The organism is Pseudomonas bharatica (assembly GCF_048586865.1).
In the GTDB taxonomy this organism is placed as follows: Bacteria; Pseudomonadota; Gammaproteobacteria; order Pseudomonadales; family Pseudomonadaceae; genus Aquipseudomonas; species Aquipseudomonas bharatica.
The window spans coordinates 113494-168451 of record NZ_JBMAWR010000011.1 but is presented as its reverse complement, the minus strand read 5'-3'; the positions used below and the strand labels follow the sequence as shown (position 1 = coordinate 168451).

At 63.9% G+C, this 54958-nt stretch carries 54 protein-coding genes (2 of these 54 running past the window's edge); 29 read left to right on the top strand and 25 right to left on the bottom strand.

From position 1 onward, the window contains the following. A protein-coding gene (locus tag ACKLLE_RS14975) for a S9 family peptidase (protein ID WP_420058384.1) crosses the window boundary here: on the bottom strand, positions 1–1937 show its 5' portion. The gene continues 121 nt to the left of window position 1, outside the view; 1937 of the gene's 2058 nt are visible here — the first part of the coding sequence; its start codon is at positions 1935–1937; its stop codon lies beyond the left edge, outside the window. 82 nt (positions 1938–2019) lie between these two features. Here ACKLLE_RS14975 and ACKLLE_RS14970 point away from each other — a divergent pair, with 82 nt between their 5' ends. From ACKLLE_RS14970 to ACKLLE_RS14945, 6 genes are read left to right on the top strand one after another with little or no spacing between them, the layout of a single operon-like run. Beyond that, on the top strand, positions 2020–2502 hold the full coding sequence (locus ACKLLE_RS14970; RefSeq protein ID WP_064301901.1) for a hypothetical protein: 483 nt from the start codon (positions 2020–2022) through the stop codon (positions 2500–2502). A 14-nt stretch (positions 2503–2516) separates the two neighbouring features. Beyond that, entirely contained in the window at positions 2517–3293 is a 777-nt protein-coding gene (locus ACKLLE_RS14965) for a class II glutamine amidotransferase (RefSeq protein WP_009399567.1), read from the top strand. Positions 3294–3304: 11 nt separating this feature from the next. Next, positions 3305–3826 (top strand): DUF2937 family protein, encoded by a 522-nt coding sequence (locus ACKLLE_RS14960; RefSeq protein ID WP_064301902.1) that lies wholly within the window; start codon positions 3305–3307, stop codon positions 3824–3826. A 25-nt stretch (positions 3827–3851) separates the two neighbouring features. Beyond that, entirely contained in the window at positions 3852–4604 is a 753-nt protein-coding gene (locus tag ACKLLE_RS14955; RefSeq protein ID WP_420058383.1) for a 5-oxoprolinase subunit PxpA, read from the top strand. After that, entirely contained in the window at positions 4601–5296 is a 696-nt protein-coding gene (gene pxpB / locus ACKLLE_RS14950) for a 5-oxoprolinase subunit PxpB (protein WP_420058382.1), read from the top strand. Before ACKLLE_RS14955 ends, pxpB begins: the two co-directional genes overlap by 4 nt. Continuing rightward, on the top strand, positions 5293–6213 hold the full coding sequence (locus ACKLLE_RS14945; RefSeq protein ID WP_420058381.1) for a 5-oxoprolinase subunit C family protein: 921 nt from the start codon (positions 5293–5295) through the stop codon (positions 6211–6213). Before pxpB ends, ACKLLE_RS14945 begins: the two co-directional genes overlap by 4 nt. Positions 6214–6301: 88 nt before the next feature. Here the strand turns inward: ACKLLE_RS14945 and ACKLLE_RS14940 are convergent, their stop codons facing one another. The 3 genes from ACKLLE_RS14940 to ACKLLE_RS14930 all read right to left on the bottom strand — a co-directional run bounded on the left by ACKLLE_RS14940 (position 6302) and on the right by ACKLLE_RS14930 (position 9555). After that, positions 6302–7480 (bottom strand): vWA domain-containing protein, encoded by a 1179-nt coding sequence (locus ACKLLE_RS14940; protein WP_009399562.1) that lies wholly within the window; start codon positions 7478–7480, stop codon positions 6302–6304. A gap of 18 nt (positions 7481–7498) precedes the next feature. Further along, positions 7499–8344 carry an AAA family ATPase gene (locus ACKLLE_RS14935; RefSeq protein WP_009399561.1) on the bottom strand — a complete coding sequence of 282 codons (846 nt, stop codon included), beginning with the start codon at positions 8342–8344 and terminating at the stop codon, positions 7499–7501. A 137-nt stretch (positions 8345–8481) separates the two neighbouring features. Beyond that, entirely contained in the window at positions 8482–9555 is a 1074-nt protein-coding gene (locus ACKLLE_RS14930; protein WP_064301905.1) for a DUF748 domain-containing protein, read from the bottom strand. 127 nt (positions 9556–9682) lie between these two features. Between ACKLLE_RS14930 and cysK the strand changes: the two genes are divergently transcribed. From cysK to ACKLLE_RS14915, 3 genes are all read left to right on the top strand, one after another. Continuing rightward, entirely contained in the window at positions 9683–10657 is a 975-nt protein-coding gene (gene cysK, locus ACKLLE_RS14925) for a cysteine synthase A (protein ID WP_064301906.1), read from the top strand. A 252-nt stretch (positions 10658–10909) separates the two neighbouring features. After that, positions 10910–11845 carry an aspartyl/asparaginyl beta-hydroxylase domain-containing protein gene (locus ACKLLE_RS14920; protein ID WP_064301907.1) on the top strand — a complete coding sequence of 312 codons (936 nt, stop codon included), beginning with the start codon at positions 10910–10912 and terminating at the stop codon, positions 11843–11845. Positions 11846–12245: 400 nt separating this feature from the next. Beyond that, on the top strand, positions 12246–13115 hold the full coding sequence (locus ACKLLE_RS14915; protein WP_420058380.1) for a DMT family transporter: 870 nt from the start codon (positions 12246–12248) through the stop codon (positions 13113–13115). Here ACKLLE_RS14915 and ACKLLE_RS14910 read toward each other — a convergent pair. Further along, positions 13072–13980, bottom strand: coding sequence for a DMT family transporter (locus ACKLLE_RS14910; RefSeq protein ID WP_420058379.1), 909 nt, complete (start codon positions 13978–13980; stop codon positions 13072–13074). The genes ACKLLE_RS14915 and ACKLLE_RS14910 overlap by 44 nt on opposite strands. A 99-nt stretch (positions 13981–14079) precedes the next feature. Here ACKLLE_RS14910 and aceK point away from each other — a divergent pair, with 99 nt between their 5' ends. Next, a complete protein-coding gene (gene aceK, locus ACKLLE_RS14905; RefSeq protein WP_064301910.1) occupies positions 14080–15801 on the top strand; it encodes a bifunctional isocitrate dehydrogenase kinase/phosphatase in 1722 nt (573 codons plus the stop codon). Here the strand turns inward: aceK and ACKLLE_RS14900 are convergent. After that, positions 15798–16664 carry a DUF6279 family lipoprotein gene (locus tag ACKLLE_RS14900; protein WP_009405217.1) on the bottom strand — a complete coding sequence of 289 codons (867 nt, stop codon included), beginning with the start codon at positions 16662–16664 and terminating at the stop codon, positions 15798–15800. The genes aceK and ACKLLE_RS14900 overlap by 4 nt on opposite strands. A gap of 166 nt (positions 16665–16830) precedes the next feature. Between ACKLLE_RS14900 and ACKLLE_RS14895 the strand changes: the two genes are divergently transcribed. Beyond that, positions 16831–17667, top strand: coding sequence for a CvfB family protein (locus ACKLLE_RS14895; protein WP_009405216.1), 837 nt, complete (start codon positions 16831–16833; stop codon positions 17665–17667). A 15-nt stretch (positions 17668–17682) separates the two neighbouring features. Here ACKLLE_RS14895 and ACKLLE_RS14890 read toward each other — a convergent pair whose 3' ends face one another. Next, on the bottom strand, positions 17683–18060 hold the full coding sequence (locus ACKLLE_RS14890; protein WP_009405215.1) for a hypothetical protein: 378 nt from the start codon (positions 18058–18060) through the stop codon (positions 17683–17685). Between the two features lie 177 nt (positions 18061–18237). Between ACKLLE_RS14890 and ACKLLE_RS14885 the strand changes: the two genes are divergently transcribed. The 3 genes from ACKLLE_RS14885 to def all read left to right on the top strand — a co-directional run bounded on the left by ACKLLE_RS14885 (position 18238) and on the right by def (position 20057). Further along, entirely contained in the window at positions 18238–18417 is a 180-nt protein-coding gene (locus ACKLLE_RS14885) for a CsbD family protein (RefSeq protein WP_420058378.1), read from the top strand. Between the two features lie 136 nt (positions 18418–18553). Further along, the gene (locus ACKLLE_RS14880) at positions 18554–19528 is read left to right on the top strand and encodes a YihY/virulence factor BrkB family protein (protein WP_420058377.1); all 975 of its coding nucleotides are present in this window, start codon (positions 18554–18556) and stop codon (positions 19526–19528) included. After that, positions 19518–20057 (top strand): peptide deformylase, encoded by a 540-nt coding sequence (def, locus tag ACKLLE_RS14875; RefSeq protein WP_064301914.1) that lies wholly within the window; start codon positions 19518–19520, stop codon positions 20055–20057. Before ACKLLE_RS14880 ends, def begins: the two co-directional genes overlap by 11 nt. Here def and ACKLLE_RS14870 read toward each other — a convergent pair. Next, on the bottom strand, positions 20009–20464 hold the full coding sequence (locus ACKLLE_RS14870; RefSeq protein WP_420058376.1) for a GNAT family N-acetyltransferase: 456 nt from the start codon (positions 20462–20464) through the stop codon (positions 20009–20011). The two genes, def and ACKLLE_RS14870, sit on opposite strands and share 49 nt — an antisense overlap. A 264-nt stretch (positions 20465–20728) precedes the next feature. On the opposite strand from ACKLLE_RS14870, the gene ACKLLE_RS14865 reads away from it, so the two are divergent. Next, positions 20729–20974 (top strand): DUF2790 domain-containing protein, encoded by a 246-nt coding sequence (locus ACKLLE_RS14865; RefSeq protein ID WP_420058375.1) that lies wholly within the window; start codon positions 20729–20731, stop codon positions 20972–20974. Positions 20975–21080: 106 nt separating this feature from the next. Here ACKLLE_RS14865 and ada read toward each other — a convergent pair whose 3' ends face one another. From ada to ACKLLE_RS14850, 3 genes are all read right to left on the bottom strand, one after another. Further along, positions 21081–22142: a bifunctional DNA-binding transcriptional regulator/O6-methylguanine-DNA methyltransferase Ada gene (gene ada, locus ACKLLE_RS14860; protein WP_420058374.1), complete on the bottom strand. Its 1062-nt coding sequence runs from the start codon at positions 22140–22142 to the stop codon at positions 21081–21083. A 188-nt stretch (positions 22143–22330) separates the two neighbouring features. Further along, positions 22331–22990, bottom strand: coding sequence for a DNA-3-methyladenine glycosylase family protein (locus tag ACKLLE_RS14855; RefSeq protein WP_420058373.1), 660 nt, complete (start codon positions 22988–22990; stop codon positions 22331–22333). A gap of 5 nt (positions 22991–22995) precedes the next feature. Then, positions 22996–24357, bottom strand: a complete 1362-nt coding sequence (locus ACKLLE_RS14850) for an aminotransferase-like domain-containing protein (protein WP_420058386.1) — start codon at positions 24355–24357, stop codon at positions 22996–22998. A 92-nt stretch (positions 24358–24449) separates the two neighbouring features. On the opposite strand from ACKLLE_RS14850, the gene ACKLLE_RS14845 reads away from it, so the two are divergent. The 3 genes from ACKLLE_RS14845 (at position 24450) to ACKLLE_RS14835 (ending at position 26778) form a co-directional block, all read left to right on the top strand. Then, positions 24450–25406: a threonine dehydratase gene (locus ACKLLE_RS14845; RefSeq protein WP_420058372.1), complete on the top strand. Its 957-nt coding sequence runs from the start codon at positions 24450–24452 to the stop codon at positions 25404–25406. 308 nt (positions 25407–25714) lie between these two features. Further along, a complete protein-coding gene (locus ACKLLE_RS14840) occupies positions 25715–26047 on the top strand; it encodes a type II toxin-antitoxin system HicB family antitoxin (protein WP_420058371.1) in 333 nt (110 codons plus the stop codon). 86 nt (positions 26048–26133) lie between these two features. Continuing rightward, complete coding sequence (locus ACKLLE_RS14835; protein WP_064301918.1) at positions 26134–26778, top strand: LysE family translocator; 645 nt, start codon at positions 26134–26136, stop codon at positions 26776–26778. Here the strand turns inward: ACKLLE_RS14835 and ACKLLE_RS14830 are convergent. Further along, a complete protein-coding gene (locus tag ACKLLE_RS14830) occupies positions 26756–27562 on the bottom strand; it encodes a helix-turn-helix transcriptional regulator (RefSeq protein ID WP_420058370.1) in 807 nt (268 codons plus the stop codon). The genes ACKLLE_RS14835 and ACKLLE_RS14830 overlap by 23 nt on opposite strands. A gap of 196 nt (positions 27563–27758) precedes the next feature. Here ACKLLE_RS14830 and ACKLLE_RS14825 point away from each other — a divergent pair, with 196 nt between their 5' ends. The 4 genes from ACKLLE_RS14825 to ACKLLE_RS14810 are packed head-to-tail and all read left to right on the top strand — an operon-like array spanning position 27759 to position 30311. Next, positions 27759–28184, top strand: a complete 426-nt coding sequence (locus tag ACKLLE_RS14825) for a YybH family protein (RefSeq protein ID WP_420058369.1) — start codon at positions 27759–27761, stop codon at positions 28182–28184. 19 nt (positions 28185–28203) lie between these two features. After that, complete coding sequence (locus tag ACKLLE_RS14820) at positions 28204–28548, top strand: YciI family protein (protein ID WP_009405200.1); 345 nt, start codon at positions 28204–28206, stop codon at positions 28546–28548. Positions 28549–28566: 18 nt separating this feature from the next. Then, complete coding sequence (locus ACKLLE_RS14815; protein ID WP_420058368.1) at positions 28567–29058, top strand: SRPBCC family protein; 492 nt, start codon at positions 28567–28569, stop codon at positions 29056–29058. Further along, positions 29058–30311, top strand: a complete 1254-nt coding sequence (locus ACKLLE_RS14810; RefSeq protein ID WP_420058367.1) for an RNA polymerase sigma factor — start codon at positions 29058–29060, stop codon at positions 30309–30311. The genes ACKLLE_RS14815 and ACKLLE_RS14810 overlap by 1 nt, the downstream gene beginning before the upstream one ends. Here ACKLLE_RS14810 and ACKLLE_RS14805 read toward each other — a convergent pair. Next, the gene (locus ACKLLE_RS14805; RefSeq protein ID WP_009405197.1) at positions 30298–30768 is read right to left on the bottom strand and encodes a MaoC family dehydratase; all 471 of its coding nucleotides are present in this window, start codon (positions 30766–30768) and stop codon (positions 30298–30300) included. The genes ACKLLE_RS14810 and ACKLLE_RS14805 overlap by 14 nt on opposite strands. Positions 30769–30806: 38 nt before the next feature. Beyond that, the gene (locus ACKLLE_RS14800; protein WP_420058366.1) at positions 30807–31751 is read right to left on the bottom strand and encodes an alpha/beta hydrolase; all 945 of its coding nucleotides are present in this window, start codon (positions 31749–31751) and stop codon (positions 30807–30809) included. A gap of 198 nt (positions 31752–31949) precedes the next feature. On the opposite strand from ACKLLE_RS14800, the gene fadD2 reads away from it, so the two are divergent. Both fadD2 and fadD1 read left to right on the top strand, forming a co-directional pair. Next, entirely contained in the window at positions 31950–33638 is a 1689-nt protein-coding gene (gene fadD2, locus ACKLLE_RS14795) for a long-chain-fatty-acid--CoA ligase FadD2 (protein ID WP_009405195.1), read from the top strand. 297 nt (positions 33639–33935) lie between these two features. After that, positions 33936–35633: a long-chain-fatty-acid--CoA ligase FadD1 gene (gene fadD1, locus ACKLLE_RS14790; RefSeq protein ID WP_420058365.1), complete on the top strand. Its 1698-nt coding sequence runs from the start codon at positions 33936–33938 to the stop codon at positions 35631–35633. A gap of 102 nt (positions 35634–35735) precedes the next feature. Here the strand turns inward: fadD1 and ACKLLE_RS14785 are convergent, their stop codons facing one another. From ACKLLE_RS14785 to ACKLLE_RS14775, 3 genes are all read right to left on the bottom strand, one after another. Then, entirely contained in the window at positions 35736–37043 is a 1308-nt protein-coding gene (locus ACKLLE_RS14785) for an NAD(P)/FAD-dependent oxidoreductase (RefSeq protein WP_420058364.1), read from the bottom strand. A 32-nt stretch (positions 37044–37075) separates the two neighbouring features. Then, positions 37076–38440 (bottom strand): glutamine synthetase family protein, encoded by a 1365-nt coding sequence (locus tag ACKLLE_RS14780; protein ID WP_420058363.1) that lies wholly within the window; start codon positions 38438–38440, stop codon positions 37076–37078. 79 nt (positions 38441–38519) lie between these two features. Continuing rightward, positions 38520–38678, bottom strand: a complete 159-nt coding sequence (locus ACKLLE_RS14775) for a hypothetical protein (RefSeq protein ID WP_170394921.1) — start codon at positions 38676–38678, stop codon at positions 38520–38522. Positions 38679–38946: 268 nt separating this feature from the next. Between ACKLLE_RS14775 and hrpA the strand changes: the two genes are divergently transcribed. The 3 genes from hrpA to ACKLLE_RS14760 all read left to right on the top strand — a co-directional run bounded on the left by hrpA (position 38947) and on the right by ACKLLE_RS14760 (position 45764). Further along, positions 38947–42858 carry an ATP-dependent RNA helicase HrpA gene (gene hrpA / locus ACKLLE_RS14770; protein WP_420058362.1) on the top strand — a complete coding sequence of 1304 codons (3912 nt, stop codon included), beginning with the start codon at positions 38947–38949 and terminating at the stop codon, positions 42856–42858. A gap of 166 nt (positions 42859–43024) precedes the next feature. Next, entirely contained in the window at positions 43025–44146 is a 1122-nt protein-coding gene (locus ACKLLE_RS14765; protein ID WP_279896817.1) for a beta-ketoacyl-ACP synthase III, read from the top strand. Between the two features lie 205 nt (positions 44147–44351). Continuing rightward, entirely contained in the window at positions 44352–45764 is a 1413-nt protein-coding gene (locus ACKLLE_RS14760) for an aminotransferase-like domain-containing protein (RefSeq protein WP_009405184.1), read from the top strand. Here the strand turns inward: ACKLLE_RS14760 and ACKLLE_RS14755 are convergent. The 7 genes from ACKLLE_RS14755 to ACKLLE_RS14725 form a co-directional block, all read right to left on the bottom strand. After that, positions 45715–46005: a hypothetical protein gene (locus ACKLLE_RS14755; RefSeq protein ID WP_158467721.1), complete on the bottom strand. Its 291-nt coding sequence runs from the start codon at positions 46003–46005 to the stop codon at positions 45715–45717. The two genes, ACKLLE_RS14760 and ACKLLE_RS14755, sit on opposite strands and share 50 nt — an antisense overlap. Positions 46006–46047: 42 nt before the next feature. Next, positions 46048–46809 carry a class I SAM-dependent methyltransferase gene (locus ACKLLE_RS14750; RefSeq protein ID WP_420058361.1) on the bottom strand — a complete coding sequence of 254 codons (762 nt, stop codon included), beginning with the start codon at positions 46807–46809 and terminating at the stop codon, positions 46048–46050. A 64-nt stretch (positions 46810–46873) separates the two neighbouring features. Beyond that, positions 46874–47773, bottom strand: a complete 900-nt coding sequence (locus ACKLLE_RS14745) for a DMT family transporter (protein WP_009405178.1) — start codon at positions 47771–47773, stop codon at positions 46874–46876. Between the two features lie 65 nt (positions 47774–47838). Further along, positions 47839–48462 (bottom strand): 2OG-Fe(II) oxygenase, encoded by a 624-nt coding sequence (locus ACKLLE_RS14740; RefSeq protein WP_009405177.1) that lies wholly within the window; start codon positions 48460–48462, stop codon positions 47839–47841. 2 nt (positions 48463–48464) lie between these two features. After that, complete coding sequence (locus ACKLLE_RS14735) at positions 48465–49694, bottom strand: hypothetical protein (protein WP_420058360.1); 1230 nt, start codon at positions 49692–49694, stop codon at positions 48465–48467. Continuing rightward, the gene (locus ACKLLE_RS14730) at positions 49694–50893 is read right to left on the bottom strand and encodes a hypothetical protein (RefSeq protein ID WP_279896807.1); all 1200 of its coding nucleotides are present in this window, start codon (positions 50891–50893) and stop codon (positions 49694–49696) included. Before ACKLLE_RS14730 ends, ACKLLE_RS14735 begins: the two co-directional genes overlap by 1 nt. A gap of 4 nt (positions 50894–50897) precedes the next feature. Continuing rightward, entirely contained in the window at positions 50898–51638 is a 741-nt protein-coding gene (locus tag ACKLLE_RS14725) for an SDR family NAD(P)-dependent oxidoreductase (protein WP_420058358.1), read from the bottom strand. Between the two features lie 375 nt (positions 51639–52013). On the opposite strand from ACKLLE_RS14725, the gene ACKLLE_RS14720 reads away from it, so the two are divergent. Both ACKLLE_RS14720 and ACKLLE_RS14715 read left to right on the top strand, forming a co-directional pair. Next, complete coding sequence (locus ACKLLE_RS14720) at positions 52014–53327, top strand: OprO/OprP family phosphate-selective porin (RefSeq protein WP_420058356.1); 1314 nt, start codon at positions 52014–52016, stop codon at positions 53325–53327. A 398-nt stretch (positions 53328–53725) separates the two neighbouring features. After that, positions 53726–54850: a GNAT family N-acetyltransferase gene (locus ACKLLE_RS14715; protein WP_420058355.1), complete on the top strand. Its 1125-nt coding sequence runs from the start codon at positions 53726–53728 to the stop codon at positions 54848–54850. A 9-nt stretch (positions 54851–54859) separates the two neighbouring features. On the opposite strand, the gene ACKLLE_RS14710 is transcribed toward ACKLLE_RS14715, so the two are convergent. Then, positions 54860–54958, bottom strand: partial view of an ABC transporter ATP-binding protein gene (locus ACKLLE_RS14710; RefSeq protein ID WP_009405171.1) — the 3' end only. The gene runs 1737 nt beyond the window's last position; 99 of the gene's 1836 nt are visible here — the last part of the coding sequence; its start codon lies off the right edge, out of view; it ends in the stop codon at positions 54860–54862.

Sequence of the window (54958 nt, the reverse complement as noted above, 5' to 3'; positions counted from 1 at the left end):
AGCGGATTGCCGTCGGTCTTGGTGACCCGCAGCTTCGCCACCCACTTGGCCGCTTCCCAGTACTGCACGCGGCTGTCGTTATAGCCAGCGATCACCAGCAGCGACGGGTAGGCCTGGGCCTTCAGGTTTTCGTAAGGCGCGTAGGCCTTGATCCGCTCGTAGACCTCCGGCTCCTGGGGGTTGCCCCATTCGTCGTATTCGGTGACGGTCAGCGGCAGGTCCGGGTCGAGCATGGTGTTGAGTACATCGACGAACGGCACCTCGGCAATCGCCACCTTGAACAGCTCGGGACGCAGGTTGAGCACCGCGCCGATCAACAGGCCGCCGGCGCTGCCGCCGCTGATCGCCAGCTGCCTGGCGCGGGTGATGCCGGACGCGATCAGGTGTTCGGCGCAGGCGATGAAGTCGCTGAAGGTGTTGGCCTTGTGTTCCTGCTTGCCGGCGCGGTACCAGGCTTCGCCCAGCTCGCCGCCGCCACGCACGTGGGCGATGGCAAAGGCCACGCCGCGGTCCAGCAGGCTCAGGCGGGCATGGGAGAACCACGGATCGAGGCTTTCGCCGTAGGCGCCGTAGCCGTACAGGTAGAGCGGCACCGGCTGGCCAAGGTCGCTGCGACGCTGGACCAGGCTGATCGGCACCCGCGTGCCGTCGCTGGCCTGTGCCCAGAGACGCTGGCTGACATAGGCGTCGGCATCGAACTCGCCAAGCACCGGCGTTTGCTTGAGCACCACCTGCTCGCCAGTGGCCAGGTCCAGCTGGCGCACCTGGGCCGGGCGGTTCAGGGCTTCGTAGCGCAGGCGAATGCGCGTGCTGGTGAACTCCAGGCTGTCCTGTACGTACAGGCTGTAGGCAGCGTCCGGCAGTTGCACCCGGTAGGCCGGCAGCCCGCAGGGACGCACTTCGATGATCGGCAGGCCGCCCTCGCGCAGGCTCAGGGTCAGGGCGCCGGCATTGAGGGTCAGGCCCTCGATCATCACCGTGTCGCTGTGGGGCACCAGTACCTGCCACAGCTCGCGGGTGGGCACGCGGTCACCGGGAGCGTGATAGAGGGCGAAGTTGATGCCGTCCTGGTTGCTGCGCACGAACCAGCGCCACTCACCGTCGAGCTTGCCGTGGTCGGCGTCGTATTCATGGCCTTCGACCCGTGGCGCCAGGCAGGCGAACGTGCCGTCCGGGGTGTCGGCATCCAGTACCCAGGCTTCGCTGGTGGTCTTGCTGTTGAGCGACAGCAGCAACTGGCGCTCGGAGCTCGAGCGGTAGCAGTGCAGGAAGAAGCGCCCGTCGTGTTCCTCGAAGACCGGCTCGGCCTTGGCGCTGCCGAGGCGGTGGCGGTGCAGGCGGAAGGGCCGGTGGGTGTCGTCCAGCTCGGTGAAGAACAGGGTCTGGCTGTCGTTGGCCCAGGTCATGCTGCCGTCGCAGTCGTCGAACGGCAGTTCGCTGATCGCGCCGCTGGCCAGCTCCTTGACGTACAGGGTGTAGATCTCGTCGCCGCTGGTATCCAGGCTGTAGGCCAGGCGCTGGTGGTCCGGGCTGACATTGAAGGCGCCCAGGCTGAGGAAGCCGCCGGCAGCCAGTGCGTTGGGGTCGAGCAGCAGTTCCTCGCGGCTTTCGTCCACCGTGTTGGAATCATCGGCCGGGCGCGGGCAGCGATAGTGTCGGGCGTATTCGTCGCCGGCGGTGGTGCGGGTGTAGTACAGATACGGGCCCCAGGGCGAGGGCAGGGACAGGTCGGTTTCGAGGATGCGGCCCTTGATTTCCTCGAACAAGGTTTCGCGCAACCCGGCGTGGCCGGCCAGTTGCGCCTCCTGGAAAGCGTTCTCCGCCTCCAGGTAGGCCATCACCTCGGGAGCGTCGCGTTCCTGCAGCCAGGCATAGGGATCCGCGCCTTCGCCCCGGCGGGCGATCGGGGCGGACAGGGCTCGGGCGGAAGAGGACATATGCGGTTCCTTGGCTGGGGGGCGCCTGCGCGCGGAAAAATCGCTATCATAAGCGCCTGTTTGCCTACCTACCACGGACGCCATGACCGAAAACGACTATCTGTTCGCCTGGGGCCTGTATGCCCTGGCCGCCCTGGGTTGCCTGTGGGTGGGCTTTCGCCTGACCGGCTGGATGTGGCGCTGGCTGCGCGAGCCGCTGCGGGTGTTGCTGGCCGTGCTGCTGTTCACCCCGACCATCGTCGATCCGGCCAAGGACATCTTCGCCCCGGCCATCGCCATCAGCGCCCTGGACCTGGCCTTCAAGGTCGGCAACAACGTCTGGCGCGCTGCCGCCGACCTGGCGATGTACGGCATGATCGCCTTCGCCCTGTACCTGATCTTCGTCGCCATCCGCATGCCCCTGGAGGCTCGCGCCCGGGCGCGCCGCGAACGTGTTGAAGCTGCGAAGAAGCGCGAGGCCGAGGAAATCCTGGCCGAGCCCGCCGATAGCCGTGCGCGCTATCGCGACGAGCCACCCGAGGCGCCGTTGGGCGGGGCGCGCCAGCGTCTCGAACCACGTCTGTAACTGGAGGCCCGAGCATGTGTGAACTCCTGGGCATGAGCGCCAACGTCCCCACCGACATCGTTTTCAGCTTCACCGGCCTGATGCAGCGTGGTGGCCGTACCGGCCCCCACCGTGACGGCTGGGGCATCGGTTTTTATGAAGGCCGCGGCCTGCGGGTATTCCAGGACCCGGCGGCAAGCTGCGAATCGGAAGTCGCCAGCCTGGTGCAGCGCTATCCGATCAAGAGCGAAGTGGTGATCGGCCATATCCGCCAGGCCAACGTCGGCAAGGTCTGCCTGTCCAACACCCACCCCTTCGTCCGCGAACTCTGGGGGCGCAACTGGTGCTTCGCGCACAACGGCCAACTCGCCGATTTCAATGGCCTGACCAGCTTCTACCGGCCGATCGGCGACACCGACAGCGAAGCGGCCTTCTGCGACCTGCTCAACCGCATCCGTGAAGCCTTTCCCGAGCCGGTGGACGTCGAGCAACTGCTGCCGGTGCTGGAGCAGGCCTGTGCCGAATACCGTGGCAAGGGCGTGTTCAACTGCCTGCTGAGCGATGGCGACTGGCTGTTCTGCTTCTGTTCGACCAAGCTGGTGCACATCACCCGGCGTGCGCCATTCGGCCCGGCGCGGCTCAAGGACGTGGACATGATCGTCGACTTCCATGCCGAAACCACGCCCAACGATGTGGTCACGGTCATCACCACCGAAGCGCTGACCGAAAACGAAACCTGGAACCGCTACGAGCCCGGCCAATGGGGCCTGTGGCGCAAGGGCGAATGCATCGCCAAGGGCCAGACCCGCTAAGGACGAGCCAAATGCTGAGAAGCTACCTGCGGTTGATCCTGTTCACCTGTGGTCTGTTGCTGGGCGTCCAGGTGCCCGGCCTGGTCAATGACTACAGCCAGCGCGTGCAAGCCCACCTGCTGGAGTCCCGCGAGGGCCTGAAGGGCTTCCAGCAGACCGCCCAGCGTTTCTTCAACGGGGATCTCCAGGCCCTGGTGCGGCATTACCGCGCCAGTGACGACCCGGTGTTCCAGAGCGATGCCGAGAGCATCGACAGCCTGGTCGCCCGCAACCGCATGTTGGAAAGCGAATGGCAGGCGTTGCAGGCCGGCTGGGCCAGTCGCACCTGGCATGTGCTGACCCAGCCCGACCCGGCGATCCGCGAGGAAACCTTCAAGGGCTACAGCTACCAGATTCTGCTCACGCCCGAGGCCGCGGCCTGGGGCGTGGGCTGTGCGCTGATCTTCGCCTTGGTGGTGGAGAGCATTCTGCTGCTGATCGGCTGGGTGATCATGGGTGGCCGGCGCAAGGCCGTACAGCCAAGCTGGCGTTAACTTCATCTCTTCAACGGAGCCCGCCATGAGCCGTCTGCTATTGAACTGCGATATGGGCGAGAGCTTCGGCAACTGGACCATGGGTCTGGACGCCGAGGTCATGCCCTTCGTCGATTGCGCCAATATCGCCTGCGGCTTCCATGCCGGCGATCCCGGGATCATGCGCCAGACCGTCGCCCTGGCGGTGCAGCACCAGGTGCGGATCGGCGCCCACCCGTCCTACCAGGACCTGGCCGGTTTCGGCCGCCGCTCCATGGCCTGTAGCAACGAGGAAATCCGCGACCTGCTGCACTACCAGATCGGCGCGCTGGACGGCATCTGCCGGGTCCAGCGCACGCACTTGTCCTATGTCAAACCCCATGGTGCGCTGTACAACGACATGATGGCCGACCACCGCAAGCTGCGCGCCGTGCTCGAAGCCGTGGCCGCCTATGACCCGCCGTTGCCGCTGATGCTGATGGCCACGGCCGACGATACCGTTGCCCGGGCCCTGGGCGCTGAAATCGGTGTGCCGCTGTGGTTCGAGGCCTTCGCCGACAGAGCCTACGACGCTGACGGCCATCTGGTTTCCCGCCGCCTGCCGGGGGCGGTGCATCACGACCCGGCACTGATCGTCGAGCAGGCCCTGCGCCTGGCTCGTGGCGAACCGCTCACCGCCATCGACGGCAGCGCCGTGACGCTGCACGCCCAGACCGTTTGCGTGCATGGCGACAACCAAAGCTCGCTGGCCGCCGTGCGCCAGATCCGCCAGGCCCTGGATGCCCTGAAGACGCCATGAAGCCAAGGATCGAAGCGGTCGCCATCGACTGCCTGATGCTGCGCCTGTTCGAGTCCATCGACGAAGCCCACATGCCCTGGATGCTGGCGGCCAGCCGGCGCCTGCGGCAGGTGTTCGGCAAGCGCCTGGTGGAACTGGTGCCGTCCTACACCACGCTGATGATCCAGTTCGATTGCTCGCCTGGCGAGGCGCGCAGCCTGATCGGCGAAGCGTTGCGCGATCTGCAGCCGGACAGTGGCGGGGCAGGGCGGCGCATGGACATTCCGGTGTGGTACGACGCCAGTGTCGGCCCGGAACTCAAGGTGCTGGCGGCGCGTTGTGGCGTTGCGCAAAGCGAGATCGTCCGGCGGCATACCGGGCGCGAATACCAGGTGTTTGCCCTTGGTTTCGCACCCGGTTTCGCCTTCATGGGGTTGGTAGAGGAATCCCTGGCCTCGCCCCGCCTGGCGACGCCGCGCAAGCGCGTAGCGGCGGGCAGCGTGGGGATTGCCGAGCGGCAGACGGCGGCCTATCCGGCCTTGTCGCCGGGGGGCTGGAACCTGATCGGGCGTACGCCCGCTGCGCTGTTCGACCGTGACCGTGATGGCTACAGCCTGTTGCAGCCGGGCGACCGGGTACGTTTCGTGGCTATCGGGCGGGATGAATTCATCAGGCTGGGAGGTGACGACTCGCCGCTGGAGGAACAACCATGAACCACCTGCGGATCGAGGCCAGCACGCCCCTGTGTCAGCTTCAGGACCAGGGCCGTTTCGGTGTACGTCATCTTGGCGTGACGCAGGGCGGCGCGCTGGACTGGGTGTCGGCGCGCTGGGCCAACTGGCTGCTGGATAACCCGGCGCAAGCGGCAGTGGTGGAAATCACCCTGGGCGGTTTTGCCGTGGAGGCCGAGGCGGATTGTGTTCTGGCCCTGGCCGGCGCGGACCTGGACGCGCGGATCGACGGCGAGCCGCTGAAACCGTGGCGCAGCTTTGCATTGCGCAAGGGGCAGCGCTTGCAGTTCAGCCAGCCGTTGCTCGGTGCCCGGGCCTATTTGGCGGCGCCGGGTGGTTTCGATGCGCCCCGGGTGCTGGGCAGTTGCGCAACCGTGGTTCGCGAGCAACTGGGTGGGCCGGATGGCACAGGTCGTGCCTTGGTCAAGGGCGATGAGTTGCGCTTTGCAGGGGCGGCGGCGGGGCGGGGGGGCGTGCCCGAGTTGCTGCGTCCGCCACTGGAAGGCGAGGCGTGCCTGGACCTGGTGATGGGCGCGCAATTGGGCGAATTCAGCGGGCAAAGCCTGTTCGATGCGTTCAACAGCCCGTGGCAACTGGACAGTCGCGGCGATCGCATGGGCATTCGCTTGCTCGGGCCGGCCTTGCGCTATCAGGGCAGGCCGATGATCTCCGAGGGCATCCCGCTGGGCGCGGTGCAGGTGCCGCCGGACGGGCAGCCGATCGTGTTGCTCAACGACCGGCAGACGATTGGCGGGTATCCGCGGTTGGGGGCGTTGACGCCGTTGGCGCTGGCGCGGCTGGCGCAGTGCTTGCCCGGGGAGCGGGTGAGGGTCAGGGCGGTGGTGCAGGAATTGGCCTGGGCTGAAATGCAGGCCTGGCTCAAGAGGTTTGCTGGCTGATAGGGCCTCATCGCTGGCAAGCTCCCACAGGTTCAGCGATCCCTGTGGGAGCTGGCTTGCCAGCGATGAGGCCCTCAAGAACACCCTCCTACTTGGAGAGGAACCTCATACCTTCCTCCAACCCGCGCAAGGTCAGCGGATACATGCGGTCCTCGATCAATTCGCGGACGATGTTGGTCGAGGCCGTGTAGTTCCAGGTGTCCTTCGGATACGGGTTGATCCAGATAAGCTTCTTGAATTTCTCCATGAAACGCTGCATCCACACATACCCGGCCTCTTCGTTCCAGTGCTCGACGCTGCCACCCGGCTGGGTGATCTCGTACGGCGCCATGGCCGCGTCACCGACGAACACCACCTTGTAGTCGGCGCCGTACTTGTGCAGCAGGTCCAGGGTCGAGGTGCGCTCCGAGGTGCGGCGCAGGTTGTTCTTCCACACCGATTCGTAGACGAAGTTGTGGAAGTAGTAATACTCGAGGTGCTTGAACTCGGTCTTGCAGGCCGAGAACAGTTCCTCGCAGATCTTCACGTGGGCATCCATCGAGCCGCCGATATCGAATAGCAGCAACAGTTTCACGCTGTTGCGTCGCTCCGGGCGCATCTGGATGTTGAGCAGCCCGGCGTCGCGGGCGGTGTGGTCGATGGTGCCGTCGATGTCCAGCTCGTCCGCCGCGCCCTGGCGGGCGAACTTGCGCAAGCGGCGCAGGGCCAGCTTGATATTGCGCGTGCCAAGCTCGACCTGGTCGTCGAGGTTCTTGTACTCGCGCTGGTCCCAGACCTTGACCGCCTTGCCCTGGCGCTTGCCGGCCTCGCCGACGCGGATTCCCTCGGGGTTGAAACCGCCCGAGCCGAACGGGCTGGTGCCGCCGGTGCCGATCCACTTGTTGCCGCCGGCATGGCGTCCCTTCTGTTCTTCCAGGCGCTTCTTGAATTCTTCGATCAGCTTGTCCAGCCCGCCCAGGGACTGGATCTGCGCGCGCTCTTCATCGGTCAGTTGGCGCTCGAACTCCTTGCGCAGCCAATCCTCCGGAATCAGCGCCTCCAGGTGCTGGTCGAGGTTTTCCAGGCCCTTGAAGTAGGCCGAGAAGGCCCGGTCGAACTTGTCGAAATGCCGTTCATCCTTGACCAGGATCGCCCGCGACAAGTAGTAGAACTCGTCCATGTCGGCGAAGGTGACGCGCTTTTGCAAGGCGTTGATCAGGTCGAGCAGTTCGCGCACCGACACCGGCACCTTGGCGGCGCGCATTTCATTGAACAGATTGAGCAGCATGGCGTTCGCCCCCTGGCCTCAGCGGTTGCCGCGGCGGCTCATGAAGGCCAGGCGTTCGAGCAGTTGCACGTCCTGTTCGTTCTTCACCAGGGCACCCGCCAGCGGCGGGATGGCCTTGGTCGGATCGCGCTCGCGCAGCACGGCCTCGCCGATGTTGTCGGCCATCAGCAGCTTCAGCCAGTCGACCAGTTCGGAGGTGGACGGCTTTTTCTTCAGGCCCGGGACCTTGCGCACGTCGAAGAACACGTCCAGCGCTTCGCTGACCAGGTCCTTCTTGATGTTCGGGTAGTGCACATCGACGATCTGCTGCAGCGTCTCGCGATCGGGGAAGGCGATGTAGTGGAAGAAGCAACGGCGCAGGAAGGCGTCCGGCAGCTCTTTCTCGTTGTTCGAGGTAATGATGATGATCGGACGCTGCTTGGCCTTGATGGTTTCGTCGGTCTCGTAGACGTAGAACTCCATCTTGTCGAGTTCCTGCAACAGGTCGTTGGGGAACTCGATATCGGCCTTGTCGATTTCGTCGATCAGCAGGATCACCCGCTCCTCGGATTCGAAGGCTTCCCACAACTTGCCCTTCTTCAGGTAGTTGCGCACGTCGTGGACCTTGTCCACGCCCAGTTGCGAGTCGCGCAGGCGGCTGACCGCATCGTACTCATAGAGGCCCTGGTGGGCCTTGGTGGTGGACTTGATATGCCAGGTGATCAATTTGGCACCGAAGGAGGCGGCCAGTTGCTCGGCGAGCATGGTCTTGCCGGTGCCCGGCTCGCCCTTGACCAGCAGTGGCCGCTCCAGGGTGATCGCCGCGTTGACCGCCAGTTTCAGGTCGTCTGTGGCGACGTATGCGCTGGTGCCTTCGAACTTCATCTGTCCATCCTCATGAATACGGATGCCGGGAATGATCCATCCGGCAGAAAAATGTCATACGCGACTATACCCGCCGCCCTACACAGTGGGAACGCAGACGGCCCATTCAGTCTCTGAATGGGCCGTCACTCGGTGACTCAGTCAGACTTGGGCGCGGAACGCTCGTAACGTGCGTTGAAGGCCTGAATAAAGCCGTTGCGCAGGATCTGCAGCACGGCTTCGAAGGCGCTGACATCGCTCTGGTGCACGCTGCCGGACAGTTCGACCCGGGTGGCGAACTGGTTTTTCGGCTGGTTCTTCAGCACCGTCTCGGTGGCGCCGACCAGTGCTTCCCAGACCGAGCGGAAAATGTTCTTGTCCTTGTTCTCCACGTCCTGTTGCCAGTCGAACACCTCGACATCGCGCAGCAGCGGCTTGATATAGCCGGTCAGGCGGCCTTTCTCGGCCTGGGCCTCGATCACCACGTCGCCGTGGCCGGCCTTGAAGTCGAACTTGCCATAGGCGCTGGCGAAATCGTTGAGGCGGCGCAGCTGGATGTCGGTGGCCCGCAGGCGGAACTGGAAATCCTCGAAATTGCTCAGCGGATCGAAGGTGGCCTGGCTTTCGACAGGCGCATCGCCCACCAGCAGGGCCTTGCCGTCGAAGGTGGCGTCGCGCCGGCCTTGCTTGTCCACCACATTGGTCAGGTTGTGGATGCTGGCGTTGAGCTGGGTGGCCTTGAGGTCCACCGCCGGTTTGGAGTTGTAGTTGCGGAAGGTCAGGGTGCCGTCCTGGATCAGCACCTCGTTGAGGGTGATGGGCAGCAGTTTTTCCAGCTGTTGCCGCCAGTTGGTGCCCTGGCCGGTCTGCGAGGCCTGCTTGCTGCCGCCGTCGACGAAATTGAGTTCGGGGTTGAGGAAGGTCACTTCGCCGACCACGGCATGGTCGTACCACAACGAATGCCAGCTCACCGACAGGTCGATCACCGGTGCATCGAGCAACGGCACCGGCACCTTGCCTGTGGTCTTGACGATGGTCAGGCCGTTGATCTTGTAGGCTCCGCGCCACCAGGCCAGGTCAACGTCGGCGATCTGGCCGCGATAATCGCCCATGTCGGCAAGCTTGCCGTTCAGGTAGTCGCGCACCAGCCAGGGCAGCGACAGGTGCAGGGCCAGCAACAGCACGAGAAGGCCGGCCAGCGTGGTCAAGGGCCAGCTATAGCGACGTTTCATCGGAGTCTCCAGGTCCCGGATGAAAGGTTGACCGCGCTCGCTTGCATGGAGTTCGACCGGGGTAGACGCACCCCCATGGCAGGCTTACCCTTGGTTTTTTAGCTCGGTGCCAAAAGGACCTCCTGCCATGAGCCGTATCTTCGCTGACAACGCCCATTCCATCGGCAACACGCCGCTGGTGCAGATCAACCGCATCGCCCCGCGCGGGGTGACCATCCTGGCCAAGATCGAAGGGCGCAACCCGGGTTATTCGGTCAAATGCCGGATCGGCGCGAACATGGTCTGGGACGCCGAAAGCAGCGGCCGGCTCAAGCCGGGCATGACCATCGTCGAGCCGACTTCGGGCAACACCGGCATCGGCCTGGCCTTCGTCGCCGCCGCCCGTGGCTACAAGCTGCTGCTGACCATGCCGGCGTCGATGAGCATCGAGCGCCGCAAGGTGCTCAAGGCGCTGGGCGCCGAACTGGTGTTGACCGAGCCGGCCAAGGGCATGAAGGGCGCCATCGAGAAGGCCAACGAGATCCTCGCCAGCGATCCGCAGAAATACTTCATGCCGGCGCAGTTCGATAACCCGGCCAACCCGGCGATCCACGAGAAGACCACCGGTCCGGAAATCTGGAACGACACCGACGGTGCGGTGGATGTGCTGGTGGCGGGCGTCGGTACCGGCGGCACCATTACCGGGGTGTCGCGCTACATCAAGAACACCCAGGGCAAGGCCATCCTGTCCGTTGCCGTGGAGCCGATCGCTTCGCCGGTCATCTCCCAGGCCCTGGCCGGCGAGGAGATCAAGCCCAGCCCGCACAAGATCCAGGGCATCGGCGCCGGTTTCGTGCCGAAGAACCTCGATCTGTCCATCGTCGACCAGGTGGAAAAGGTCAGCGACGACGAGGCCAAGGCCATGGCCCTGCGCCTGATGCAGGAAGAAGGGATTCTGTGCGGGATTTCCTGCGGCGCGGCCATGGCTGCCGCCGTGCGCCTGGCCGAGAAGCCGGAAATGCAGGGCAAGACCATCGTGGTGATCTTGCCGGACTCGGGCGAGCGCTACCTGTCGAGCATGCTGTTCAGTGACTTGTTCACCGACCAGGAGAACCAGCAGTAAGAGCGCCGCGTAACCTTGTGGGAGCGGGTTTACCCGCGATTACGATAGTGGATTCACCGACGCGATCGCGGGTGAACCCGCTCCCACAAGGTGCGCGTCGCGCTGTTGATCCCCGGCAATGCCCTGTTGCCGGGTTTGTTGCAAAATCCCCAACACTGTCTATCAGGCCCCGGTTGTTCTTGCCTGGGCCTGTTCGGTTTATCATGGCCAATTTCCGGCCCTGAGCCTGAACGAGACTTCCAGGAGCATTGAATGACTTTTTCCTTTGTCGCCAAGGCAGGCGTGCTGCTGCTGTTCTTCGGCAGCGTCCTGTTCGTGCACCTGCGCGGCAAGGCCCGGTTGCCGGTGCTGCGCCAGTTCGTCAACCATTCGGCGCTGTTCGCCCCCTACAACTCGCTGATGTACCTGTTCTCCGGAGTGCCGTCCAAGCCGTACCTGGACCGCGAGCGCTTCCCTGAGCTGGATGTACTGAAGAACAACTGGCAGACCATCCGCGAAGAGGCCATGCACCTGTTCGACGAGGGCTATATCCGCGCCGCCGAGAAGGACAACGACGCCGGCTTCGGTTCGTTCTTCAAGAAGGGCTGGAAGCGCTTCTACCTGAAGTGGTACGACAAGGCCCTGCCGTCGGCCGAGCTGCTGTGCCCGAAGACCGTCGAGCTGGTCAACAGCATTCCCAACGTGAAGGGGGCGATGTTCGCCCTGCTGCCGGGCGGCAGCCACCTCAACCCGCATCGTGACCCGTTCGCCGGTTCGCTGCGCTATCACCTGGGCCTGACCACGCCGAACTCGGACAACTGCCGCATCTACGTCGATGGCCAGCCGTACGCCTGGCGCGACGGCGAGGACGTGATGTTCGACGAAACCTATGTGCACTGGGTCAAGAACGAAACCGACATGACCCGGGTGATCCTGTTCTGCGACGTCGAGCGGCCGCTGAGCAGCCCGCTCATGACCAGGATCAACCGCAAGGTCAGCGCCTTCCTCGGCCGTGCCACCGCACCGCAGAACACCGATGACGAGCGGGTCGGCGGGATCAACCAGGCCTATGCCTGGAGCAAGAAGTTCAGCAATGTCATCAGCACGCGGGTGAAAGCCTTCAAGCGTGCCAATCCCAAGGCTTACCGTGTGCTGCGGCCGGTGCTGGCGGTGGTGGTGGCTTACTTGCTGTACCGCTGGTTGTTCTGACGACACGGACCCTGTGGGAGCGGGTTTACCCGCGATTGCGTCGGTGAGTTCACTACCGTAATCGCGGGTGAACCCGCTCCCACAGGGTTTTACGTCGCTTTCCAAGACTTGCACTATCAAAGTGCCAGGCCTATAGTCCTGAGCCTCTACATCTCACCCGAAGACTCGCTCATGCCAGCTTCCCCTGTAACCCCAGTACTCGCTACCGCGCCCGACGCGGTGGTTGTCGTGCGCGGGTTCCTGCAGCCGGCCATCAGCCAGTCCCCACCTGTCGGAACCGTCGTGGCAGTGGTGGTAGTGGGCTGACGCCCGCTGCACACGCAACGTTTCTGAATCCGGCCGGCTGCGCCCTCGCAGTTCGTCCGATCGGCTTTCTTGCCCGAATACAGGTGGCAAATCCATGTCTTTCCTGCACAAGACTTCCGTGGCCTCGGCGGCCACCACGAGCCTGTTCGTCCTGCTCTGGAGCAGTGGCGCGATTGTCTCGAAACTGGGGCTGGCCCAGGCTACGCCCTTCGCTTTTCTGCTGATTCGCTTCCTTCTCGCCCTGGGCGCCCTGGTGCTCCTGGGGCCGCTGCTCAAGCTGCGCTGGCCGCGTGAGCCTGCGGCTATCCGCCAGGCCCTGGTGACCGGCGGGATTCTGCTCGGCGCCTACCAGATCTTCTATCTGCTGGCGCTGGACCTGAAGGTTACCCCTGGGGTCATGGCCACGGTCATGGGTGTCCAGCCCATCCTGACCGTGGTCCTGATGGAGCGCCGGCGTTCCTTGGGGCGTCTGTTCGGCCTGTGCCTGGGGCTGACGGGGCTGGTCCTGGTGGTCTGGCAGGGCATCGGCCTGGGCGGTATGTCCTGGTCGGGGATGCTCTTCGCCTTGCTGGCGCTGCTGAGCATGACCGCTGGCTCGATCATGCAGAAGCGCATCACCCGCGAACCTCTCGGCACCCTGCCGCTGCAGTATCTGGCGGGGCTGCTGATATGCGCGCTGTTCGCACCGTTCCAGCCACTCGAGGTGAAGTTGAACCCGCAGTTCCTGCTGTCGGTGGCGTGGATGGGCCTGGTGGTCTCGGTGCTGGCGACCCTGCTGCTCTACCGGCTGATCGCCCGCGGCAACCTGGTGAATGTCACCAGCCTGTTCTACCTGGTGCCAGCGGTGACCGCGGTGATGGATTACCTGATCTTCGGCAACCGCCTCGCGGCCCTGAGCCTGCTAGGCATGGCCTTGATCGTCATCGGCCTGCTGTTCGTGTTCCGCCAGCCCGCGCGGGCTTGAGCACCAGCCACAGGGCCAGGCCAATCAGCAGTCCGCCGGAGAGGTGTGCGCTGGACAGCGGTTCGTCCAGCAGCCAGGCACCCCAGAGCACGCCGAAGACGGGAATCAGAAAGGTCACGGTGGAGGATTTCACCGGGCCGATCTCGCTGATCAGGCGGAAGTACAGGATGTAGGCGAAGGCGGTGCACAGCAGGCCCAGGCCAAGCAGCGACAGCCACACCGGCCAGCCACCCCAGCTGGCCGGTGGCTGGGTGGCGACGCTCCAGGCGAACAGGGGCGTGAGCAGGAGGCTCGCGCCCATCATGCTGCCCAGCGCGGACAGGCGGCTGTCCAGGCCGCCGCGCTGGTCCAGCCAGCGCCTGGCGAGAAAGCCGGAAAAGCCGTAGCAGGTGGTCGCGCCGAGGCAGGCGAGGGCACCCTGGAGCAGTTTCAGGTCGAAGGCCACCGGGCCCGCGCCACTGAGAATCCCCACGCCGAGCAGGCCGAGGAAGATCCCCGACAGCTTGGGCAGGGTCATCGCTTCATGGAAGAACAGCGCGCCGATCAGCACGCCCATCAGTGGCGTGGTGGCGTTGAAGATTGCCGAGTAACCGGCGGGCAGCACCTGCGCGGCCACCGAATAGAAGGTTGCGGGAATCCCCGAGTTGATCATGCCCAGCACCAGGGCGACCTTGAACTTGCCCTGGAAGTCCCAGCGCACCCGCATCAGCGCGAGGATCACCAGCAGGCCGGCGCAGGCGATGGTGACCCGGAAGAACGCCGTCGGCACCGTGCCCAGCACCGGCGCGATGATGCGCATGAACAGGAAGCTGGCACCCCAGACGGCGGCGAGGATCAGCAGGCGGGACAGGGCAATGGGGCTCACGGGATTCTCCGGGGCGAACGGGGAACGGAGTGTACCCCTGTGCAGCACGAAGCGCCCCGGTTACTCTCAGGTTTTCGTCCTTCTGCCAGAGGTCCTGATATGCCCCAGCAATGGCCGGCCGCCGATATCGCCCGGATGATCCTCGAAGGTTTCGACAATTACCGCGAGCATTTCCGCCAGATCACCGACGGCGCCCGCGAGCGTTTCGAACAGGCCCTCTGGCAGCAGATCCAGAGCGCGGCGGCGGCGCGGATCAACCTCTACGAGGAGAAGGTGTCCGAAGTCAGTGCGGGCCTGCGCGAGGCATTCGAGGACGAGGTGTTGCTGGACGTCTCGCTGTGGCCGCTGGTGAAAAGCGCCTACATCAGGCTGATCGACCCGCGCCTGGACGATGAGCTGGCGGAAACCTGGTACAACTCGATCTTCTGCAGCCTGTTCAGCCACGACCTGATCAGCGACGGCTGCATGTTCATCCACACCACCCGGCCTTCGCTACGGGCTCACGAGCGCGCGGCGCAGACCCGCATCTACCGGCCCGATGGGCAGTTGGCCGGCCTGCTGGCGACGATTTTCGAAGACTATCGGTTCGGCGTGCCCTACGCCGACCTGCCCGGCGACCTGGCGCGGCTGGAGACGCAATTGCGCGAGCACCTGCCGGACTGGGTATGCAAGGACCCGGAACTCCAGGTCGAGCTGTTTTCCCCGGTGCTGTACCGCAACAAGGGCGCCTACCTGGTCGGGCGCATCTTTACCCGCGACGAACAGTGGCCGCTGGTAATCCCGCTGCTGCACCGCGAGGGTCAGGGTATCGAGATCGATGCGCTGATCACCGACGAAGCCGATGTGTCGATCATCTTCTCCTTCACCCGTTCCTACTTCATGGTGGATGTACCGGTGCCGGCGGAGTTCGTCGGTTTTCTCAAGCGCATCCTGCCGGGCAAGCACATTGCCGAGCTGTACACCTCGATCGGTTTCTACAAGCACGGCAAGTCGGAGTTCTACCGGGCGCTGATCAATCATCTGGCGAGCACCGACGATCGCTTCATCATGGCCCCGGGCGTGCGCGGCATGGTCATGAGCGTGTTCACCCTGCCGGGCTTCAATACCGTGTTCAAGATAATCAAGGACCGCTTCTCGCCGTCGAAGAACGTCGACCGCGCCACGGTGATCGAAAAATACCGGCTGGTGAAGAGCGTCGACCGGGTCGGGCGCATGGCCGATACCCAGGAGTTCTCCGATTTCCGCTTCCCCGTGAGCAAGTTCGAGCCGGAATGCCTGGCGGAGTTGCTCGAGGTTGCTCCGTCCACGGTGGCCCTGGAAGGCGATACCGTGCTGGTCCGCCATTGCTGGACCGAGCGGCGCATGACCCCGCTTAACCTGTACCTGGAAAACGCCAACGACGCCCAGGTCCGCGAGGCGCTGGACGACTACGGCCTGGCGATCAAGCAATTGGCGGCGGCGAATATCTTTCCGGGCGACATGTTGCTGAAGAACTTCGGTGTCACCCGTCATGGCCGGGTGGTGTTCTACGACTACGACGAGATCACCTTCCTCACCGAGGCCAACTTCCGCCATATTCCGCCGCCACGTTTCCCCGAGGACGAAATGTCCAGCGAGCCGTGGTATTCCATCGGCCCGCATGATGTGTTCCCGGAAGAATTCCCCCCGTTCCTGTTCGCCGATATTGGCCAGCGCCGGCTGTTCAGCCAGTTGCATGGCGAGCTATACGACGCCGATTACTGGAAGGGGCTGCAGGACAAGATCCGCGCCGGCAAGGTGATCGATGTGTTCCCGTACCGGCGCAAGGATCGGACCCTTTAGCTTTTAAGGCACTTCAGCTCACTGAAATCCTTGCGCACCTTGCCCAGCCGCTGATCCAGCTGCTGGCGCTGCTGCTCGCTGCTCTGGGCCATCAGGTCCACCAGCAGGCTGCGCAGTTGCTCCTCGGTATTGGCGAAGGCGACGCGGTATTCCGGGGTCCAGAAGCGCTCGCGGTCCTTGAGCAGTTCGCCCAGGCGCGGTTCGAAGTTGTCGCTGTGGCGCTGGTCCATCAGGTTGCTGAACTGGGCCTGCCAGTGGGCACGGTTGGCGATCCAGGCGCGGTTCTGCTCGCCCAGTTGCGCCGACCATGAGGCCACGCGTGCCTTTTGCTGCGGACTGAGCCCGCCGAACCAGGGCGACAGGCGTTTCTCCATGCGTTCGCCGCGCTCGGCGATCTGCTGCGACAACGGTGTCTTCACGTACTTGGCCTGGCGCTCCTCGATGTCCTTGGCGAAGTTCTCGCGCATCTCGCGCACCTGCTGGTCATCCATGCCACGCAGCAATTGCGCGGCCGACGGGGTGATCTGCTCGGCGACGCGGGCGATGGCCGCACGGGCTTCGACGGTGCGTTGCTGCAACTGCTGGTCGGTGACCTGGTTGCTGGTGACCATCTGGCGGATGTTGTCGAGCCAGGCCAGGTAGCCGGGCAACTGGGTCTTGCAGTGCCAGGACAGTTCTTCCTTGAGCCGCTCGTTCAGCCAGTTCTTCTGCTGGCGGTTCATGTCCAGGTAATCGCCGAGTGACCAGGGCACCAGCACGTCCAGGTTGCGGTAGGCCAGGTCCAGGCGTGTGCAGGACAGCAGCAGGAGGCTGGTGAAAACCAGCAGGAACGGGCGCAGGCAGCGTGATAGACGAGCGGACATGGTCGGCGTCCTTGCGTTGGCGTACTCAGTGTTTATAGAGCAGCTTTGACCCGAGGGGTTCAAGGCGATGCCCTCGTGGCTGTTTCCAGCACTGAAAGTGCCGAAGCGCAGGGTGATCGGCCGCGATCGCGTGTAGAATGCGCGCCTCGCAGCGAGGATTTCGAACATGGCTTCAGTTGGGCGTTACAACACTTTGCAGGTGGTCAAGCACACGGACTTCGGTCTGTACCTGGATGGCGGTCCGGAGGGCGAGATCCTCCTGCCCAAGCGCTACATCCCCAAGGACACGCCGAGCGAGGTGGACGACTGGCTGAATGTCTTCGTTTACCTGGACAGCGAGGACAAGCTGATCGCCACTACCGACAAGGTCAAGGTCCAGGTCGGCCAGTTCGCCAGCCTCAAGGTGGTGGAGATCAACAGCATCGGTATCTTCCTCGACTGGGGCCTGCCCAAGGACCTGCTGATGCCGTACTCCGAGGAAAAACGCCAGATGCGCGCCGGCGAGTACTGCGTGGTGCACGTCTACCTCGACCGTCGCACCCGGCGCATCACCGCGACCGCCAAGCTCGATCGCTACCTGGACAAGACCCCGGCCAACTACCGGGTCGGCCAGCAAGTGGACCTGCTGGTGGTGGAACAGAGCCCGATGGGCTTCAAGGCCATCATCAACAACCAGCACTGGGGCCTGATCCACAAGAACGAGGTGTTCAAGTTCCTTCGTTCAGGCAAGCAGGAAAAGGGCTACATCAAGGAAATCCGCGACGACGGCAAGATCGCCCTGAGCCTGCAGCCGGTGGGCGAGGGCGCCGCCAGCAGCCTGCACGAGCAGATCCTCGCCCGGCTGAAGGCCGCCGATGGCGTGCTGCCGGTGAGCGACAAGAGCGACCCGCAGGTGATCAGCGACCTGTTCGGGGTCAGCAAGGGCAACTTCAAGAAGGCCATCGGCGCCTTGTACAAGAGCGGCCAGATCGTCATCCATGACAACCGCATCGAGCTGCCCTGATCCGGCAGCTCCGGTTCAGCGCTGGCGATAGCCGGAGAAGTCCAGGTTCTCGCCACCGGGCCGCAGGTCGCGCAGCAGCGAGTCACGGTCGGCCGACAGGGCCAGGCTGATGGTGGAGCGACGTTTGCCCGGATTGCGTACTTCCATCTTTTCCTGATGGGTGCGCAGGTCGCGCACCGGAATCTTCAGATGCTGCAGCTTGTCGGTCTCGGGGCTGTGCAGCAGCAGGTTGACGAAGTCGCTGTTCTTGCGCAGCCAGGCCACCGGGATATCGAACCACCACAGGCTGCGCTTGCTGTCCAGGACGGCGAACAGGGTGTTGTCGCTGTTCAGTACCGGAGTCCCCAGCGCCTCGTTGCGGCGGGCGATGGCGGTGGTCTTGTCGAGTTTCATGCGGGTGTCCTGCGAGTGACGCTTGGAAAGGTCGGGTATTTTGCGGGGAATGGGCTGAAACATAAAGCTGCTGTTCGCAGTGCTCTTGATCTGCGCGGATGAAAATAAATGAAACTCCCCGCTTCGCCTGATACTCCACTCATTGTCGATTCCGACATACCTTCAAGGAGAAATCCCATGAGTGGCACCAAAGACAAAGTCAAAGGCATGGCCAACGAAGCGGTCGGCAATATCAAGCAAGGCGTGGGCAAGGTGACCGATAACGATCGCCTGCGCGCCGAAGGCAAGGCCCAGGAGCTCAAGGGCGAAGCCCAGCAAACCGTGGGCAAGGTCAAGGATGCCGTGAAAAAGCCTTGACCGGCCTGCGGGCCATAAAGAGACGGCCATCCCTGGATGGCCGTTTTTTTTACCCGGCAGACGGAATCGCGACCTTGTGAACAGGGTCTATTAGACTGTTTTGTAACTGAGCCTGGGGCAGCGCAAGGAGACGCCAATGAGACTTACCCATTTACGCGGTCTGCCGGTCCACCGCGTACTGGTGCGAACCGTCAAGGAGTTTCTCGACGACGAGATGTCCACCTACGCCTCGGCACTGGCCTACCAGATGCTGTTTTCGCTGTTCCCCTTCCTGCTGTTCCTCATTGCCCTGATCGGTTTCCTGCACCTGCCGGACTTTTTCTCCTGGCTGCGCCTGCAATCGGAACTGGTCCTGCCACCGCAGGCGCTGGAGCAGGTCAATCCGGTGATCGATCAGCTCCAGCAATCCAAGGGCGGCCTGCTCTCGGTGGGTATCGTCATCGCCCTGTGGACCGCTTCCGCCGGCGTGCGCCTGATGATGAGCGCGATGAATGCCGCCTACGATGTGATCGAAGGGCGTCCGGTGTGGAAGCGCATCCCGCTGTCGATCTTCTACACCGTGGGCATCGCCGGCATGCTCCTGGCCGCGGCGGCGCTGATGGTGCTGGGCCCGCAGGTGATGAGCTGGGTGGCATCGCAGGTGGGTATGGAAGACATCATCGTGACCATCTGGACCGTGGCCCGCTGGCCGGCCATCGTTGTGCTGATGATGGTGGCGGTGGCGCTGATCTACTACGTGATGCCCGATGTAAAGCAGGAGTTCCGCTTCATCACCCCGGGGTCGGTGCTGGCGGTGGTGGTGTGGATCATCGCCTCCCTGGGCTTCGGCTACTACGTCAAGACGTTCGCCGACTACAACGCCATGTACGGCAGCATCGGGGCGATCATCGTCCTGCTGTTGTACTTCTACATTTCTGCGGCGGTGCTGCTGTTGGGCGCGGAGATGAACGCGGTAATCGAGCATATGTCGCAGGAGGGCAAGGACCCGGGGGAAAAACATCCCGGCGACGGCGCCCCGGAACGTGCTACAAACCAGGTTTCCGGGCTGGGTCGCGATCACGCCCCGGCCGTCGAAACAGAACCTGCGAGCCGAACCACCCATGATTCGTGAAATCCTCAAGATGGGCGACGAGCGCCTGCTGCGCATCGCCCCGCCGGTCCCCGAACAGCTGTTCGGCAGTGCCGAGCTGCAGCAACTGATCGACGACATGTTCGAGACCATGCGCCATGTCGGTGGCGTGGGCCTGGCGGCGCCGCAGATCGGCGTCGACCTGCAACTGGTGATCTTCGGTTTCGAGCGCAGCGAGCGCTATCCGGATGCCGAGCCGGTGCCGCAGACCATCCTGCTCAATCCGCTGATCACGCCCATGGGCACCGAGCTGGAGGAAGGCTGGGAAGGGTGCCTGTCGGTACCCGGGCTGCGTGGCGTGGTGAGCCGCTACAAGAGCATCTTCTATGAAGGCGTCGATCCCCACGGCCAACCGATCCGGCGAACCGCCGAGGGTTTTCACGCACGGGTGGTACAGCATGAGTGCGACCATCTGATCGGCCGCCTGTACCCTTCGCGCATCCATGATTTCAGCCGTTTCGGCTACACCGAGGTGCTGTTCCCGGGGCTCGACCCGGCCACCGACGACTGACTGCGGTACATCGCCAGCAGCGACTTGCTGCGCCGGTAGCGGGCCAGGCGATCGGCCAGCGCCTGTGGCAGCGCTTCGGTCACCTCGAAGCCCAGGCGTTCATAGAAGCCTTGCAGGTCCGGATGGCAGAACAGCCAGGTGCACTGTTCGGCGCAGGCCGTTTCGATCAAGCGTCTCGCCATCCCTGTCCCCCGCCAGGAAAAAGCCACCAGCAGGCCGGTCAGCCATTGTCCGCCCGGTACCGGTGTGAGATTCAGCGCGGCAACGATCTCCCCCGTCCGCACGACCCAGGCTTCGCCACCTTCGCTGGCGCGCATGGCCGACCCCTGGGTCTTGTAGAACTTGTTCAGTAGCGGTCGCTCGGTGGCGGTAAGACGGCTGCAGCGGGCTGGATGGCGTTCTGGCACAGGCGAAGGGCTCCGGGGCGGGATTTGCAGCGTATCCCCTCGGGCAAGGGTTGAGCGCAATTATTGCGAGTTTCGTAACAGTGAATGTCAGTCTTGGTGATTCAAGGAACTTAGCAGATCAGTAGACTAAGTGCATCCCCACTCGGAAGTTCCAACGGGATCGGTACTTCGTGTCATGTTTGCTTAGTTGAAATGACAACTTCTCCGGCCACTCAGGCATATGAAGTCAATCTGTTGGTTCGATTGCTTTAAAGGCCCACAATCATGAAAGCATTAATTGCAGCAGCCCTGCTCGCCGTCTCTTCGTTCGCCCTTGCCGACCAGGCCGCACAGCCCCAGGTCGAGCAGTACACCTACGGCACCAAGCTGGATATCGCCAAGGTCATCAGCCTGTCGAAAGTCGCCAATGTCTGCGAGGTGGTTCCGGCTACCATGGTCTATGAAGATCATCAAGGCAAGCGCCACACTGTCGAATACCGGGTGATGGGCGATGGTTGCAGCCAGGGTTGATAACCTTTCAAGTCGTTTAAAAAGCCCCGCCAGTCGCGGGGCTTTTTAATGGGTGGCTTTATAGTTCGAATAAATAGATTGATGTGATTAATGTAATGAATAGGTTTCAGCGCCGCTCTCGCTCCAGAAGTTGCTGCTTGCGTTCCACACCCCAGCGATAGCCAGACAAATTGCCGTCGCTGCGCACCACCCGGTGGCAGGGCACCGCCACCGCGATGCTGTTGGCGCCACAGGCCTTGGCCACCGCGCGTACCGCCTTCGGTGCGCCGATACGCTCGGCGATCTCGGCGTAGCTGGCGGTACTGCCCGGCGGGATCTCGCGCAGCGCCTGCCAGACCCGCTCCTGGAAGGCCGTGCCTTGCAGGTCCAGGGGCAGGTCGAGGCCGATGCCCGGGGCTTCGACGAAGCCCACCACCCGCGCCACCAACTGCTCGAATCCTTGATCGGCGCCGATCAGGTTGGCCTTGGGGAATTTATCTTCAAGGTCCTGCAAGAGTGCCTGGGGATCATCGCCCAGGAGTATCGCGCAGATGCCCTTGGTGCTTTGCGCGATGAGGATCGCGCCCAGCGAGCACTGCGCGATGGCGAAGTGGATGTCGGTATGCACGCCACCCGCGCGGTAGGTGCCCGGCGTCATGCCGAGACGGGCATTGCTCGACTCGTAGAAACGGCTATTGGCGTTGAACCCCGCTTCGTACACCGCTTCGGTGATGGAATTGGCGTGGTGCAGCTGGTTGCGCAGCTTGCGCGCGCGGTGGGCGCTGGCGTAGGCCTTGGGCGTGAGGCCCGTGGCGCGCTTGAACACACGATGGAAGTGATACGGGCTCATGTTCACCTGGCCGGCCAGTTGCTCGAGGCTGGGCTCGACCTCGGCGCTCTCGATCAACTGGCAGGCCCGGGTTACCTGGGCGGCGTGCTGGCGTGCCAGCTCGCCCTGGTCGCTGCCGCGGCGCTTGCTCGGTCGGTAGCCGGCGGCTTCGGCGGCGGCGGGCGTGTCGAAGAATTCCACGTTCTCGATATTCGGCCGGCGCGCTGGGCTGGACGGTGGGCAGTACACGCCGGTGGTGCGCACGCCATAGACGAAGGTGCCGTCGGCGGAGGCGTCGCGGGTGAGCAGTGCTTGCCAGCGAGGGTCGGATTCCGTGATGGCGGTTTTTTCACGGCGCATGGGCATGTCTCCAATAGTCAGGTCGCCACCGTCCCGGTGGGAGCTGGCTTGCCAGCGATTGCAATAGTGAATCCACCATCCTCATCGCTGGCAAGCCAGCTCCCACAGGGGGCGCGGTCGTGCTTCAGGGATGTAACTGGCTTGAAGCCTAAAGTGGCGGAACTTTTCAAAAACTCCGCCGCTTGCTTTCAAATTCCCCTCGCCGGCACCCGCCACAGGTACCACGCCGCCACCGTCCGGTACGGACTCCACGCCGCACCCAGTTCCAGCAATTGCTTGCGCGTCGGCTGCGCTTCCAGCCCATGCAGCCGCCGATACCCCTCGCGCACCCCGAAATCGTCCACCGGCAGGATATCCATCTGCTCCAGCGTATAGATCAGCAGCATCTCCACGGTCCAGCGACCAACACCGGGCAGCCGGGTCAGGCGCTCGATCAGCACCTCATGCTCCAATAGCCGGGCCTCGTCGTGATCCGGCACCAGGCCGTCCAGCCGGCCTTGGGCCACGGCCTGCACGGTACTGATCTTGCGCCCCGAGAAGCCGCAGGCACGCAGTTGTTCCGGGGTGGTCGCCAGCAACTGTTCGGGAGACGGAAACGCCTGCCCGGGAAACAGCGCCAGGAATCGCCCGAGGATCGCCTCCGCGGCCTTGGCATGCAACTGCTGGTAGGCGATGGCGCGCACCAGTGCCTGGTACGGGTCACGTGTAGGCAGCGGTACATGCTGGCAAGGGCCAATGGCCTCGATATGTGCAGCCCAGGCGGGACCCTGCTGGCGCAGGTGTTCGCTGGCCTGTTGGTAGAAAGCTTCACGTTCGTCCATGGCGCTGGAGTGTAGGCGGGTAGGCATGGTTGTCACTCCGGATCCTGCGCTGTGAATTCCTCGAACACCGTCGCGATGCGTTCCAGCGCCTGTTTCAGCTCGGCCCGGCTGCGCGCGGCGGTGAGGCTGACACGCACGGCTGGCAGTTGCCCCTGCTTGACCGCGAACACCTGGGCCGGCACCACCTCGACGCCTTTGCCGCGGCAGGCGGCAGCCAGCACATCACCGGGGCGCGGCCCGTTCAACCAGATATGCGGCGATGGCGTTGCCGGTTGCATCCCGGCCCCGAGCAGACGCTGGGCCAGGCGCCAGCGCTGGGTCACCTCTTCGCGCTGCCAGGCCAGCTTGCGCGCGGCAGTGCCATCATCGATCCAGCGTCCGGCGATGCCCAGCATCAGCGGGGCGATCTGCCAGTGGGTAGCCTGGGCATGGGGATCGATCTGCGCCAGCAAATGCTCATCGCCGGCGATCCAGCCCAGGCGCATGCCGGCGCAGACGGTTTTCGACAGGCTGCTGACCAGCAGGCCACGGGCGCCGAGCAGCGGCAGCAGCGGTGGCTCGTCGCCCAGGGCGCCATAGACGTCGTCTTCCACCAGCAGCAAGTCGAGACGCTCGACCACCGCGGCGATATCACGCCGGCGTCGTTCGCCCATGCTAGCGCCTGTGGGGTTGTGCAGCGCCGGGGTCAGGACCACTACCCGGGCGCCGCTGGCACGGGCCACGCGGTCGAGATCGTCGGGAAGGATGCCCTGGTGGTCCATCGCGATGCCGTGCAAGGGCAGGCGCAGTTGCCGGCAGGCCGCCTTGATCCCCGGGGCGGTCAGGGCTTCGACCATCACCGCCTCGCCGGGCTGGCAGAGTGACAGCAGGACGCTGAACACGCCCTGTTGCGCGCCGCCACAGAGCAGTATCTGGCTGGCCGTCAGTTGCAGGCCGCGCAGGTTAAGCCAGCTCGCACCCTGCAGCCGGCCCAGCAGCAACTGTTCGGCGCCAAGGTAATGTTCCAGGCCGTGGGCCGGGCCCTGGTGGAGAACATGGCGCAGGGCCTGTTCGAGATCCTGCCCTTGCTCGTCCACGACCGGGACGTTTGTCGATAGATCGATGCAGGTGCTCTCATGATCGCGTTGTTTCAGCCGAAACAGCGTCGCCTCCTTGCTCCCCGCCAGCACGTAGGTGCCCCGGCCGACCTCGCCGGACACCAGGTGTCGCGCCGCCGCCTCGCGATACGCCTGCTGGGTGGTGCTCGGATTCAGGCCCAGGGCCCAGGCCAGGCGACGTTGCGGTGGCAGGCGTTCGCCCACCTTGAGTTCACCCTGTTCGATGGCCCGGGCGATCGCCTCGACCAGGGCCAGGTAGCGGGGTTGCGCGTCGTCGGGGAGGGTCGGGGTCCACATGATTTTATTGTTGGCCATGCAATATAAGGTTTGACCCATACAATGCGCGGCGCCCAGGATCGGGTCAATTCCAAGCCGATCCGAGGTGTTCCATGTTCGACCTGCCTGCCCTGCGCGAAGCGTCCCGCCTGGTCCGTGCCCAGGTGCCCGCCACCCCGCAATATGCCTGGCCACGCCTGGCGGAAAGGTTGGGTTGCGAGGTGTGGGTCAAGCATGAAAACCATGCACCGACCGGCGCCTTCAAGGTACGCGGCGGCTTGCTCTACGTGCAGTCGCTGCTGGCGCGGGCGCCGCAGACCCGCGGCCTGGTCACGGCGACGCGGGGCAACCATGGCCAGAGCATGGCCCTGGCGGCGCGTAATGCCGGGGTGCCTATCGTGATTGTCGTCCCTCAAGGCAATTCCCCGGAAAAGAACGCAGCGATGCGCGCCCTGGGCGCCGAATTGATCGAGCATGGCGCCGACTTCGACCAGGCCCGGGCCGAGGCGGCGCGGGTGGCGCAGGAGCGCGGATTCGAAAGCGTGCCGCCGTTTCATCCGGACCTGATCCGCGGGGTCGCCACCTATGCCCTGGAGTTGTTCGAGGCGGTGGCCGGGCTGGATGCGGTGTATGTGCCGATCGGCATGGGCTCGGGGATCTGCGGCTTGATCCGCACCCGTGACCTGCTCGGCCTGGATACGCAGATCATCGGCGTGGTCTCCAGTGCGGCCGATGCTTTTGCCCGCAGTGTCGAGGCGGGGCGGATCGTCACCACCGAAACCGCCGATACCTTCGCCGACGGCATGGCCTGCCGGATACCGCAGCCGGAAGCGTTCGAAATCATCCGCCGGGGCGCGGCGCGGATTGTCCGGGTCACTGACGAGGAGATCGGGCAGGCGATCCGCATCTACCACGAAGACACCCACAACACCGCCGAAGGTGCCGGCGCGGCGGGGCTGGCCGCGCTGTATCAGGAATGCGGGCGACAGCAGGGGCGCAAGGTGGCGGTGGTGTTGAGCGGGGCGAATATCGACAGGGGAATGTTTGCGCGGGTATTGGGGGAGGGCTGAAAAGTCTTGAATGAACTCCAGGGAAAAGGTGCTATCTTATTTTGATAGCATTCACCGATGCAGAATCGACATCGCAAAACCCTTGAATCCCTGTTTCGGTCGCCTACCAGCACCTCGCTGGTATTCGCCGATATCGAAGCCCTGATCATTTATCTGGGAGGTTCGGTGCATGAACGCGCGGGGTCGAGGGTGAAGCTTGTGCTAGGGCAGCACCACTGGCGTTGCTATCGGCCGCATCCAGGGAAGGAGGCCAAGCGTTATCAGGTCGAAGAGGCTCGGGAGTTTCTTCTGCAGGCAGGAGTTCATATATGAGCAGCATGACTTACAAGGGCTATTCGGCCCGGGTCGAATATGATCCCCGCGACGACATCTTCGTTGGCAGGGTTTTGGGTATCCGGGACATCATCAGTTTTCACGCCAGTTCGGTTAGTGCGCTTCACGAGGAGTTCCGCCTGGCGCTGGAAGACTATCTGGCGGATTGTGCGGAGCAGGGCGTAACTCCGGAAAAGCCTGCCTCGGGCAAGGTGATGCTGCGTATTCGTCCGGAAGTCCATGCAGCTGCGACGATAGCGGCCCAGAAGCAAGGCAAAAGCCTGAACCAGTGGGCCGACGAGGTATTCGAGCGAGCCGCGCTGGCCTGATCCGCAATTTCTTCCAATACACCCCCACCCCAATCCGCTTAAATACCGGCTGCCTCGATCATCAGCCGGTAGCGGACCCTTCCTTCATGCCCTTTTCCAACGGTTTCCTCCTCTCCCTTTCCCTTTGTCTCGACATCGGCATCGCCAATATCGCCATGATCACCCTGGCCATGCAGCGCGGCTTCTGGCAGGGCATGTGGTTGGGGCTGGGGACCTGCGTGGGTGATTTGCTCTATGCCCTGGCCGCGTTGGCCGGGATGACCGTGCTCCTGCAATTCGAGAGCGTGCGCTGGGCCCTGTGGATCGGCGGTTCGCTGCTGCTGGTGTGGTTCGCGGTGAAGATGCTGTGGGCGGCCCTGCGCGGCAATGCCCACTTGGACACTACCCGGGAAGTGGTGCGCGAATCGCCCTGGCGCGAGTTCCTGCGCGGCATCTTCCTGGCCATGTCCTCGCCCAGCGCGATTCTCTGGTTCGCGGCGGTGGGCGGGGTACTGATCTCCCGTTCGGGCGCAGGCGGGGCGCTGCAAGCGGGCCTGTTCCTCGGTGGGTTCTTCTGCGCCGGGGTGCTCTGGTGCGTGACCCTGTGCGGCGCCGCCAGCCATGGCGGCAGGCTCCTCGGCGACCGCCTGCTGACCTGGTCATACCTGGCGTCGGCAGGGATCTTCTGCTACTTCGCGGTCTACGTGATCGTGTCCGGCTACAACGAATTCATCCTTGCCCCGGCGCTTTGAACGCCTGCCAATAGTGATTGGGGGTCATGCCCATGACCCGGCGGAATGCGTTGATGAAGTGGCTCTGGTCATAGAAGCCCAGGCCCAGTGCCACCTCGGCGGGATGCTCGCCAGCCCGCAAGCGCCGGCGCGCTTCGCTCAGGCGCAATTGCATGTGGTACTGCAACGGGGCCAGCCCGGTAGCATTCTTGAAGCAGCGCACGAAGTGGTATTTGCTCAGCCCTGCCACCGCAGCCAGGTCTTCAAGGGCCAGGCGCGCGTGCGGGGTGTCGCGCATGCATTGTATGGCCAGGCGCAGGGCCTGGCTTTGTTCTCCGGCGGGGCCGGTGGGGCGTTGGAGCAATTGTCCGAGCAGCGCAAGCAGGGCTTCTTCGCGATGAGCCGGTTGTTCATCGTCGATCCTGGCGAAATCGACGATGGCGCGGTACAGCCCGGCATCCTGGAACACGCCCTGTTCGAAGCGCGGCATAGCGCAAAAGGGCTTCAGGTTGTTCTCCCGCGCTACCTGCTCCAGTGCCTGTGGCGCCAGGTGCAGGCTGATGTATTCCACCCCTGGCGCCGCGAACTCCGACGCCTGCACCGCCAGCGGGTTGTACAGCGTGATCGCGCCAACCGGTACCTCCAGGGTGCGTCCCTCCAGCCAGATCCGCTCATGTCCCCTCAGGTTCGCGCCCAGCACATACTCGTCGTGGGTATGGCGCTCGAAACAGGCGGCGCCGGTGGCCCGTACCCAGGACGATTCGACCAGTCCACAGGCCCGCAAAGGTTGGCTGATCAATGCCATCTGCCGAGGTCTCCGAAGCACGCAACGCGGCGACACTAGCCGGGAAGCGGCAGATACCGCAAGCGATGATTACCGCCGAGGCGGGCAGATTTTTTTCGCTTTTTTCCTTGGGCTGTCGATTCCTCGGGCTTCCGTTCGACCAATGCTGCAGGCGCCGGATTTTCCCGGCGCCAATCACTGCCATGAGGACATACCGATGAACAGCGCAGCCGAACAGGAAATCCGTCAACTCATCGACCGCTGGATCCAGGCCGTGCGCGAGCGCGACCTGCCCGCCATCGTCGCGGTCTACGCTGACGATATCGTCGCCTTCGACGCCATCCAGGCCCTGCAATTCAAGGGCAAGGCCGACTACACGGCGCATTGGGAGATGTGCATGGGCCTGTGCAGCGGGCCGATGGTCTTCGAGGTAGCGCAGTTGACCGTGCACGCCAGCGGTGACCTGGCCCTGGCCCATTGGCTCAACCGCTGCGGGCCCGCAGACGACGAAAGCCAGTGCGGTTTCATGCGCGCTTCGGTGGGCTACCGGCGCACCGGCGGGCAGTGGCAGGTGATCCATGAACACTGGTCCGCGCCCTTCGACATGCAAACCCAGAAGGCCCTGTTCGATCTCAAGCCCTGACCCCGCGTCGGAGAACACCATGAAATACCTGTGCCTGGTCTACTGTGATGAAACCCTGTTGCACGGTCTGCCCGAGAGCCCGGCGGATGCCGAGTGCATGGCCTACGCCAATGCCATCCACGACAGCGGCCGGATGCTCGCCGCCGAAGCACTCAAACCGGTGCAGACCGCTACCACGGTGCGGGTACGTGGCGGGCAGACCAGCCTGACCGACGGCCCTTTCGCCGAAACCAAGGAGCAACTGGCCGGCTTCTACCTGGTGGAAGCCCGCGACCTCAACGAAGCGCTGAACATCGCCCGCGGCATTCCGGCCGCGCGGGTGGGCAGCGTCGAGGTCCGGCCGGTGCGCGAGCTGCAACCCTGAACGAGGAGAACAACACCCATGAATCCTCAGCAACCCGGTGCGGGAGAGGCGCGGCATGAACTGTCCCTGAGCCGCCTGATCGACGCACCTCGCACCCGGGTGTTCCGCGCCTGGACCGATCCGCAACTGCTTCGGTGCTGGTGGGGGCCCCATGGCATGACCACCCCGGTGTGCGAGATGCAGCTGTGGGTCGGCGGTCTGTTTCGTACCGTACTGCGTGCCCCGGACGGCAGCGAGTACGCGAACCAGGGCGTGTTCCTGGAGATCGTCGCGCCGGAGCGGATCGTTTTCACCGACGCCTTCGGTCCCGGCTGGGTACCCTCGGCGCGGGCGTTCATGACCGCGGTGATCACCCTCGACGATATCCACGGCAAGACCCTCTACACCGCCCGTGCCTGGCATTGGAGCGCCGAAGACCGCCAGGCCCACGAGGACATGGGTTTCCACCGCGGTTGGGGCGAGAGCCTCGACCGCCTGGTGGAACTGGTGACCGGTCCGCTGGAGGCATGATGCCCGGCAGCGAGGCGGTGCGAGCCGCCATCGATCAGGTGTACCGGGACGAATCGCGACGGATCCTTGCCACCTTGATTCGTCTGCTGGGGGATTTCGACCTGGCCGAGGAGGCGTTGCATGAAGCCTTCTTCATTGCCGTCGAGCGCTGGCAGCGCGATGGCATTCCCGCCAGCCCCAGGGCCTGGCTGGTCTCCACCGGACGCTTCAAGGCCATCGATGGCCTGCGTCGACGTGCCCGTTTCGAGCGCTCGCCCGAGGCCTTGCGCCAGGCCCTTGAGCGGCTGGAGGCGGATGACATGAATGTCGAGGAGCTGGAAGACGACCGCCTGCGCCTGATCTTCACCTGCTGTCACCCGGCCCTGGCCGCCGACGCCCAGGTGCCCCTGACCTTGCGCGAAGTCTGCGACCTGACCACCGAGGAAATCGGCCGGGCCTTCCTGCTGGCGCCAGCCACCATCGCCCAGCGCATCGTCCGTGCCAAGGCCAAGATCCGTGAGGCCGGTATTCCCTACCAGGTGCCGGCGCGCGATGAACTGCCGGAGCGCCTCGACAGTGTGCTGCGGGTGATCTACCTGGTGTTCAACGAAGGCTATTCGGCGTCGTCCGGTGAGACGGTGGTGCGCGATGAGCTCTGTGCCGAGGCGATTCGTCTTGGGCGGCTGCTACGTGAGTTGCTGCCCGACCCCGAGGTGCTTGGCCTGCTCGCGCTGATGCTGTTGCAGGCCTCCCGGACCCGGGCGCGCAATGCGGGGGAGGGCGAGCTGGTCCTGCTCGACGCCCAGGATCGCAGCCTGTGGGACCAGGTGCTGATTGCCGAAGGGTGTGCCCTGGTGCAACAGGCACTGTGCACCCAAAGGTTCGGTCCGTACACCTTGCAGGCGGCGATCGCGGCAGTGCATGCCGAAGCTGCCACGGCGCAGGATACCGACTGGGCGCAGATCGTCGGGCTCTACGAGGTGCTGCTGCGTGGCTGGCCTTCGCCGGTCATAGAGCTCAATCACGCGGCCGCCGTGGCGCAAAGGGACGGTCCGCTGGCAGGGCTGGCGTTGATCGAGGGGATTCTGCAGCGGGGAGACCTTCGCGACTACCAGCCGGCGCATTGCGCGCGGGCCGAGCTGTGCCGGCAGCTTGGACGCCAGGATCAGGCCCGCGAAGCGTATCGCACCGCACTTGGCCTGACCCGGCAAGCGCCCGAGCGGCGCTTTATCGAGCGCCGTCTTCAGGTTCTGCAGGCAATCAGCCGAAGGTGATCGGCGGCGGGCTGACCAGTTCGACGGTCTGCTGCTTGCGTGGCGCGAGGATCTCGGCTTCGCCGTCCACCACCAGTTCTTCGTTCTGGTTGAACACGCGGGTAGCGATGCGCACGCGGAACTTCGGCAGCTTTTCAAGGATTTCCAGGCGCACGGTCAGGGTGTCGCCAATCTTCACCGGTTTCTGGAAGCTCATCTGCTGACCCAGGTAGATGGTGCCCGGGCCGGGCAACTCGCAGGCCACGGCGGCGCTGATCAGCGCGCCGCTGAACATGCCGTGGGCGATGCGCTCCTTGAACATGCTTTTGGCGGCGAACTCGGCATCCAGGTGGACCGGGTTGTGGTCACCGGACATCGCGGCGAACAGCTGGATGTCACGTTCTTCGACGGTCTTGCTGAAGCTGGCCTTCTGACCGACTTCGAGGGATTCGTAAGGCGTGTTGGTGACCTGGGTCATTCAGGGGATTCCTTCGATACGCGACGGGGGCGGCAGTATCACTCGCTGCGCACCGGCCGGCCAAGGGCCAGGGTGCTTTCGAGCCAGTCGATCAACTGCGCGGTGACCTCGTCACGGTTGGTTTCGTTGAGCAGCTCGTGGCGGGCCTGCGGATAGAGCCGCAGGTGCACGTGCTGGTTCCCGGACAGGCGCAGGGCGCCGGTCAGATCTTTCAGACGCTTGCCGGCACTGACCGGATCACATTCGCCACCGATCACCAGGATCGGCAGGTTCGGGTCGATCTGCGCCAGGTTGCGCGGGCGGCTGATCTGCTCCAGCCCGCCGAGCAGGTCGATCCACAGGCGATTGCAGCAGCGGAAGCCGCATAGCGGATCGTTGACGTACCTGTCGACCTCCACCGGATCGCGGCTGAGCCAGTCGAAGGCCGTGCGATTGGGCTTGAAGGCCTTGTTGAACGAGCCGAAGGAGAGGAATTCGATCAGCGCGCTGCGGCCCAGCGGGCCCTGGCGCCAGCTTTCCAGGCGGGCGATCTGGCGCGCCGCGCGATACAGCGCCGGCGCCTGGAAATTGGAGCCACTGAGGATCGCGCCGTGCAGGCTGCCGCTATGGTGCAGCAGGTAGGCCTGGGCAATGTAGCTGCCCATGCTGTGGCCGAAGAGAAACACCGGCAGGCCCGGATGCTGCTGGCCGATGTGCTGGTTGAGCAGGCCGAGGTCGTTGACTACGGTATTCCAGCCGTTCTCGGTGGCGAACAGGCCAAGCGTGCCCTGCTCGGCGGTACGGCCGTGGCCGCGCTGGTCGTGGGCATACAGAGCGAAACCGGCGCTGCTCAGGGCCTCGCCGAGCCGCTGGTAGCGCCCGGCATGCTCGGCCATGCCGTGGGCCAGCAGCACCACCGCGCGCACCGGCGTGGCGGGCAGCCAGTGGCGGACGAACAGGCTGCAATGGTTGCTGGCCGGCAGCCAGAAGGCGTCATGGAGCATCGTGTTTTCCAGGGCAATGGATGCCACTGAGTGTATAGCCGCTTGCCAAATCGGCTAGCCCGGTAGATGGAGATTCACAGGATCTATGACGAGCCTTGGCATATTTGCCACCTGTGGCAGAGCTGCTAACGTCGGCAGAACGCCGTTTTGCAAGCAGCAATCCGGACCGCACAGGCTCAGGACCGAGGACAATAATAAATGCACGCCGATTTCTGGAACGACAAGCGCCCGCCGGGAGTACCTTCGCAGATCGACATGAGCACCTATAAGTCGGTAGTCGAAGTATTCGAACGCTCCTGCAAGACATTCGCCGACCGACCGGCCTTCAGCAACCTGGGCGTGACCCTGACCTACGCCGAACTGGACCGTTATTCCGCCGCCTTCGCCGCGTACCTGCAGCAATGCACCGACCTCAAGCCGGGAGAGCGCATCGCGGTGCAGATGCCCAACGTCCTGCAATACCCCATCGCCGTGTTCGGTGCCTTGCGCGCCGGGCTGATCGTGGTCAACACCAACCCGCTGTACACCGCCCGGGAGATGCGCCACCAGTTCAAGGATTCCGGCGCCCGCGCCCTGGTGTACCTGAACATGTTCGGCAAGCTGGTGCAGGAAGTGCTGCCCGATACCGGCCTGGACTACCTGATCGAAGCGAAGATGGGCGACATGCTGCCGACCGCCAAGGGCTGGCTGGTCAACACCATCGTCGCCAAGGTCAAGAAGATGGTTCCCGACTACCACCTGCCCCAGGCGCTGTCGTTCAAGCAGGTGCTGCGCCAGGGCAAGGGGCATGCCCTGAAGCCGGTGCAGGCCGGCCACGACGACATCGCCGTGCTGCAATACACCGGCGGCACCACCGGGGTAGCGAAGGGGGCGATGCTCACCCACGGCAACCTGGTCGCCAACATGCTCCAGGTGCTGGCCTGTTTCTCGCAACTGGGGCCTGACGGGCAGAAGCTGCTCAAGGACGGCCAGGAAGTGATGATCGCGCCGCTGCCGCTGTACCACATCTATGCCTTCACCGCGAATTGCATGTGCATGATGGTGACCGGCAACCACAACGTGCTGATCACCAATCCGCGGGACATTGCGGGCTTCGTCAAGGAGCTGAAAAAGTGGCGCTTCTCCGCGCTGCTCGGGCTCAACACGCTGTTCGTCGCGCTGATGGACAATCCCGCCTTCAAGGACCTGGATTTCTCCGCGCTCAAGGTCACCAACTCCGGCGGCACCGCGCTGGTCAAGGCCACCGCCGAGCGCTGGGAAGGCCTCACCGGTTGCCGCATCGTCGAGGGCTACGGCCTGACCGAAACCTCGCCGGTGGCCAGCACCAATCCCTATGGCCAGCTGGCGCGCCTGGGCACCGTGGGCATTCCGGTACCGGGCACGGCGTTCAAGGTCACCGATGACCAGGGCAACGAAATGCCCTTGGGCGAGCGCGGCGAACTGTGCATCAAGGGCCCCCAGGTGATGAAGGGCTACTGGCAGCGTCCGGACGCCACCGCCGAGGCTTTCGATGCCGAGGGCTGGTTCCGGACCGGCGATATCGCGGTGATCGATCCGGACGGCTTCACCCGCATCGTCGACCGCAAGAAGGACATGATCATCGTCTCGGGCTTCAACGTGTACCCGAACGAAATCGAGGACGTAGTCATGGCCCACCCGAAAGTCGCCGCCTGTGCCGCCATCGGCGTGCCGGACGAACGTTCCGGCGAGGCGGTCAAGCTGTTCGTGGTGGCGAGGGAGGGCGGCGTGACCCTGGAAGAACTCAAGGCTTACTGCAAGGCCAACTTCACCGGCTACAAAGTGCCCAAGCACATCGTCCTGAGGGATTCGTTGCCGATGACGCCGGTAGGAAAGATCCTGCGTCGCGAGTTGCGCGAACCGGCTTGAGCAGCTACAAGCTATAAGCCGAAAGCTGCAAAATAGAGCGGTCGCGCACGCTCTCTTGCAGCTTTTGACTTAAAGCTAGTAGTTCGGTTTAGACCATTTACTCTAAAAGTGACCAATAAATTATCAAGAGTCATTTTAGTGACTCGCCGGGCCGCTTTAGCTCTAGGCGACCCCTGGTAAAGCTGTTACTCTCGGCGCGCTTCGGATCGGTCGGTTTGCAATAAATCGACATCAAATATCAATAATAATCGCATCGACGCGGTGAAGAATTCGCTGTTGCTGGAGGAGTGGGCTTCCATGATCGAAAACTTTTGGAAGGATAAGTACCCGGCCGGGGTCGCCTCGCAAATCAACCCGGACGAGTACCCGAATATCCAGGCAGTATTGAAGCAGTCCTGCCAGCGTTTCGCCGATAAACCGGCATTCAGCAACCTGGGCAAGACCTTGACCTATGGCGAGCTGTACGAGTTGTCCGGGGCCTTCGCTGCCTACCTGCAGCAGCATACCGACCTGCAACCCGGAGACCGCATCGCCGTTCAACTGCCGAACGTTCTGCAATATCCCGTCGCCGTCTTCGGTGCCATGCGCGCCGGGCTGATCGTGGTCAACACCAACCCGCTCTACACGGCGCGGGAAATGGAACACCAGTTCAACGACTCCGGCGCCAAGGCCCTGGTGTGCCTGGCCAACATGGCGCACCTGGCGGAAAAGGTCGTACCCAAGACGTCGGTCAAGCACGTCATCGTCACAGAAGTCGCCGATCTGCTGCCGCCGCTCAAGCGCCTGCTGATCAACAGCGTCATCAAGTACGTGAAGAAGATGGTCCCGGCCTACAGCCTGGCGAACGCCGTGAAGTTCAACGACGCACTGGCGAAAGGGCAGGGCAAGGCGGTCAGGGAAGCCTCGCCGTCCCACGACGATGTCGCGGTGCTGCAATACACCGGCGGCACTACCGGCGTGGCCAAGGGCGCCATGCTGACCCACCGCAACCTGATCGCCAACATGCTGCAGTGCAAGGCGCTTATGGGCTCCAACCTCAATGAGGGCTGCGAGATCCTGATCACCCCGCTGCCGCTCTATCACATCTATGCCTTCACCTTCCATTGCATGGCGATGATGCTGATCGGCAACCACAACATCCTGATCAGCAACCCGCGCGACCTGCCGGCGATGGTCAAGGAACTGTCGAAGTGGAAGTTCAGCGGTTTCGTCGGGCTCAACACCCTGTTCGTCGCCCTGTGCAACAACGAGGACTTCCGTCGCCTGGACTTCTCCGCGCTCAAGGTCACCCTGTCCGGTGGCATGGCCCTGCAACTCTCGGTTGCCGAGCGCTGGCGCGAAGTGACCGGCTGCGCCATCTGCGAAGGCTACGGCATGACCGAAACCAGCCCGGTGGCCTCGGTGAACCCGGCGCAGAACATCCAGGTCGGCACCATCGGCATCCCGGTACCTTCGACCCTGTGCAGGGTGATCGACGATGCCGGCAACGAGTTGCCGTTCGGCGAGATCGGCGAGCTGTGCATCAAGGGCCCGCAGGTCATGAAAGGCTACTGGCAGCGCCAGGAGGCCACCGACGAGATCCTCGACGCCGAGGGCTGGCTGAAGACCGGCGACATCGCGGTGATCCAGGCCGATGGCTACATGCGCATCGTCGACCGCAAGAAGGACATGATCCTGGTGTCCGGTTTCAACGTGTACCCGAACGAACTCGAGGATGTGCTGGCGACCCTGCCGGGCGTGCTGCAATGCGCCGCGATCGGCGTGCCGGACGAGAAGTCGGGCGAGGTGATCAAGGTGTTCATCGTGGCCAAGCCGGGGGTTACCCTGACCCGCGAGCAGGTGATGGAGCATATGCGCGCCAATGTCACCGGCTACAAGGTGCCGCGTTTCGTCGAGTTCCGTGATGCCCTGCCGACCACCAACGTCGGCAAGATCCTGCGGCGAGAGTTGCGCGATGAAGAGTTGAAGAAGCTGGGCCTGAAGAAGATCGCCTGAGCCCTTTCGGGCCTCATCGCCGGCAACGCCGGCTCCCACAGGTTTCGCGGACACCGCAGAACCTTGTGGGAGCCGGCGTTGCCGGCGATGAGGCCCGAAAGATCAACGCAATTTCTCGAGCATCTGGTAGTACCACATCCCCGCCGCCAACAGCGGATTCCCCAGCAGATCCCCCATCGGTACCCGCACGTGGCGGCAGCCTGCGAAGGTGTCGAACTTCTCCAGCGTCCCGGTGATCGCTTCGGCCATGATCTCGCCCATGATATGGCTGGTGGCAATGCCGTGCCCCGAGTAGCCCTGGCAATACCAGACGTTCTCCGAGAGCTTGCCCAGTTGCGGGATGCGGTTGACCACGATGCCCATCGCACAGCTCCACTGGAACTCGATCGGTACGTCCTTCAGCGCCGGGAAGGTGCGCTCGATGCAGGGCCGCAGTTCCCCGGCGATATCCCGCGAATCCCGTCCCGAATAGTTGGCGCCGCCGCCGAACAGCAGGCGGCCATCGGCAGTCATGCGGTAGTAGTCGAGCACGAAGCGGCAGTCGTACACCGCCAGGTCGTGCGGGTTGAGCTGGCGCGCCAGGTCTCCCAGCGGCGCGGTGGTGACGATGCCGCCCATGGCCGGGAAGATCTTGCCCTTGAGCCGGCGCTTTTCCAGCTTGTGATAGACATCGCCCGCGAGCATCACCTGTTTCGCTTCGATCCGGCCCTTGGCGGTGACCACCGCCGGGCGCGGGCCATGGACGATCTCCAGCACTTGCGAGTTCTCGAAGATCAGCGCGCCCAGGCTGTGAGCCGCACGGGCCTCGCCCAGGCATAGATTGAGCGGGTGCAGGTGCAGGTTGCGCAGGTTTTTCAGCGCGCCGAGGTAGAGCGGCGAATCCAGGTGGCGGCGCACGCCTTCACGGTCGAGCAATTGCACCTGGTCGCCCATGCCCCGAAGCTGGGCTTCGCTGGCGAAGGCCTGGAGTTCATTCATGTGCGATGGCTTCATCGCCGCATGCAGGTGGCCGCGCTTGAGGTCGCAATCGATGCCATAGCGCTCTACCCGCTGCTCGATGATCTGGTGCCCGCGAAAGCGCAGGTGCCAGATGAAATCGTCGACGTCGTCGCCCAGCCGGGCGCGCATCTGCTTGCGCATGGCTTCGTCGCCCGACAGGCTGCCGGTGACCTGCCCGCCATTGCGTCCGCTGGCGCCCCAGCCAATGCGGTTGGTCTCGACGATGGCGACCTTCAGGCCGCGTTCGGCCAGCTCGACGGCGCTGGCGACGCCGGTGAAGCCGCCACCGATGATCGCCACATCGACCTCTACCGTGCCTTCCAGGGTCGGGTACTGGGTGGCATCGTTGAGGGTGGCGCTGTAATAGGACGCGGCGCGCTGGGCGCTGCCGTGGTTCAGGGCTGCATTCATGTTTCGGGTCCTTCGAAAAAAGAGGAAAGGGTTCAGGCCTGGGTCAGGTACCAGCGCCAGTCCTGTTCGCCGACTTCGGCCATGAACTGGCGGTACTCGGCACGCTTGACCGCGAGGTACACACCAAGGAATTCCTCGCCCAGGGTGTCCCGGGCCCAGCTCGAGCGCTCCAGGGCGTTGAGGGCGCTGAGCCAGTCGGTGGGCAGCAAGGTGGTGGCCTGGGCATAGCCGTTGCCTTCCACCGGCGCACCCGGATCCAGTTGTTGGCGCAGGCCGTGGTGCACCGCGCCGAGCAGGGCGGCGGCGGCGAGATAGGGATTGGCGTCGGCGCCGCAGATGCGGTGTTCGATATGCCGGGTCGGCGCCGGGCCTCCGGGCACGCGCAGGCTCACGGTGCGGTTGTCGATACCCCAGGTTGGTGCCAGCGGCGCGTAGCTGTTGGCCTGGAAGCGCCGGTAGGAGTTGGCGTTGGGGCAGAACAGCAGCAACGAATCGAGCAGCGCGGCGAGCATGCCTCCCACTGCCTGGCGCAGCAGCGGCGTGCCGGCCGGGTCTTCGCTGGCGAACAGGTTGTTGCCCTCGGCATCGGCCAGGCTCACATGCAGGTGCATGCCGGTGCCGGCCAGGTCGGCGAAGGGCTTGGCCATGAAGCAGGCCTGCATGCCGTGCTTGTGCGCCACGCCCTTGACGATGCGCTTGTAGCGCACGGCCTGGTCCATGGCCAGCAGGGCATCGCCGTGCTCCAGGGTGATTTCCACCTGGCCGGGGGCATACTCGGAAATCGCCGTGCGCGCCGGAATGCCCTGGGTCTTGCAGGCGGCATACAGGTCGGCGAGGAAGGGTTCGATCTGCTCCAGCTCGCGCAGGCCATAGACCTGCGTAGTGCGCGGGCGTCCGCCATCGGCGTCGAGAGCGGGTTGCGGGCGGCCGTTGCCGTCGCGTTTCTGGTCAAGCAGATAGAACTCCAGTTCGCAGGCCATCACCGGGTGATAGCCGTCGGCCTTCAGCGCATCGATCACCCGCAGCAGCACATGGCGTGGATCGGCATTGGCAGCGGGCAAGCCCTGCTCCGGGTGCATGCTGACCTGCAGCGCGGCAGTGGGAATCTGCCGCCACGGCAGGCGCACCAGGCTGCCCTCCAGCGGGTAGGCGCGGCAGTCGATATCACCGACATCCCACACCAGCCCGGAGTTCTCCACGTCTTCACCGTGCAGGGTCAGGCCGAGGATGGTGCTCGGCAGCGGGCGACCGCTTTCGTAGACCGCCAGCAGTTCCTCGCGGTGCAACAGCTTGCCGCGGGGCACGCCGTTGGCGTCGAGGATGAACAGCTCGATCATTTCGATATCGGGATTGGCGTCCAGGAACGCGCGGGCCTGCTCGATGGGGGCAAAGTGCATGGATGTTCTCGCTTGCGCCACGAGGGCGCGCTGGGAATCGACAAGGAGGCCGATGCAAGAGCACGGCCAGGGTTATCGGTCAGGCGAGAGCGGTATCTGGCGGGCGGGCGTGACGGCAATGCCACAGGGCCCAGAAAGCGAGGATGACATGCACCAGCGGGTTTTCCCCGCGACGGGCCCGCACCTTCGGGAACGAAGGGGCCTGGTGGGGGCGGGGCATGCTGGTGGACAAAGTCATGCCTTGATACTCCCATGCTGGCGATGGTTCATTAAATTGGTGTTTGTGTAACTTCAGTCAAGGATTGGCTAAACAATCGAAAGGCTTGACGCGGACCCTGTGGGAGCGGGTTCACCCGCGATTGCAATGGTGAGTTCACTACCGCAATCGCGGGTAAACCCGCTCCCACAGGGTCCGCGGTGCCTAACAGCTGGCAAATCTGCGACAATCCTCCGCTATTCCAAGCCGATCATCTCCCGCAGGACACGCCTGCGCCGCCAAAGACCTCATGACTGACCAGAACGCCGCCATCGGGCAACTGCTGAAAAACCTCGATCACGCCATGATCGCCGAGCGCCATCGCCTGCGCCGACAACTCCACGAACTGCGCAAGCGTCCCGACGATGCGAAGCTGGCCCAGTGGGCGCAGCGGGTCCAGGCGTCCTGCGACCAGGCCGTGGCGCGCAAGGCCAGCGTGCCCACGGTGCGCTACGACGACAGCCTGCCCATCGCCGCCAAGCGCGACGAGATCAAGAAGCTGGTAGCGGAAAACCAGGTGGTGATCATTGCCGGCGAGACCGGCTCGGGGAAAACCACCCAGTTGCCGAAGATCTGCCTGGAGCTGGGGCGCGGCCAGTTCGGCCTGATCGCCCATACCCAGCCACGGCGGATCGCTGCGCGCAGCGTCGCCAGCCGGGTTGCCGAAGAACTGGGGACGCCGCTGGGCGCGCTGGTCGGCTACCAGGTGCGCTTCGAGGACCAGAGCGACGCCAATACCCTGGTCAAGCTGATGACCGACGGTATCCTCCTGGCCGAAACCCAGCACGACCGTTTCCTCGAACGCTACGACACGATCATCGTCGACGAGGCCCACGAGCGCAGCCTCAACATCGATTTCCTCCTCGGCTACCTGAAGACCCTGCTGCCCCGCCGCCCGGACCTGAAGGTGATCATCACCTCGGCGACCATCGACCTGGAGCGCTTTTCCAAGCACTTCGACGATGCGCCGATCATCGAGGTGTCCGGCCGTACCTTCCCGGTGGAAACCTGGTACCGCCCGCTGACCAGCGAGCAGGACGAGGAGGGCAACCGGGTCGAGGACGATCTCACCGTGGACCAGGCGATCCTTGCCACCCTCGACGAGATCGCCGCCCACGAGCGCAGCGTCGGCAAGGGCCCGGGCGATGTGCTGGTGTTCCTCCCCGGCGAACGGGAGATCCGCGATGCCGCCGAGGTGCTGCGCAAGGCGCAGTTGCGCCATACCGAGATCCTGCCGCTGTACGCGCGCCTGTCGCCGGCCGAGCAGCAGCGCATCTTCCAGTCCCATCCGGGGCGCAGGGTGGTACTGGCGACCAACGTCGCCGAAACCTCGCTGACCGTGCCGGGCATCCGCTACGTGATCGACAGCGGTACCGCGCGCATCAGCCGCTACAGCTATCGCGCCAAGGTCCAGCGCCTGCCGGTCGAGGCGGTGTCCCAGGCCAGCGCCAACCAGCGCAAGGGCCGTTGCGGCCGGGTCGAACCCGGCATCTGCGTGCGCCTGTACAGCGAAGAGGATTTCAACGCGCGGCCGGCCTTCACCGACCCGGAAATCCTGCGCACCAACCTGGCCGCGGTGATCCTGCAGATGCTCCATCTGCGCCTCGGCGAGATCGACGCCTTCCCCTTCATCGAGCCGCCGGATGGCAAGGCCATCAGCGATGGCTTCAACCTGTTGCAGGAACTCTCCGCGGTCAACCGCGAGAACCAGCTGACCCCGCTGGGCCGCCAGCTGGCGCGCCTGCCGGTAGACCCGCGGCTGGGCCGCATGCTGCTCGAAGGCGCGAAACAGGGCAGCCTGCAGGAAGTGCTGATCGTCGCCAGCGCCCTGTCGGTGCAGGACCCGCGCGAGCGTCCGCCGGAGCGCCAGCAGGCTGCCGACCAGGCCCACGCGCAGTGGAAGGACGCCGACTCCGACTTCGCCGCGCTGGTCAACCTGTGGCGCGGCTTCGAAGAGCAGCGCCAGGAACTGACCTCCAGCCCGCTGCGCAATTGGTGCCGGAAGAACTTCCTCAACTACCTGCGCCTGCGCGAGTGGCGCGACGCCCATCGCCAGCTCGGGCTGATCTGCCGTGACCTGCAATTGGGCATCAACAAGGAACCGGCGGACTTCCCGCGGCTGCACAAGGCGATCCTCTCCGGCCTGCTCAGCCAGATTGGCCAGAAGACCGAGGAAGGCGATTACCTCGGCGCCCGCCAGCGACGTTTCTGGGTGCATCCGTCCTCGGGCATCGGCAAGAAACGCCCGCAATGGATCATGGCCGCCGAACTGGTAGAAACCACCAAGCTCTACGCGCGCATGGTGGCGAAGATCGATTCCGACTGGATCGAGCCGCTGGCCGGCCATCTGCTGAAGAAAAACCACTTCGAGCCGCACTGGGAGAAGAAGCGCGGCCAGGTGGTGGCCTTCGAGCAGGTCACCCTGTACGGCCTGATCGTGGTCGGCCGGCGTCCGGTGCATTACGGGCCGATCGATCCGCAGGCCTCCCGCGAGCTGTTTATCCGCGAGGGCCTGGTGGGCGGCGAAATCAACTCCCGCGCCAAGTGCCTGGCGGCGAACAGAAAGCTGCTGGAGGAACTCGACGAACTGGAAGCCAAGGCGCGGCGCCGCGACATCCTCGCCGACGAAGAAACCCTCTACGGCTTCTACGAGGCGCGCCTGCCGGCGGAGATCCACCAGACCGCCACCTTCGACAGCTGGTACCGGGTCAACAGCCAGAAAGACCCGCAGTTGCTGATCATGCGCGCCGAGGACGTGCTGGCCCGCGAGGCCAGCGAAGTCACCGCCGCGCAGTACCCCGACACCTTGCGCCTGGGTGACCTGAAGCTGTCGCTGAGCTATCACTTCGAGCCCAACCATGCCCGTGATGGCGTGACCGTCAGGGTGCCGGCGCCCTTGCTGCCAAGCCTGCCGGGCGAGCGCCTCGAATGGCTGGTGCCGGGCTTGCTGGAAGCCAAGTGCATTGCCCTGGTGCGCAACCTGCCCAAGGCCCTGCGCAAGAACTTCGTGCCGGTGCCGGACTTCGTCAAGGCGGCCCTGGCGCGCATGACCTTCGCCGAGGGCTCGCTGCCCCAGGCCCTCGGTCGCGAGCTGCTGCGCATGACCGGCGCGCGGGTCAGCGACGAAGCCTGGGCCGAGGCGGCGGAGCAGCTGGAAAACCACCTGAAGATGAACATCGAGGTGGTCGACGGCCAGGGCAAGTTCCTCGGCGAAGGCCGCGACCTGGCCGAGCTGACCGCCCGCTTTGCCGCGGCCAGCCAGGCCGCATTGGCCGTGCCGCAGTCGGAGAAGACACAGAAACCAGTGGAGGCCAAGGGCTTCGGCAAGGTCGAGCAGACCGCCCAGCAAAAGATCGCCGGGCTGTCGATGACGGTCTACCCGGCGCTGGTGGAAGAGGGCGGTACGGTCAAGGAAGGACGCTTCTCGACCCAGGCCGAGGCCACTTTCCAGCATCGCCGCGCCTTGCAGCGCCTGCTGCTGCAACAACTAGCCGAACCGGCGAAGTTCCTGCGCGGCAAGCTGCCGGGCCTGACCGAGCTGGGCCTGCTCTATCGCGAGCTGGGGCGCGTCGAATCGCTGGTCGAGGACATCCTCCTGGCCAGCCTCGACAGTTGCGTGCTGGAGGGCGAAAGCACCTTGCCACGTGATGGGGCGGCGCTGGCCTCGCTGGCCGAACGCAAGCGCGGCGACTGGACCGGGCATGCCGAGCGCCTGGCCCGGCTGGTCCTGGAGATTCTCAAGCTGTGGCACGGCCTGCAGAAACGTTTCAAGGGCAAGATCGACCTGTCCCAGGCGGTGGCGCTCAACGATATCAAGCAGCAGCTTGGCAACCTGGTCTATCCGGGCTTCGTCCGCGAGACCCCGGGCCTGTGGCTCAAGGAACTGCCGCGCTACCTGAAGGCGATCGAACTGCGCCTGGAAAAACTTGGCGCGCAGGTGCAGAAGGACCGAGTCTGGAGTGGCGAGCTGGGTAACCTCTGGACGCAATACAAGGCCCGCGCCGACAAGCATGCCCAGGAAGGCAAGCGCGACGAGCAGTTGCAGGTGTACCGCTGGTGGCTGGAGGAATACCGGGTCTCGCTGTTCGCCCAGCAACTGGGGACCAAGGTGCCGATTTCCGACAAGCGCCTGGGCAAGCAATGGAGCCAGGTGGAAGCCTGACCGGCGCAGTTGTGGCACACTTGGCAGCATTTACCGCGACCGGACGCTCGTTCCGGTCGCGGCAACCGATACCCGAACAGCCGGCAATGGCTCTGCCCCAAGGGGTCGTTGCATTTGCAAGCTGGTACCTTGGTGCCAACTTGAAGAACCCAACAGAGGATCGATCGTGCATAACGTCGTCATCAGCGGCACTGGCCTGTACACCCCGGCCAACAGCATTTCCAACGAAGAGCTGGTGGAATCCTTCAACACCTTCGTCGCCCGATTCAACGCCGACAACGCCGAGGCCATCGCGCGCGGCGAGGTCCAGGCCCTGGCCGAGTCCAGCGCTGCCTTCATCGAAAAGGCCTCGGGGATCAAGAGCCGTTTCGTCATGGACAAGGACGGCATCCTCGACCCGCAGCGCATGAAGCCGCGCCTGCCCGAGCGCAGCAACGACGAGCCGTCGATCCTCTGCCAGATGGCCGTGGCCGCCGCCGAGCAGGCACTGCAACGCGCCGGGCGCACCGCTGCCGACGTCGATGCGGTGATCGTCGCCTGCTCCAACCTGCAGCGTCCGTACCCGGCCATCGCCATCGAGGTGCAGCAGGCCCTGGGCATCAACGGCTTCGGCTTCGACATGAACGTCGCCTGTTCCTCGGCCACCTTCGGCATCCAGGTCGCCTGCAACAGCGTGCAACTGGGCCAGGCCCGCTCGGTGCTGGTGGTCAGCCCGGAAATCTGTACCGGCCACCTCAACTTCCGCGACCGCGACAGCCACTTCATCTTCGGTGACGCCGCCACCGCCGTGCTGGTCGAGCGCGCCGACCTGGCCACCTCGGCGCATCAGTTCGAGATCGTCAGCACCAAACTGCTGACCCAGTTCTCCAACAACATCCGCAACAACTTCGGCTTCCTCAACCGTGCGGCGGAAGAGGGCATCGGCGCGCCGGACAAGCTGTTCGTCCAGGAAGGCCGCAAGGTGTTCCGCGAGGTTTGCCCGATGGTCGCCGAACTGATCGGCACGCACCTGGCGGAAAACAACCTCAACGTCAGCGACGTGAAGCGGTTCTGGCTGCACCAGGCCAACCTGAGCATGAACCAGCTGATCGTCAAGAAGCTGCTGGGCCGTGACGCGCTGGAGGAGGAAGCACCGGTGATTCTCGACCGTTATGCCAACACCAGCTCGGCGGGTTCGGTGATTTCCCTGCACAGCCACCAGGATGACCTGCCCAAGGGCGCGCTGGGCGTGCTCAGTTCGTTCGGTGCCGGTTATTCCATCGGCAGCGTGATCCTGCGCAAGCGCTGATCTCCCGAGCGACGCGTACCCTGTGGGAGCGGGTTCACCCGCGATTGCGGTAGTGAATTCACCGTCGTAATCGCGGGTGAACCCGCTCCCACAAGGTACGCGTTACGCCACGTCATTGATCCGGAATCCAGGAGGACTGGTGTAATCTGCCGGCAAAAAGCCATAAGCTTTCGAAGCGGCATCGGTTTCAGCAGGGTTAAGCAAAATGTTCGAGATAGATCGCAACAGCAAAGTGCTGTTGGTGGACCAGATTCGCAACGCAATCATCAGCCGCATCGAGGCCTTCCAGTGGGTCCGCGGCAGCCGACTGCCATCGGTCCGGGCTCTGTCCAAACAGCTGGGCGTGAGTATCTTCACGGTCAGCAGCGCCTATGAAGACCTTGTGGCCCGGCAGATCATCGAGTCGCGCCCGGGCGCGGGTTACTACATCCTCGCTTCCGGCCCCGCCGACACCGGCAAGGACGCCGAGCGGATGATCCCGCCCTCCAGCCTGCATGCCGGGTTCCTGTACCGTGCGCTGGACCCTTCGCAATACGATTTCCCGGTCAGCTCCGGCTACCTGCCGCCCTCGTGGCTGGCCGATGCGGTGCCGGCGTCGGTCACCGGCCGGCTGATCCGCAATACCCTGTCCTGCAGCGTCCCGGCCCCGGCCGCCGGCAGCCAGGAGCTGCGCTCGGTGATCGCCAAGAAGCTGCGCGAGCTGCAGATCAATGCCTCCAGCACCCAGATCGTGGTGACCATCGGCGCTACCCACGCGTTCTCGCTGATCCGCAACATGATGCTCGAGCCCGGGGATTACCTGCTGGTCGAGGACCCCAGCTACCTGCTGCTGCAGCTCAAGCTGATCAAGGACCGCGATTTCAACATCATCACCGTGCCACGCACCCACGATGGCCCGGACCTGGAAGTCATGGAGGAAATGGTCGCCAGGTACCGGCCCAAGCTGTTCCTGACCCAGACCCTGATCCATAACCCGACCGGCGGTAACACCTCGCCGGCCAAGGGCTTCCGCATCCTGTCGCTGGCGCAGAAATACGATTTCCATATCGTCGAGGACGATATCTTCGGCGCCCTGTGCACCAAGCAGACCCTGCGCCTGAGCAGCCTCGACGAGTGGAACCGGACCTTCTACCTGAGCGGTTTCAGCAAGGTGCTCAGCCCGGCGCTGCGCCTGGGCTACGTGGTGGCCCCGCCGGTCTTCGTCGAGCGCCTGGTGGAACAGAAGATGTACAACGTGCTGTGCGGCTCGTCGCTGGACGAGACCATCGTGGCCTACACCCTGGAATCCGGGCGCTACCAGCATCATCTGGATGCCTTGCGCCAGCGGGTGATGCACGAACGCATCCGCGCGCGCGACTGGCTGACCAAAGTGGGGGTGGAAATCGACGAGGGCGTGGTGGAGGGCTTGTTTATCTGGGCGCGCTTCCCTGCGCACGTGGATCTTCGCCGCCTGATCGAAGAGGCGCACGATGCGCGGATCTTCCTGGCCCCGGGGTCACTGTTCAGCAACACCCGCGGGTACGACCAGTACATCCGCTTGAATGTCAGTCATTGCAACGACATTCGTTTCAGACAATTTGTCGCTGACCATCTATGCAGCGAAACTGCCAGCGCTTGAAGTAGTCGGCGAAGGTACTTACCTGTCCCAGGTCCTCATAGGAATAGATCACCCCGTTGAGGATCTGCACCACGTCGTTGTCGCCCAGGGTCGGGATAAAGGAATCCTCGAGGATCTCCATGCCGTTCACGGTCAGGCTCAGATCGTCGATCCAGTACAGCGGCTTGCCATCCTTGCCCGACCAGATCCGGCTGTCGGCATAAAAGGACTTGAGCGCCAATCCATTGGTTTGCATGGGCATAACGTTGATCCCGCTTCGACTGATTGAAGTGTTGGCCATGGCTCAGGCCTTCCTGTGTGCCTTGAACCGCAGGCGCGTCGCATCCACGGTCCAGCGTCCGCTGCTGTCTTGCAGATCGCGGACCAGTTCTTCCGTTACCTCTTCAAGGAAAGCCGTGCGCATCGGCGCTGGTACCACCTGCAGGAAGTGACCACAGCATTCATTGATCCACTGCGCGATCGGCACATCCAGCACCAGCGGCTGTTCGAACCAGCTGATATGGCTGACATGGAACCCGGCCTGCTCCAGCACCTGCTGGTACTCATGGGCGCCGGGCAGGTACCAGCGCTCCAGTTCGCTGCCGTCGATCGAGCGGCGTTCCAGTGCGCCGTGCAGGGCGCGGCGGATCAGCGCGGCATGGCCGCTGCCCGGGAACTCGCCGACGAAGCGTCCGCCCGGCTTGAGCGCCATGAAGGCGCCGATGGCCACTTCATTGGCCTGGTGCATCTCGTGCAGGGCGTCATGGCTGAACACCACATCGAACTCCTGATGGAAATACAGCTCCTCGGCATTGCCACGCTTCACATCGAGACCGCGGGCACGGGCTGCCACCACCCGCTCCGGACTGATGTCGAAGCCCACCACCCCGGCGCCCTGGCTGGCCAGTTGCGCACTCAGGCAGCCGTCGCCGCAGCCGATATCCAGCACCTGTTCGTCGGCCTTGAGTGCCAACAGGCCCAGTACGCCATCGACGTAGCGGGCAATGCAGTGCGTGGGGGTGTCCGGCGGCTCGCTGCCGGGGCGGAAAAAACTCGGAGCACTCATCTCGATGTTTCCGTCTGTTGCGGGATAAAAAGGCGCGTGCCGGTCGCCCGACACGCGCAAATGTTCAGAGTCGCTTGGACAGCCAGACCAGCACGATGACGATGGCGCACACCGCCGGGGTCAGCCAGTTCCAGGCTTCGCCCATCAGCCAGATGGAGAAGGCGAAGGTGAAGAAGGGTTGCAGCAGCTGCAGTTGGCTGATGCGCTGGATGCCGCCCAGGGCCATGGCACGGTTCCACGAGAAGAAGCCCAGCAGCGAATTGATCAGGGCCAGGAACAGCAAGGCGGCGATGCCCTGGCCGGGCAGGTTGGCAATGGTCTCGCCGTCATACAGGTACAGGCTGACCGGCAGCAGCACCGGCAGGCTGACCACCAGGGTCCAGCACATGACCTGCCAGCCCGGCAGCTCCTTGGACAGCGCACCGCCCTGGGCGTAGCCGAAGCCGGCCAGGACCACGGCGCCGAGCAGGGCCAGGTCGCCGATGTAGATGTCCTTCACATCGGACTTGATCACGGTGTAGGCGAACACGGTGAGGAAGCCCAGGCTCGACACCAGCCAGAACATTTTCGATGGCCGGGTGCCGGTGATCAGGGTGCCGAAGATCGCGGTGGACAGCGGCAAGGCGGCCAGCACCACGCCGCCGTGGCTCACCGGCACGTACTGCATGCCCAGTGCGGTGAGGATCGGGAAACCGTAGACGATGCCGGTGGAGGTCAGCAGCATGCGCTTGATCTGCGAGCCGTTGGGCAGTTTTGCCCGGCCGATGATCAGGAACGGAATCGCCGCGAGCGCAGCCAGTACCGAGCGGAAAAAGCCGACCTGCAGGGCGCTCAGGTCGCCGGCGAGCATCTTCGCCGCCGGCAGGGTCATGGCGAAGGCGGCGACGGAAATCAGGCCGAGGAAGTAGGCCTGCAGGTCCTGGTTCTTGGTGTCTTGAAAACTGGCGACTGTACTTTGCGTCATTGCAGCGGTTCCTTGTGGCTTTACCGGTAAGGCATCCGCCCGTCATGGGCGGATGCGCACGCCGGTCAGATCTGTTTGTTGTTCAGGTTCGGTTTGTCCAGCGGGCTGGTGCTGAGGAAGAACACCAGGGAGGTGCGCGTCCCGCTTTCCACCTTGCGCACGCCGTGGGGAATCTCGCAGCGGTTGATCAGCACATCGGCATAGCCGGTCTTGAGCTGGTGCTCCTTGCCTTCGTAGTCAACGAAGAACTCGCCACCGCCGTAGTCCTTGCCGAACTGGATCACCACCGAGTAGCGGTACTCCAGGTTGCTGTAGGTGTCGATGTGCTTGCCGATGAAGTTGCCGGCCTCCAGCTGGTTGGCCTGGCAACGGCGGATGAAGCACTCTTCGCCCATGATGCCGTTGAAGAACTCGCGGCTCTTGCCGGAGGAAAGGATCTCCACCACGCGCTTGCCCCACGGATCGTTGCGGTACACCGGCAACTGGCCTTTCTGGTCTTCCATGAAACGGCCGACCGAGAGGAAGTTCTGCTCGCCCACGTCACCGATCTCGATGATGGTCTTGGGGATCACCTGGCAGGCTTCTTCCATGTAGGCCAGGTCTTCCCGGGAGAACAGCTGGGCAGCGTTGAGGGCTGCGTAGGCGGTGCTGTTCAGTTGCTGGCTTGCCGCTTGAATCGTCTCTTGCATGATCAGGCTCCTTGAGAACTGGGCGTGGGGTACAGCGTGTCTTGGGGTTGGGTGGCCTCGGTGTGCAGCGGGCCGAAAGGCTCGCGCACGCCGCGGCACATGTGGTCGCGAATCAGGTACAGGCCGGCCATGAAGCCCCAGACTTCGAGGAAGGGGCCGTAGCTCGAAGGCTGGCCTTCGATGCTGGCGCGGTAGTTGGCGATATGCCGGTAATGCACGTTCGGGCGACGGTGGTGGGCGTCGTGGTTGGGCAGGTCCTGCGGATAGACGTACAGGCGCACCGGTACATCCAGCAGCAGTGCCTTGAGCAGCCACGTGCTCCAGGCGACGACGCCACCGCTCGGCGGCGTGCGGCCCTGGAAGCGGCCCCAGGTCAGGCGGCCGTAATGCGGCTTGTCGGCCCGGCCATCCTCGCGCTGGTAGAACCACAGGTGTTCGGTGAACAGCTGCAACCACATCGAATGCTCGAACAGCACTGCCCGCGGGATCCCGTAGATCAGGGCGAAGGCCATCAGGCTATCGGTGGCCCACAGCAGCACCAGCAGCACCGCCCAGAACGCCAGGCGAAAGCGCACTTCGTCCCGTGGCGGACGCACGAAGCAGTCATGCAGCGTCGCGCGCCACTGGCGCAGCAGGTAGGCCGGACGGAACGGCGTGCAGATCACCCGCCACCAGTAGGCCAGCTCCGGCATGCCCGGGTAGAAGCCCTGGGCCTGGATGAAACGCTGGTCCGGGTCGATGTCGGTGCACAGCACATGGATATTGTGGTGTTCACGGACATGGCTCTGGTTGTAGGTGTCCCAGTCCTGGTACAGCAGCGGCGTGCTCAGGAACAGCCGCGCGTAACGCTGGGCCCGCGCCTTGTCCTTGAGCACCGCACCGTGGGTCAGGTAATGGAAGGTCGCCTGCATGCTGCGCAGGCGGTTGACCATCAGCACCCAGGCCGCAAGCACCAGCAGTACCGAGAGCAGCGGGTGGAAAGCGCCTTCCAGCACCGTCTTGCCGAGCAGCACCAGGCCGATCATCACGGCCCAGGTGAACAGCAGGTGGGTCAGCAGGAAGCGCTCGCCGGTCTGCTCCATCCGTTGCTTCAGCACGTCGGCCGGTTGCGCCTGGCCCTTGCCGGTCAGCCAGGTCCACAGCGGCTGGAACGGCAGCCGGGCGTAGGCCGCGCGCAGGTTGCCCTGCGGCCCGTACTGGCAGTAATGGGTGGCGTTGTCGTGCTGGTTCATCAGTACACCCGCGTCAGGTAAAGGACCGGGATGTCGCTATACAACCAGTAGAACGGCTGCATGCGGTTATGGTCGGCACCGATCACGATCGGGTTCTGCCATTGCGCGGCGAACACCTTGCCGATGGCCGCGTACTCGGCGCCCTGGGCGTAGAGGATCTGCATCAGTTCCTCGTTGCTGCGCTGCTGGTGCCAGGCCTGGTACAGCGGCAGGCGGGCATTGAAGATCGCCGCGTAGTCCAGGTCACTGTCGACGATGCAGCCGTTGTCGCGCCTGGCCAGGCGCTGCTCGGCATCGGCGGTCATGGCGCGCCACTGTGCTTCGCCACCGGCGGCCTCGGCGATCATGATCGACTCGGTGTCCGGGCCGAGGATGTCGAGGATCTTCTGCTGGCTGATGCGCAGCTTGCGGGCGAAGCCCTCGCGGGTTTCCTTGAGGCGGTTCAGGGTCGAGGCGTCGAAGCCTTCGAAATCGCCCGCGCCGACGGCGATGCGCGCGTCGATGCCGTGTTTCTTCAGGACCGCTTGCAGCACCGGCAAGGTCTTGACCACCCGCCCGGCGACCAGGCCGATGCCCTCGCCCAGGTGCTCGAAGGTGTAGCGCAGGCGACCGTTCTTGCTTTCGTAGCCGTAGTCCGGGCAGACCGGCGAAACCAGGGTGATGGGTTCACCGGCAAGGCCCTTGGCCAGTGTTTCGGCGAAACGGGCCATGAAGTGCGGCGCCGAGGTGGTGAAGGAGAGGCGTTCGAAGGCTTTCTCCAGGTCGATCACCAGGGCGTCCGGCAGCACTGTCATGGCTGGGTAGCGAACCTTCAGCGCCGGGGTGGTTACCGTGTTGTCGTTGACCGCGCAAAGCAGCAGGTTGAGCAACGAAGGACGGCTTTGGTTGATATAGGGTTTATCCAGAATCAGGGTCTTGCGGCCTTCGTCATTGCGAACTTGCCATTGAAAGCCCGGAAACTTCGACTGAATGAAACGGTAGAACGGCATATAGCGTGGAAGTCCGGTCTGTTCATCATCTTCGCGTTGGAAGTTGGCATAGACGGCGGACAGCCGGGACACTTCTTCTTCAATGCACAATGCCTTGACCAGATCGGCCGGTGGTTGTTGCGATAGCGAGATCGGCGACAACACGCGCTTGCTGATCAACTTATGGGTAAGTTTGTTTCTGACGTAATACTTCGCGAGAGATTGGCTCATGGCATCACCGATACGAAAGTTCCTGGTCAGCAGGCGTTAGTTCGATAAGGTTGATATTCACGTGTGGGGGCTGGCGCAGGGCCCAGACCACCGCGTTGGCGACATCTTCCGGTTGCAGCGGGGTCAGGCTGCTGTACACCTGGTCGGCGCGGGCCTGGTCGCCTTCGTTCTGCACCAGGGCGAACTCCGAGCGGGTCTTGCCCGGCGCAATGGTGGTCAGGCGTACCCGGCTGCCCACCAGTTCGGTGCGCAGGCAGCGGCCGAAATGGTCGACGAAGGCCTTGGAGGCGGCGTACACGTGGCCGCCCTGGTAATGCACATGGGCCCCGATCGAACTCAGGTTGACCACGTGGCCCTGGCCGCTGGCGATCAGCCTCGGCAATAGCGCACGGGTCACGTTGATCAAGCCGTGGACATTGGTATCGAGCATGGTTGCAATCTGCTCGTCCGTGATATCCAGTAACTTGCCGTGGCCTTGCAGCAGGCCGGCGGCATTTACAAGTTTGCTGATCGTTGCAAATGCTTCGGGCAACTCATTGATCCGTTCATTCAACGACTTTTTGTCGCGAACATCACACTGCAGAGGATGGAAACTTCCGTGGAATTCATCCGCCAATGCATTCAGGCGGTCTTCACGACGGCCGATTCCGATAACCTTGCTTCCCTGCCTTAGCAACGTTCTGGCGCAAGCCAGCCCGATGCCAGACGTCACTCCGGTGACGACGACCGTTTCATCAGTTTTCAATTGGTGCTCCTTCTAACTTGCACTTTTAGGTGGGGTGGTGTTGCTACCTGTAAGCGTCCGTGCCTGATGAACGGGTGCAGATTAGAAAGAGCGCGGGGGGATGTACCGGTACAGCCGGAGCGCTGCGCGCCGAACTGTCTGGTCGCCGGACCATGACAGTTGGCGGGGCGGCATCAGGACGGTGGCGGGCGTCCCGTCAAGGCGTTTTGCCATATTCCTGTTCGGAGTAAAAAAGTTCCCTTGTCACAAAACATTTATATAAAAGCCACTGATCTGAAATAACCCCCCGCCAAGATTCCTCCCCAGCACAAGCGGCCCTGGCCGCGTGTTTTTTCAACGTAATCAAGACCATAAAACGTTAGGGGAGCTTCATCGATGATCCGTAAGCACTTCGCAGGTTTCGTAGCCAGCGCCTTGGCCATGGCCGTTACCGCCCAGGCTTTCGCGGGTACCGTGACCACCGACGGCGCCGATATCGTAGTCAAGACCAAGGGTGGCCTCGAGGTCGCTACTACTGACAAGCAATACAGCTTCAAGATCGGTGGTCGTATCCAGGCCGACTACAGCCGCTTCGACGGTTTCTACACCAACAACGGCAACACTGCCGATGCTGGCTACTTCCGTCGCGCCTTCCTCGAGATCGGCGGTGTCCTGGCTACCGACTGGGCTTACCAGGTCAACTACGACTTCTCCCACAACGCCGGTGGTGACAACCGTTCCGAAGACGGCTACTTCGACGAAGCCTCGCTGGCCTACAACGGCTTCAAGCCAGTGTCGATCAAGGTCGGTCGCTTCGACCCCGAGTTCGGCTTGGAAAAAGCCACCAGTTCCAAGTGGGTCACCGCTCCGGAGCGCACCGCAGCCTATGACCTGGCCGACTGGGTCAACAGCCACAACGGCGGCCTGGGTATCCAGGCTTCGAGCAACATCGGTGAGTCCGTCTACCTGTCCGGTGGTGTGTTCGCCAAGGACGCCACCAACGCCGACAAGGATGGCGACAGCACCAAGCAGTTCAACTTCCGTGGCGTCTTCGCGCCACTGCACAGCGACGGCAACGTCCTGCACTTCGGTCTGAACCTGGCGCAACGCGACCTGTCCGACACCGCGTTCGACGGCCGTATCCGCAGCCGCCTGGGCATGCGTGGCGTGAGCACCGACGGTGGCCAGGATGCCGGTACCAACGGCAACCGCCTGACCCTGGCTGGCGCCAACAACACGCCGGCCGGCGCCTACGACACCGACCGCGCCTGGGGTCTGGAAGCTGCCTTCGCCACCGGCCCGTTCTCGGTGCAGGGCGAATACCTCAAGCGCAAGGTCGAGGCTGACGCCGCTGCCTACCAGGACATCAAGGCCACCGGTTACTCCGCGCAAGTGGCCTACACCCTCACCGGCGAGGCCCGTGGCTACAAGCTCGGCAAGTTCGACGCGATCAAGCCGCAGAACAAGCAGATCGGTGCCTGGGAAGTGTTCTACCGCTACGACCATATCGAAGCCGAAGACGACAACGGTGCCTTCGCCAACGTCGGCGACATCGAAGGCAAGGTGCATAACCTGGGCCTGAACTGGTACGCCAACGAGTCGATCAAGCTGAGCGGTACCTACATCAAGGCCAAGGTCGACAACGCCCAGAACGCCAATGGCGACGACGATGGCGACGGTTTCGTACTGCGCGCACAGTACGTGTTCTAAGCAACGACGCTCCTTCATCCGTTAAATGTTCAGCCCCACTTCGGTGGGGCTTTTTTTTGGGCTTGTGTTGCTCTCCCGGGCCTCATCGCTGGCAAGCCAGCTCTCATAGAACAAAACATAACTCTTTGATTTGCAGGGACCTTGTGGGAGCGGGTTTCATCGGAGCGCCGAACCGCCGCGATTGCTATTTTGAATTCACTACCGCAATCGCGGGTGAACCCGCTCCCACAGGGTACGCGTCGTGCTTTGGAACTGTTCTCTGCGCGACAGCGCAGCCTGAAAGGCTGAGTGGACTCCTACAGGTACGCGAACCCTGTGGGAGCTGGCTTGCCAGCGATGAGGCCACCAGCTACAACACAAATCTTCTTTTCCTGCACACAACCCGGCAAACTCCTGCAATGCCGACGCTCATCCTGAACCACCTCGCCGAACTCGATGCCGCCACCTGGGACGCCCTGGTCCCGGCGGACCAGCCGTTCCTGCGTCACGCGTTTCTGCGCAGCCTGGAAGACAGCGGCAGCGTCACCCCGCGCACCGGCTGGACCCCGTCCCACCGCCTGCTTGCCGACGACAGCGGCAACGTCCTGGCCGCCATGCCGGCCTACGCCAAGACCCATTCCTTCGGCGAGTACGTGTTCGACCATGGCTGGGCCGATGCCTGCGCCAGAGCCGGGATCGGCTACTACCCGAAACTGCTTTGCGCCGTGCCGTTCTCGCCGGTCGGCGGGCCGCGCCTGCTGGGCGAGCCCCAGGCGCTGGCGCTGCTGCTGGACGAGGTCGAGGCATCACTGCTGGAACGGGGGCAGTCCGGCCTGCACGTGAATTTCACCGACTCCGCCGCCGACGCCATCCTGCAAGGACGCGACGGCTGGCTGCAGCGCCTCGGCTGCCAGTTCCACTGGCGCAACCGGGGCTACCGGGATTTCCAGGATTTTCTCGACGCCCTGGCGTCGCGCAAGCGCAAGCAGATGCGCAAGGAACGCGAGCAGGTGGCGGGGCAGGGGTTCGACTTCCGCTGGTATCACGGCGCCGAACTGAGCGAGGCGCAGTGGGACTTCGTCTACGCCTGCTATGCCAACACCTACGCGGTACGTCGCCGCGCACCCTATCTGACCCGTGACTTCTTCAGCCTGCTGGCCGAGCGCATGCCCGAGGCGATCCGCGTGGTAATGGCCGTGCAGGGCGGGCGCGAGGTGGCGATGGCATTCAGCCTGGTCGCTGGTGACAGCTTCTACGGGCGCTATTGGGGCTGCCTGGCCGAGTTCGACCGCCTGCATTTCGAAACCTGCTTCTACCAGGGCATGGACTACGCCATCGCCGAAGGTCTGCAGCGCTTCGATGCCGGTGCCCAGGGCGAGCACAAGCTGATCCGCGGTTTCGAACCGGTGATCACCCGCTCCTGGCACTACCTGCTGCACCCGGGCCTGCGCACGGCGGTGGAGGATTTCCTGGGTCAGGAGCGTGTCGGTGTACTGGCTTATGCAGAGGAGGCGCGTTCGGCCTTGCCGTATCGGCAGGGCTGAACGATCCGTTCAATCGACGCCGACGAAACCGCCGGTCTGGTGGTGCCACAGGCGGGCATAGAGTCCGCGCTGGGCCAGCAGTTCGGCGTGGCTACCCATCTCGGCGAT

Excerpts from the sequence above, each read along its gene's own strand:
- ACKLLE_RS14970 (WP_064301901.1), top strand. The coding sequence starts at position 2,020 with ATGACCGAAAACGACTATCTGTTCGCCTGGGGCCTGTATGCCCTGGCC.
- ACKLLE_RS14965 (WP_009399567.1), top strand. The coding sequence starts at position 2,517 with ATGTGTGAACTCCTGGGCATGAGCGCCAACGTCCCCACCGACATCGTT.
- ACKLLE_RS14960 (WP_064301902.1), top strand. The coding sequence starts at position 3,305 with ATGCTGAGAAGCTACCTGCGGTTGATCCTGTTCACCTGTGGTCTGTTG.
- ACKLLE_RS14955 (WP_420058383.1), top strand. The coding sequence starts at position 3,852 with ATGAGCCGTCTGCTATTGAACTGCGATATGGGCGAGAGCTTCGGCAAC.
- pxpB (WP_420058382.1), top strand. The coding sequence starts at position 4,601 with ATGAAGCCAAGGATCGAAGCGGTCGCCATCGACTGCCTGATGCTGCGC.
- ACKLLE_RS14945 (WP_420058381.1), top strand. The coding sequence starts at position 5,293 with ATGAACCACCTGCGGATCGAGGCCAGCACGCCCCTGTGTCAGCTTCAG.
- ACKLLE_RS14940 (WP_009399562.1), bottom strand. The coding sequence starts at position 7,480 with ATGCTGCTCAATCTGTTCAATGAAATGCGCGCCGCCAAGGTGCCGGTG.
- ACKLLE_RS14935 (WP_009399561.1), bottom strand. The coding sequence starts at position 8,344 with ATGAAGTTCGAAGGCACCAGCGCATACGTCGCCACAGACGACCTGAAA.
- ACKLLE_RS14930 (WP_064301905.1), bottom strand. The coding sequence starts at position 9,555 with ATGAAACGTCGCTATAGCTGGCCCTTGACCACGCTGGCCGGCCTTCTC.
- cysK (WP_064301906.1), top strand. The coding sequence starts at position 9,683 with ATGAGCCGTATCTTCGCTGACAACGCCCATTCCATCGGCAACACGCCG.
- ACKLLE_RS14920 (WP_064301907.1), top strand. The coding sequence starts at position 10,910 with ATGACTTTTTCCTTTGTCGCCAAGGCAGGCGTGCTGCTGCTGTTCTTC.
- ACKLLE_RS14915 (WP_420058380.1), top strand. The coding sequence starts at position 12,246 with ATGTCTTTCCTGCACAAGACTTCCGTGGCCTCGGCGGCCACCACGAGC.
- aceK (WP_064301910.1), top strand. The coding sequence starts at position 14,080 with ATGCCCCAGCAATGGCCGGCCGCCGATATCGCCCGGATGATCCTCGAA.
- ACKLLE_RS14900 (WP_009405217.1), bottom strand. The coding sequence starts at position 16,664 with ATGTCCGCTCGTCTATCACGCTGCCTGCGCCCGTTCCTGCTGGTTTTC.
- ACKLLE_RS14895 (WP_009405216.1), top strand. The coding sequence starts at position 16,831 with ATGGCTTCAGTTGGGCGTTACAACACTTTGCAGGTGGTCAAGCACACG.
- ACKLLE_RS14890 (WP_009405215.1), bottom strand. The coding sequence starts at position 18,060 with ATGAAACTCGACAAGACCACCGCCATCGCCCGCCGCAACGAGGCGCTG.
- ACKLLE_RS14885 (WP_420058378.1), top strand. The coding sequence starts at position 18,238 with ATGAGTGGCACCAAAGACAAAGTCAAAGGCATGGCCAACGAAGCGGTC.
- ACKLLE_RS14880 (WP_420058377.1), top strand. The coding sequence starts at position 18,554 with ATGAGACTTACCCATTTACGCGGTCTGCCGGTCCACCGCGTACTGGTG.
- def (WP_064301914.1), top strand. The coding sequence starts at position 19,518 with ATGATTCGTGAAATCCTCAAGATGGGCGACGAGCGCCTGCTGCGCATC.
- ACKLLE_RS14865 (WP_420058375.1), top strand. The coding sequence starts at position 20,729 with ATGAAAGCATTAATTGCAGCAGCCCTGCTCGCCGTCTCTTCGTTCGCC.
- ada (WP_420058374.1), bottom strand. The coding sequence starts at position 22,142 with ATGCGCCGTGAAAAAACCGCCATCACGGAATCCGACCCTCGCTGGCAA.
- ACKLLE_RS14855 (WP_420058373.1), bottom strand. The coding sequence starts at position 22,990 with ATGCCTACCCGCCTACACTCCAGCGCCATGGACGAACGTGAAGCTTTC.
- ACKLLE_RS14850 (WP_420058386.1), bottom strand. The coding sequence starts at position 24,357 with ATGTGGACCCCGACCCTCCCCGACGACGCGCAACCCCGCTACCTGGCC.
- ACKLLE_RS14845 (WP_420058372.1), top strand. The coding sequence starts at position 24,450 with ATGTTCGACCTGCCTGCCCTGCGCGAAGCGTCCCGCCTGGTCCGTGCC.
- ACKLLE_RS14840 (WP_420058371.1), top strand. The coding sequence starts at position 25,715 with ATGAGCAGCATGACTTACAAGGGCTATTCGGCCCGGGTCGAATATGAT.
- ACKLLE_RS14835 (WP_064301918.1), top strand. The coding sequence starts at position 26,134 with ATGCCCTTTTCCAACGGTTTCCTCCTCTCCCTTTCCCTTTGTCTCGAC.
- ACKLLE_RS14830 (WP_420058370.1), bottom strand. The coding sequence starts at position 27,562 with ATGGCATTGATCAGCCAACCTTTGCGGGCCTGTGGACTGGTCGAATCG.
- ACKLLE_RS14825 (WP_420058369.1), top strand. The coding sequence starts at position 27,759 with ATGAACAGCGCAGCCGAACAGGAAATCCGTCAACTCATCGACCGCTGG.
- ACKLLE_RS14820 (WP_009405200.1), top strand. The coding sequence starts at position 28,204 with ATGAAATACCTGTGCCTGGTCTACTGTGATGAAACCCTGTTGCACGGT.
- ACKLLE_RS14815 (WP_420058368.1), top strand. The coding sequence starts at position 28,567 with ATGAATCCTCAGCAACCCGGTGCGGGAGAGGCGCGGCATGAACTGTCC.
- ACKLLE_RS14810 (WP_420058367.1), top strand. The coding sequence starts at position 29,058 with ATGCCCGGCAGCGAGGCGGTGCGAGCCGCCATCGATCAGGTGTACCGG.
- ACKLLE_RS14805 (WP_009405197.1), bottom strand. The coding sequence starts at position 30,768 with ATGACCCAGGTCACCAACACGCCTTACGAATCCCTCGAAGTCGGTCAG.
- ACKLLE_RS14800 (WP_420058366.1), bottom strand. The coding sequence starts at position 31,751 with ATGCTCCATGACGCCTTCTGGCTGCCGGCCAGCAACCATTGCAGCCTG.
- fadD2 (WP_009405195.1), top strand. The coding sequence starts at position 31,950 with ATGCACGCCGATTTCTGGAACGACAAGCGCCCGCCGGGAGTACCTTCG.
- fadD1 (WP_420058365.1), top strand. The coding sequence starts at position 33,936 with ATGATCGAAAACTTTTGGAAGGATAAGTACCCGGCCGGGGTCGCCTCG.
- ACKLLE_RS14785 (WP_420058364.1), bottom strand. The coding sequence starts at position 37,043 with ATGAATGCAGCCCTGAACCACGGCAGCGCCCAGCGCGCCGCGTCCTAT.
- ACKLLE_RS14780 (WP_420058363.1), bottom strand. The coding sequence starts at position 38,440 with ATGCACTTTGCCCCCATCGAGCAGGCCCGCGCGTTCCTGGACGCCAAT.
- ACKLLE_RS14775 (WP_170394921.1), bottom strand. The coding sequence starts at position 38,678 with ATGACTTTGTCCACCAGCATGCCCCGCCCCCACCAGGCCCCTTCGTTC.
- hrpA (WP_420058362.1), top strand. The coding sequence starts at position 38,947 with ATGACTGACCAGAACGCCGCCATCGGGCAACTGCTGAAAAACCTCGAT.
- ACKLLE_RS14760 (WP_009405184.1), top strand. The coding sequence starts at position 44,352 with ATGTTCGAGATAGATCGCAACAGCAAAGTGCTGTTGGTGGACCAGATT.
- ACKLLE_RS14755 (WP_158467721.1), bottom strand. The coding sequence starts at position 46,005 with ATGCCCATGCAAACCAATGGATTGGCGCTCAAGTCCTTTTATGCCGAC.
- ACKLLE_RS14750 (WP_420058361.1), bottom strand. The coding sequence starts at position 46,809 with ATGAGTGCTCCGAGTTTTTTCCGCCCCGGCAGCGAGCCGCCGGACACC.
- ACKLLE_RS14745 (WP_009405178.1), bottom strand. The coding sequence starts at position 47,773 with ATGACGCAAAGTACAGTCGCCAGTTTTCAAGACACCAAGAACCAGGAC.
- ACKLLE_RS14740 (WP_009405177.1), bottom strand. The coding sequence starts at position 48,462 with ATGCAAGAGACGATTCAAGCGGCAAGCCAGCAACTGAACAGCACCGCC.
- ACKLLE_RS14735 (WP_420058360.1), bottom strand. The coding sequence starts at position 49,694 with ATGAACCAGCACGACAACGCCACCCATTACTGCCAGTACGGGCCGCAG.
- ACKLLE_RS14730 (WP_279896807.1), bottom strand. The coding sequence starts at position 50,893 with ATGAGCCAATCTCTCGCGAAGTATTACGTCAGAAACAAACTTACCCAT.
- ACKLLE_RS14720 (WP_420058356.1), top strand. The coding sequence starts at position 52,014 with ATGATCCGTAAGCACTTCGCAGGTTTCGTAGCCAGCGCCTTGGCCATG.
- ACKLLE_RS14715 (WP_420058355.1), top strand. The coding sequence starts at position 53,726 with ATGCCGACGCTCATCCTGAACCACCTCGCCGAACTCGATGCCGCCACC.